This window comes from Nocardia cyriacigeorgica (assembly GCF_010858045.1).
Taxonomy (GTDB): Bacteria; Actinomycetota; Actinomycetes; order Mycobacteriales; family Mycobacteriaceae; genus Nocardia; species Nocardia cyriacigeorgica_E.
Genome location: NZ_JAAGVC010000007.1, coordinates 114,534 through 171,247, shown reverse-complemented (window position 1 = coordinate 171,247; position 56,714 = coordinate 114,534). Strand labels below are relative to the sequence as shown.

The 56,714-nt window shown below is 68.5% G+C and carries 56 protein-coding genes, 1 tRNA gene and 1 pseudogene (2 of these 58 cut by a window edge); 27 read left to right on the top strand and 31 right to left on the bottom strand.

Translation table 11 applies throughout. From position 1 onward, the window contains the following. The 5 genes from GV790_RS09825 to recC all read right to left on the bottom strand — a co-directional run. A protein-coding gene (locus GV790_RS09825) for an RNA polymerase sigma-70 factor (protein ID WP_163812795.1) crosses the window boundary here: on the bottom strand, nt 1-761 show its 5' portion. Its footprint begins 154 nt before the window's first position; the window shows 761 of its 915 coding nt (coding positions 1-761); it begins with the start codon at nt 759-761; the stop codon falls past the left edge of the window. Continuing rightward, complete coding sequence (locus tag GV790_RS09820) at nt 758-1,963, bottom strand: NAD(P)/FAD-dependent oxidoreductase (protein ID WP_163812793.1); 1,206 nt, start codon at nt 1,961-1,963, stop codon at nt 758-760. The genes GV790_RS09825 and GV790_RS09820 overlap by 4 nt, the downstream gene beginning before the upstream one ends. 196 nt (nt 1,964-2,159) lie before the next feature. Then, the gene (gene recD, locus GV790_RS09815; protein WP_163812791.1) at nt 2,160-4,052 is read right to left on the bottom strand and encodes an exodeoxyribonuclease V subunit alpha; all 1,893 of its coding nucleotides are present in this window, start codon (nt 4,050-4,052) and stop codon (nt 2,160-2,162) included. Nucleotides 4,053-4,116: 64 nt separating this feature from the next. After that, nucleotides 4,117-7,443: a UvrD-helicase domain-containing protein gene (locus tag GV790_RS09810; protein WP_163812789.1), complete on the bottom strand. Its 3,327-nt coding sequence runs from the start codon at nt 7,441-7,443 to the stop codon at nt 4,117-4,119. After that, on the bottom strand, nt 7,440-10,787 hold the full coding sequence (recC, locus tag GV790_RS09805) for an exodeoxyribonuclease V subunit gamma (RefSeq protein WP_163812787.1): 3,348 nt from the start codon (nt 10,785-10,787) through the stop codon (nt 7,440-7,442). The genes GV790_RS09810 and recC overlap by 4 nt, the downstream gene beginning before the upstream one ends. Nucleotides 10,788-11,050: 263 nt before the next feature. On the opposite strand from recC, the gene GV790_RS09800 reads away from it, so the two are divergent. Then, nucleotides 11,051-11,257: a hypothetical protein gene (locus tag GV790_RS09800; protein WP_036536571.1), complete on the top strand. Its 207-nt coding sequence runs from the start codon at nt 11,051-11,053 to the stop codon at nt 11,255-11,257. A gap of 117 nt (nt 11,258-11,374) precedes the next feature. Next, nucleotides 11,375-12,247 (top strand): tat pathway signal sequence, encoded by an 873-nt coding sequence (locus GV790_RS09795; RefSeq protein WP_228816217.1) that lies wholly within the window; start codon nt 11,375-11,377, stop codon nt 12,245-12,247. A gap of 43 nt (nt 12,248-12,290) precedes the next feature. Here the strand turns inward: GV790_RS09795 and GV790_RS09790 are convergent, their stop codons facing one another. Further along, the gene (locus GV790_RS09790) at nt 12,291-13,775 is read right to left on the bottom strand and encodes a cytochrome P450 (protein WP_163812783.1); all 1,485 of its coding nucleotides are present in this window, start codon (nt 13,773-13,775) and stop codon (nt 12,291-12,293) included. 229 nt (nt 13,776-14,004) lie between these two features. Here GV790_RS09790 and GV790_RS09785 point away from each other — a divergent pair, with 229 nt between their 5' ends. Continuing rightward, nucleotides 14,005-15,501, top strand: a complete 1,497-nt coding sequence (locus GV790_RS09785) for an NAD(P)/FAD-dependent oxidoreductase (RefSeq protein WP_163812781.1) — start codon at nt 14,005-14,007, stop codon at nt 15,499-15,501. Nucleotides 15,502-15,610: 109 nt separating this feature from the next. Continuing rightward, nucleotides 15,611-16,501, top strand: coding sequence for a hypothetical protein (locus tag GV790_RS09780; protein ID WP_256673164.1), 891 nt, complete (start codon nt 15,611-15,613; stop codon nt 16,499-16,501). A gap of 138 nt (nt 16,502-16,639) precedes the next feature. On the opposite strand, the gene GV790_RS09775 is transcribed toward GV790_RS09780, so the two are convergent. After that, entirely contained in the window at nt 16,640-18,115 is a 1,476-nt protein-coding gene (locus tag GV790_RS09775; RefSeq protein WP_163812779.1) for an MFS transporter, read from the bottom strand. 92 nt (nt 18,116-18,207) lie between these two features. Between GV790_RS09775 and GV790_RS09770 the strand changes: the two genes are divergently transcribed. The 5 genes from GV790_RS09770 (at nt 18,208) to GV790_RS09750 (ending at nt 22,587) form a co-directional block, all read left to right on the top strand. Then, nucleotides 18,208-18,894: a TetR/AcrR family transcriptional regulator gene (locus tag GV790_RS09770; RefSeq protein WP_163812777.1), complete on the top strand. Its 687-nt coding sequence runs from the start codon at nt 18,208-18,210 to the stop codon at nt 18,892-18,894. A 57-nt stretch (nt 18,895-18,951) separates the two neighbouring features. After that, on the top strand, nt 18,952-19,932 hold the full coding sequence (locus GV790_RS09765; RefSeq protein WP_163812775.1) for a zinc-binding dehydrogenase: 981 nt from the start codon (nt 18,952-18,954) through the stop codon (nt 19,930-19,932). 74 nt (nt 19,933-20,006) lie between these two features. Continuing rightward, nucleotides 20,007-21,122 carry a lycopene cyclase family protein gene (locus GV790_RS09760; RefSeq protein WP_163812772.1) on the top strand — a complete coding sequence of 372 codons (1,116 nt, stop codon included), beginning with the start codon at nt 20,007-20,009 and terminating at the stop codon, nt 21,120-21,122. Continuing rightward, nucleotides 21,122-22,027, top strand: a complete 906-nt coding sequence (ku, locus tag GV790_RS09755) for a non-homologous end joining protein Ku (RefSeq protein WP_163812771.1) — start codon at nt 21,122-21,124, stop codon at nt 22,025-22,027. The genes GV790_RS09760 and ku overlap by 1 nt, the downstream gene beginning before the upstream one ends. 29 nt (nt 22,028-22,056) lie before the next feature. Then, nucleotides 22,057-22,587, top strand: a complete 531-nt coding sequence (locus GV790_RS09750) for a GNAT family N-acetyltransferase (protein WP_163812768.1) — start codon at nt 22,057-22,059, stop codon at nt 22,585-22,587. A 24-nt stretch (nt 22,588-22,611) separates the two neighbouring features. On the opposite strand, the gene GV790_RS09745 is transcribed toward GV790_RS09750, so the two are convergent. Further along, entirely contained in the window at nt 22,612-23,082 is a 471-nt protein-coding gene (locus GV790_RS09745; protein WP_163812766.1) for a DUF6194 family protein, read from the bottom strand. A gap of 73 nt (nt 23,083-23,155) precedes the next feature. Here GV790_RS09745 and GV790_RS09740 point away from each other — a divergent pair, with 73 nt between their 5' ends. From GV790_RS09740 to GV790_RS09720, 5 genes are all read left to right on the top strand, one after another. Beyond that, nucleotides 23,156-23,866 (top strand): MerR family transcriptional regulator, encoded by a 711-nt coding sequence (locus GV790_RS09740; RefSeq protein WP_175585850.1) that lies wholly within the window; start codon nt 23,156-23,158, stop codon nt 23,864-23,866. 190 nt (nt 23,867-24,056) lie between these two features. Next, entirely contained in the window at nt 24,057-25,688 is a 1,632-nt protein-coding gene (locus GV790_RS09735) for an ABC-F family ATP-binding cassette domain-containing protein (RefSeq protein WP_163812764.1), read from the top strand. Between the two features lie 387 nt (nt 25,689-26,075). After that, nucleotides 26,076-27,323, top strand: a complete 1,248-nt coding sequence (locus tag GV790_RS09730) for an ATP-grasp domain-containing protein (protein ID WP_175585842.1) — start codon at nt 26,076-26,078, stop codon at nt 27,321-27,323. A gap of 35 nt (nt 27,324-27,358) precedes the next feature. Then, nucleotides 27,359-29,335 carry a hypothetical protein gene (locus GV790_RS09725; RefSeq protein ID WP_163812762.1) on the top strand — a complete coding sequence of 659 codons (1,977 nt, stop codon included), beginning with the start codon at nt 27,359-27,361 and terminating at the stop codon, nt 29,333-29,335. 283 nt (nt 29,336-29,618) lie between these two features. Then, the gene (locus tag GV790_RS09720; protein WP_163812760.1) at nt 29,619-29,825 is read left to right on the top strand and encodes a hypothetical protein; all 207 of its coding nucleotides are present in this window, start codon (nt 29,619-29,621) and stop codon (nt 29,823-29,825) included. Nucleotides 29,826-29,860: 35 nt separating this feature from the next. Here GV790_RS09720 and GV790_RS09715 read toward each other — a convergent pair whose 3' ends face one another. Then, complete coding sequence (locus GV790_RS09715) at nt 29,861-30,727, bottom strand: alpha/beta fold hydrolase (RefSeq protein ID WP_163812758.1); 867 nt, start codon at nt 30,725-30,727, stop codon at nt 29,861-29,863. Between the two features lie 68 nt (nt 30,728-30,795). After that, nucleotides 30,796-31,815 carry a crotonase/enoyl-CoA hydratase family protein gene (locus GV790_RS09710; protein WP_163812756.1) on the bottom strand — a complete coding sequence of 340 codons (1,020 nt, stop codon included), beginning with the start codon at nt 31,813-31,815 and terminating at the stop codon, nt 30,796-30,798. A gap of 162 nt (nt 31,816-31,977) precedes the next feature. On the opposite strand from GV790_RS09710, the gene GV790_RS09705 reads away from it, so the two are divergent. Further along, nucleotides 31,978-32,583 (top strand): TetR/AcrR family transcriptional regulator, encoded by a 606-nt coding sequence (locus GV790_RS09705; protein ID WP_163812754.1) that lies wholly within the window; start codon nt 31,978-31,980, stop codon nt 32,581-32,583. A gap of 6 nt (nt 32,584-32,589) precedes the next feature. Here the strand turns inward: GV790_RS09705 and GV790_RS09700 are convergent, their stop codons facing one another. The 3 genes from GV790_RS09700 to yczE form a co-directional block, all read right to left on the bottom strand. After that, on the bottom strand, nt 32,590-33,096 hold the full coding sequence (locus tag GV790_RS09700; protein WP_280211778.1) for a GNAT family N-acetyltransferase: 507 nt from the start codon (nt 33,094-33,096) through the stop codon (nt 32,590-32,592). Between the two features lie 78 nt (nt 33,097-33,174). Then, nucleotides 33,175-34,005 carry an SAM-dependent methyltransferase gene (locus GV790_RS09695; protein WP_163812753.1) on the bottom strand — a complete coding sequence of 277 codons (831 nt, stop codon included), beginning with the start codon at nt 34,003-34,005 and terminating at the stop codon, nt 33,175-33,177. A 77-nt stretch (nt 34,006-34,082) separates the two neighbouring features. Next, a complete protein-coding gene (gene yczE / locus GV790_RS09690; protein ID WP_163812751.1) occupies nt 34,083-34,712 on the bottom strand; it encodes a membrane protein YczE in 630 nt (209 codons plus the stop codon). Nucleotides 34,713-34,893: 181 nt separating this feature from the next. Between yczE and GV790_RS09685 the strand changes: the two genes are divergently transcribed. Then, nucleotides 34,894-35,562 carry a CatB-related O-acetyltransferase gene (locus GV790_RS09685; protein ID WP_163812749.1) on the top strand — a complete coding sequence of 223 codons (669 nt, stop codon included), beginning with the start codon at nt 34,894-34,896 and terminating at the stop codon, nt 35,560-35,562. A gap of 27 nt (nt 35,563-35,589) precedes the next feature. Here GV790_RS09685 and GV790_RS09680 read toward each other — a convergent pair whose 3' ends face one another. The 9 genes and pseudogenes from GV790_RS09680 to GV790_RS09640 form a co-directional block, all read right to left on the bottom strand. Then, complete coding sequence (locus GV790_RS09680; RefSeq protein ID WP_163812747.1) at nt 35,590-35,925, bottom strand: DUF3140 domain-containing protein; 336 nt, start codon at nt 35,923-35,925, stop codon at nt 35,590-35,592. A gap of 114 nt (nt 35,926-36,039) precedes the next feature. Then, nucleotides 36,040-36,714, bottom strand: a complete 675-nt coding sequence (locus tag GV790_RS09675; protein ID WP_280211776.1) for a dienelactone hydrolase family protein — start codon at nt 36,712-36,714, stop codon at nt 36,040-36,042. Between the two features lie 288 nt (nt 36,715-37,002). After that, entirely contained in the window at nt 37,003-37,638 is a 636-nt protein-coding gene (locus tag GV790_RS09670; protein ID WP_163812745.1) for an HAD family hydrolase, read from the bottom strand. Beyond that, nucleotides 37,635-38,618: an NADPH:quinone oxidoreductase family protein gene (locus tag GV790_RS09665; RefSeq protein ID WP_163812743.1), complete on the bottom strand. Its 984-nt coding sequence runs from the start codon at nt 38,616-38,618 to the stop codon at nt 37,635-37,637. Before GV790_RS09665 ends, GV790_RS09670 begins: the two co-directional genes overlap by 4 nt. Nucleotides 38,619-38,710: 92 nt before the next feature. Further along, a pseudogene (locus GV790_RS31630) lies at nt 38,711-38,797 on the bottom strand (beta-ketoacyl-ACP reductase); the annotation flags it as partial. A 21-nt stretch (nt 38,798-38,818) separates the two neighbouring features. Then, a complete protein-coding gene (locus tag GV790_RS09655; protein ID WP_163812741.1) occupies nt 38,819-39,850 on the bottom strand; it encodes a phosphotransferase family protein in 1,032 nt (343 codons plus the stop codon). Next, nucleotides 39,843-40,625, bottom strand: coding sequence for an SDR family oxidoreductase (locus GV790_RS09650; RefSeq protein ID WP_163812739.1), 783 nt, complete (start codon nt 40,623-40,625; stop codon nt 39,843-39,845). The genes GV790_RS09655 and GV790_RS09650 overlap by 8 nt, the downstream gene beginning before the upstream one ends. Then, entirely contained in the window at nt 40,622-41,869 is a 1,248-nt protein-coding gene (locus tag GV790_RS09645; protein WP_163812737.1) for an acyl-CoA dehydrogenase family protein, read from the bottom strand. The genes GV790_RS09650 and GV790_RS09645 overlap by 4 nt, the downstream gene beginning before the upstream one ends. A gap of 440 nt (nt 41,870-42,309) precedes the next feature. Continuing rightward, nucleotides 42,310-42,777, bottom strand: a complete 468-nt coding sequence (locus GV790_RS09640) for a MarR family winged helix-turn-helix transcriptional regulator (protein WP_163812735.1) — start codon at nt 42,775-42,777, stop codon at nt 42,310-42,312. 89 nt (nt 42,778-42,866) lie between these two features. Here GV790_RS09640 and GV790_RS09635 point away from each other — a divergent pair, with 89 nt between their 5' ends. Continuing rightward, nucleotides 42,867-43,190, top strand: coding sequence for a rhodanese-like domain-containing protein (locus tag GV790_RS09635; RefSeq protein ID WP_104359551.1), 324 nt, complete (start codon nt 42,867-42,869; stop codon nt 43,188-43,190). A 49-nt stretch (nt 43,191-43,239) separates the two neighbouring features. Here the strand turns inward: GV790_RS09635 and GV790_RS09630 are convergent, their stop codons facing one another. After that, a complete protein-coding gene (locus tag GV790_RS09630) occupies nt 43,240-43,791 on the bottom strand; it encodes a TetR/AcrR family transcriptional regulator (protein ID WP_163812733.1) in 552 nt (183 codons plus the stop codon). A 121-nt stretch (nt 43,792-43,912) separates the two neighbouring features. On the opposite strand from GV790_RS09630, the gene GV790_RS09625 reads away from it, so the two are divergent. Next, nucleotides 43,913-44,671, top strand: coding sequence for a carboxymuconolactone decarboxylase family protein (locus GV790_RS09625; protein WP_163812731.1), 759 nt, complete (start codon nt 43,913-43,915; stop codon nt 44,669-44,671). 359 nt (nt 44,672-45,030) lie between these two features. After that, a complete protein-coding gene (locus tag GV790_RS30730) occupies nt 45,031-45,225 on the top strand; it encodes a hypothetical protein (protein WP_348536578.1) in 195 nt (64 codons plus the stop codon). A 136-nt stretch (nt 45,226-45,361) separates the two neighbouring features. On the opposite strand, the gene GV790_RS09615 is transcribed toward GV790_RS30730, so the two are convergent. Beyond that, nucleotides 45,362-45,742, bottom strand: coding sequence for a MerR family transcriptional regulator (locus tag GV790_RS09615; protein WP_163812729.1), 381 nt, complete (start codon nt 45,740-45,742; stop codon nt 45,362-45,364). 65 nt (nt 45,743-45,807) lie between these two features. Between GV790_RS09615 and GV790_RS09610 the strand changes: the two genes are divergently transcribed. The 3 genes from GV790_RS09610 (at nt 45,808) to GV790_RS09600 (ending at nt 48,055) form a co-directional block, all read left to right on the top strand. After that, nucleotides 45,808-46,566, top strand: coding sequence for an SDR family NAD(P)-dependent oxidoreductase (locus GV790_RS09610; RefSeq protein WP_163812728.1), 759 nt, complete (start codon nt 45,808-45,810; stop codon nt 46,564-46,566). Nucleotides 46,567-46,881: 315 nt separating this feature from the next. Continuing rightward, nucleotides 46,882-47,685, top strand: coding sequence for a DUF5984 family protein (locus tag GV790_RS09605; RefSeq protein ID WP_256673157.1), 804 nt, complete (start codon nt 46,882-46,884; stop codon nt 47,683-47,685). A gap of 232 nt (nt 47,686-47,917) precedes the next feature. Beyond that, nucleotides 47,918-48,055, top strand: coding sequence for a hypothetical protein (locus GV790_RS09600; protein ID WP_163812726.1), 138 nt, complete (start codon nt 47,918-47,920; stop codon nt 48,053-48,055). 43 nt (nt 48,056-48,098) lie between these two features. Here the strand turns inward: GV790_RS09600 and GV790_RS09595 are convergent. Then, nucleotides 48,099-48,175: transfer RNA gene (locus tag GV790_RS09595), tRNA-Pro, on the bottom strand. A gap of 153 nt (nt 48,176-48,328) precedes the next feature. Continuing rightward, nucleotides 48,329-48,700: a VOC family protein gene (locus tag GV790_RS09590; protein WP_163812724.1), complete on the bottom strand. Its 372-nt coding sequence runs from the start codon at nt 48,698-48,700 to the stop codon at nt 48,329-48,331. 76 nt (nt 48,701-48,776) lie between these two features. Here GV790_RS09590 and GV790_RS09585 point away from each other — a divergent pair, with 76 nt between their 5' ends. After that, nucleotides 48,777-49,277, top strand: coding sequence for a MarR family winged helix-turn-helix transcriptional regulator (locus tag GV790_RS09585; protein ID WP_280213393.1), 501 nt, complete (start codon nt 48,777-48,779; stop codon nt 49,275-49,277). Between the two features lie 217 nt (nt 49,278-49,494). Then, nucleotides 49,495-49,902 (top strand): transcriptional regulator, encoded by a 408-nt coding sequence (locus GV790_RS09580; protein ID WP_163812720.1) that lies wholly within the window; start codon nt 49,495-49,497, stop codon nt 49,900-49,902. Nucleotides 49,903-50,201: 299 nt separating this feature from the next. On the opposite strand, the gene GV790_RS09575 is transcribed toward GV790_RS09580, so the two are convergent. The 3 genes from GV790_RS09575 to GV790_RS09565 form a co-directional block, all read right to left on the bottom strand. Next, nucleotides 50,202-51,098, bottom strand: a complete 897-nt coding sequence (locus GV790_RS09575) for an LLM class flavin-dependent oxidoreductase (protein WP_163812718.1) — start codon at nt 51,096-51,098, stop codon at nt 50,202-50,204. Between the two features lie 129 nt (nt 51,099-51,227). Further along, a complete protein-coding gene (locus GV790_RS09570) occupies nt 51,228-51,818 on the bottom strand; it encodes a TetR/AcrR family transcriptional regulator (protein WP_163812716.1) in 591 nt (196 codons plus the stop codon). Between the two features lie 46 nt (nt 51,819-51,864). After that, a complete protein-coding gene (locus GV790_RS09565) occupies nt 51,865-52,257 on the bottom strand; it encodes a PPOX class F420-dependent oxidoreductase (RefSeq protein WP_163812713.1) in 393 nt (130 codons plus the stop codon). A 285-nt stretch (nt 52,258-52,542) separates the two neighbouring features. Here GV790_RS09565 and GV790_RS09560 point away from each other — a divergent pair, with 285 nt between their 5' ends. Continuing rightward, nucleotides 52,543-52,695 (top strand): hypothetical protein, encoded by a 153-nt coding sequence (locus GV790_RS09560; protein WP_163812711.1) that lies wholly within the window; start codon nt 52,543-52,545, stop codon nt 52,693-52,695. A gap of 75 nt (nt 52,696-52,770) precedes the next feature. On the opposite strand, the gene GV790_RS09555 is transcribed toward GV790_RS09560, so the two are convergent. After that, nucleotides 52,771-53,544, bottom strand: a complete 774-nt coding sequence (locus tag GV790_RS09555) for a hypothetical protein (protein ID WP_163812709.1) — start codon at nt 53,542-53,544, stop codon at nt 52,771-52,773. Nucleotides 53,545-53,555: 11 nt separating this feature from the next. Then, the gene (locus tag GV790_RS09550) at nt 53,556-55,130 is read right to left on the bottom strand and encodes an MFS transporter (protein WP_163812707.1); all 1,575 of its coding nucleotides are present in this window, start codon (nt 55,128-55,130) and stop codon (nt 53,556-53,558) included. Between the two features lie 101 nt (nt 55,131-55,231). On the opposite strand from GV790_RS09550, the gene GV790_RS09545 reads away from it, so the two are divergent. Both GV790_RS09545 and GV790_RS09540 read left to right on the top strand, forming a co-directional pair. After that, nucleotides 55,232-55,942: a TetR/AcrR family transcriptional regulator gene (locus GV790_RS09545; RefSeq protein WP_163812705.1), complete on the top strand. Its 711-nt coding sequence runs from the start codon at nt 55,232-55,234 to the stop codon at nt 55,940-55,942. Between the two features lie 122 nt (nt 55,943-56,064). Next, nucleotides 56,065-56,714, top strand: partial view of a phosphatase PAP2 family protein gene (locus GV790_RS09540; RefSeq protein WP_163812703.1) — the start only. 712 nt of this gene lie beyond the right edge of the window; 650 of the gene's 1,362 nt are visible here — the first part of the coding sequence; its start codon is at nt 56,065-56,067; its stop codon lies off the right edge, out of view.

The following is a 56,714-nucleotide window of genomic DNA, read 5'->3' as shown; positions in this document are numbered from 1 at the left end:
GCGGCACCGTTGATCTCGACCAGCTCGACCCGCATGTCGGCCGGCGCCACGCCCTGGTAGGGGCGGGTGCCGATGGCCGCGAACCAGCTGGCCACCCGGTCGGCGCCCACCACGGGACGCATCGCCTGACGGACCTTGCCACCACCGTCGGTCCACAGCGTGACGTCCGGGGCCAGCAGGTCCATCAGCGTGTTGATATCGCCGCCGGTCGCGGCCGCGACGAACCGGGTGGTGACGTCGCGCTGCTTGCCGCGGTCGGCGCTGAACCTCGGCCGCCGCGCCTGCACATGCCCGCGGGCGCGGTGCGCGGCCTGGCGCACCGCCTCCTCGGAGCGGTCGACGGCCTCGGCGATCTCGGCATAGCTGAAATCGAAGACCTCCTTGAGCACGAACACCGCCCGCTCGATCGGACTGAGCGTTTCCAGCACCACCAGCATCGCCATCGACACCGATTCCGCACCGGTGACGTCGTCGACGATGTCACCGGTGGTCAGGATCGGCTCGGGAAGCCACGGACCGACATAGGTTTCGCGTTGATAGCGGGTGGAGCGCAGGCGATCCATGGCCAGGTTGGACACGATCCGGGCGAGATAGGCCTTGGCGTCGGTGACGCGCGAACGATCCACCGTCGACCACCTCAACCAGGCATCCTGCACCGCGTCCTCGGCGTCGGCGGCGCTGCCGAGGATGCGGTAGGCGACGGCGAACAGCAGGTTGCGGTGTTCGTCGAAGAGCTGCTGAGCGTCGTCGGATGCGGTCATCGCGCACCTGCGCGGCGGGTGTAGCGGCCACCGCTGGGCCAGATCGCACCCGATCGCGGGAACTTGGTCATACGCTGGAAGGTCGGCCACGGCGAAGAACTCACCGTCTCCTTGTACCAGGTCGCACGCTTACCGGTCAGGTGCCAGCGGCGCGGCGAGCTGTCCGGCTTGGTGAACTGCACGACGGCGTCGTTGCGGCCGAGGCTCACCGGCGTGTGGTAGTAGCCGAAGCGGAACGCCTTGGGCTGCTTGCCTTTCAGCTCGCGGGCCAGGCAGACCGCGGCGTGCACACCGGTCGGCATGCCGCTCTGGCAGGTGCCGTGCATGAGGCCATATCCCTGTTCGATGGCGGCGGCGTCGCCGACGGCGTAGATGTCGGGGTGCGAGATCGAGCGCAGGGTGGCATCGGTGACGATGCGGCCGCGCTCGTCCACGGCACACCCTGCCGCGGCCGCCACCGGGTTGGCCCGGACACCGCTGGTCAGGAGCACCGCGTCGGCGGCGATGCTCTCGCCGTCGGCCAACTCCACCGAATCGGCGAGCACCTTCACCACCTCGGCGTCGCTGCGCACCTCGACACCGAGCCGGTCCAGCGTCGCCCGCAGGTAGGCGCGCGGCTTATCGGCGATGGCGGCGCCGGGTTCGTCACGTCCCAGCAGCATTACCCGCAGCCGCGGATACTGTTCGGCGATTTCGGCGGCCGCCTCGATACCGGTGAGCCCGGCGCCACCGACCACGACGGTCCCGGCCTCGAGCCGGTCCAGGCGCGCGGCGAGGGCCGCGGCGTCCGCGGCACCGTCGAGGGTGAAGGCGTGCTCGTCGGCGCCGGGCACCCGGCCGGTGTCGGCGAGGCCGCCCAGGGCGTAGACCAGGCTGTCATAGCGCAGCAGTCGCTGGTCATCGAGGCGAACCGTCTTCGCGTCGGGGTCGATCGCCGCCACCCGGCCCCGGACGAACCCGACGCCGATGCCGTCGAGCAGTTCCGGGATGTCGAACTCGGCCAGCCGCTGGCCGGTCGCCACCTGATGCAGCCGCAACCGCTCCACGAAACGCTCGTCCGCGTTGATCACGGTCACCCGCACATCGTCGCGCCGCTTCACCCGGGCACCCAGGTTCACCGCCGCCGACATGCCCGCGTATCCGGCGCCGAGGACCAAGATGTCCCGCCGCGCCGTTTCGTTGGTCTCGTTGTGCTCGCGCATCGTCGTATCCCTTCTGAACAATCGGTCGATGCACCCGAGACGTAAGGTGGGCCGCCGAACGTGACATCCAGAAAAGTGACGTGCGTCACATGAGATGCGGTGATCCGAAACCGCGAGCGCGGATGACAACGCCTGCTCTGGCATCGCCGTGCGCTGATACGGGGATGGCACGCGTCGAGCCGGGCCCGGCCGGCGTTCACTCCACTCGGTGGCTCAACCCGCTGGCGCGCAGCACCCGTCGCGCGGTCGCGGCGCGGATGGCGGCATCGGTGCCGATGATGCGGACGTGGCCGCGGGCGCGGGTGATGGCGGTGTAGAGCAGCTCGCGGGTGAGCAGGGTGGATTCGGGTTCGGGCAGGACGATGGTGACGGCGTCGTACTGGCTGCCCTGGCTGCGGTGGATGGTCATGGCGAAAACGGTGACCACGGAGGGGAATTGGGTGGGATGCACGAGGTAGGGTTCGCTGCCGCGTTGCAGGGCGACTCGCAACGACCCGTCGGGTTGGCGGATGACGACGCCGGTATCGCCGTTGTAGATGCGGGCCTCGTGATCGTTGGCGGTGACCAGCAGCGGTTGTCCCGGATACCAGGTGTTCTGCCCGGATTCGGGGCCTGCCCCCGCGGCGGCGGCCCATTCGCCGGCCATTCGGTCCCAGCGTTCGACGCCGAACGGGCCCTGGCGGTGGGCGCACAGCAGCCGATGTGATTCCAGCGCCGTGAGCGCGGCGGCGGCGTCACCGGCCAGGGCGGCCTCGGTGACCCGACGGGCGGCGGTGATCACGTCGGCGCGGACGGCGGCCACGTCCTCCGGTTCGCACAACGACAGCGCATCGCCGCCTTCGCGCAGCAATCCCAAGGCGGTCTCGGAGTCACCGGCCCGCACCGCTACCGCCAGATCGGCGATCCGGCCGCCGAACCGCCGCCCGCGGGTGAGCCGGACGATGCCGCCGCGCAACCGGGTCTGCTCCAGCTCGGTCAACGCCTCCGGATCCGCCGATGGCTCGGCCGCCCGGCCGATGATCTGGTCGAGCACCGGATTCGGGGCGCCGACCACCGGGCCTGCCACCAGGTCGGCGAGCACCGCGCCCGCGTCGACCGAGGCGAGCTGATCCGGGTCGCCGACCAGCACCAGCCTGGTGTCCGGGCGCAGCGCCGCCATCAGCCTGCTCATCATGGTCAGCGACACCATCGAGGTCTCGTCGACCACGATGACGTCATAGGGCAGCCGATTGAATTCGTGATACCGGAAGCGGGTGCCGCGACCGCGCTGCCAGCCGAGCAGCCGGTGCAGGGTGGAGGCGCTCAGTTCCGGTAGTCCGAGGTCGGCGGCCTGATCGCGCACCGCTTCCTGCAGCCGCGCGGCCGCCTTACCGGTGGGGGCGGCGAGCGCGACCCGCAGAGCCGGCGCCTTCGGGTTCGCACGCTGATGGGCGTCGAGCAAGGCGATGATGCGGGCGATGGTGTGGGTCTTGCCGGTGCCCGGACCGCCCGCGACGACGGTGGTCCAGTGGGTCGCGGCGAGCGCGGCGGCCAACCGCTGCCGGTCCGGCGCTGTGGACCCCGCTTCCGTTGCGGGAGTGGCGAACAGCCGGTCGAGTTCGCGACGCACCACGGCCGGCACGACCACCGGATGCCGGTCCGAGCGTTCGGTCAGCACCCGACGGATGGTCTGTTCCTGCTGGTAGTAGCGATCCAGGTAGAGCAGCGGCCCGCCCGCACGGCGATCCTCGACCAGCCGCAGCGGGCGCAGCGGCCCGGCCGCGCCACCGATCACGAGGGGGCTGACCCGCAAAGCCGCGAGCACGTCGTCGAATTCCGGCCACGGCAGGGAGGCCGGATCGACGGTGGTGTCCCAGGTTTCGTCGGCGTCGATGCCGATCTCGCGCATCCGGGCCAGCTCGAGGCACACCGAACCCGAGCGCACTGCCCGCACCGCCAAAGCCGCCGCGAACAGCGCCGCTTCGGACTCCTCGCGCCCGAGCCGGCCCAACCGCACGGCGACGTGCACATCGGCGGCCGAGAGCACCCCGGCTTCGTTGAACGCCCGCAGCAGTCCGGTGCCGCGCTGCGCGATCTGGATCGAGGTCACTGCGGCACCTCCCGCATCGGCCCTGCGGCATGTCCGGTTCGGGCAGCACAGAATGCTCGCGCACTCACCGCGCACCGCCTGCCAGCAGGTCCGAGAGCTCGGTGATCAATGCCGGCGGCGGAGTCCAATCGAACACTCCGCGCCCGGGCGGGGTCTCCGGTCCGATCATGCCGCGCACGAACAGGTACGCCGCACCGCCGAGATGGCGCGCCGGCTCATATCCGGGCAGCCGCCACCGCAGATAGCGGTGCAACGCCACCGAATACAGCATGGCCTGCAGCGGATAGTGCGAACGCATCATCTCCGCGGCCATCCGGTCCCTGGTGTAGTGCTCGACGGTGAGCTCGCCGGTGCCGAGCCGGTTGGTCTTGTAGTCGACGATGACGAAACGGCCGTCCGCGATGCGCAGCACCGCGTCGATGCTGCCGGTCAGGTAGCCGCGCAACGGGTTGTCGTCGAGGGCCTCGAGGTGATCGGCGTAGGTGGCGAAGACGTCGGCGGCGGGCAGATGCGCCCGTAGCAGTGCGGCTATCGCACGCAGGGTCGCGGCGTGCTCGCCGGCCTCGTCACCGCCGGCCAGCGGCAACTCGAATTCCAGCTCGCACAACCGGTCCCGGGTCGCGATATCGGCGAGGGCGCCGAAGGGGGTCGGTGTGCGCAGCACCGCCAGCAGCGCGGTGGCCAGCAGCCCCGGATCGGCGGCGGCCATCATCTCCTCGATGCTCTCCCGGCAACGCGTCGCGACCTCGGCCGCCAGATCGGCGGCATCGGTGTCGATCCGCTCCAGCACCGCGTGCACCAGGGTGCCGAACTCGGCGCCGTAGGGCAGCTCGTTCATCAGCGACGGCGCACCCGCTTCGGGTTCGGCGGCGAGCACCGGCACGCCGGTGGGCTCGTCGTCGGGACCGCGGCCGTCCTCGGGTTCGCTGTCCGGGGCGACGGCGTGCGCGGCGGCGGTCAGCGCCGAGTAGGAGGTGCGCCGCCATTGCTGGTCGAGCGTGCGGTCGAAGACGGCGGCGGCGAGTTCACCGGTCATCGTCTCGACCTGCACTCGCCGCGGCTGCACCTGCTGCTCACCGTCGACGATCTCCACCGCCACCGCCGGTCCGGCAGCGGCGGCCCACGCCGTAAGCCTTTCCGCGACAGCGGTATCCGACGGAACCGGCACCCGCGGCGCGACCTGTTCGGCTCCGCCGGAACGGCCGAGCAGCATCCGGTGCAACGGCGCGTTGTCGGTGGTGAACGCGGGCGCCCACCACGCCACCACCTGACACATGGCGCGGGTCAGCGCCACGTAGAGCAGCCGCAGTTCCTCACCCGATTCCTCGGCCTCGGCGCGGCGTTTGCGCTCGACGTAGCCGGGTGCGTCGGGGCCGCCCACATCGAGGACGCGGACCTCGTCATCGTGGAACAGCAGCGTCGCGGCCTTGGGATTCCGCGCGCTGTCCCAGGCGAACGGCAGATAGACGACCGGAAATTCGAGCCCCTTACTGGCGTGCACGGTGGCGATCTGCACCGCGGCCGCGTCCCGATCGAGCCGCCGGCTGCGATCGGTGACGGCACCGGAAGCGGGATCGCGTACCCGGTCGGCCAGCCAGCGGGTCAGCGCGGTCAGGCCGTAGCCCTCGGAGACGGCGAGCTGATCGAGCAGCTGGGCGATATGGCGCAGATCGGTGAGCCTGCGTTCGCCGTTCTCGATGCCGAGCAGGCGCGGCGCCAGCTCGGACTCCGCGGACAGCTTCTCGAAGACCGCCGCGAACCCGGCTCGGGTGAACAACCGGGCGGCTTCGCGCAACTGCGCGCTGACCCGCCCGACCAGATCCGCTCCCCCACTGTCGATCTCGGCGGCGGTGACGCCGAGCAACGGCGTGCAGGCCGCAAGTCGCACCCGGTCACTGCGATGCGGTTGTTCGAGGGCACGCATCACCCACAACCAGTCGGTGGCGCTCTCGGTCGCGAAGACGCTGGTACCGCCCGCCAGCACCGAGGCGACACCGACCCGGTCCAAGGCCTCGCGCACGACGTCGATCTGGGAACGGGTGCGCACCAGCACCGCGATATCTCCCGGGTCGATCGGCCGCGGCTCCGCGTGCCCGCCGGCCGCGTCGATCGTCGTCCCCGATTCCAGCAACCGAACGATATCGGCCGCCAGATCGGTGGCGACCTTGGCTCGCATCCGGCCAACGGTCGGGAATCCGGTCTTGTTCAGCGGTCCGGCGCCGGTGCGCGGCAGCACCCGCAACCGGAAGGGCGTGGGGTCCTGGTGGGGCCCGGACAGCCGCGACCACGGCCGGGTCGGAGCCACCGGATAGACGGTGATGGCGTGGTGGCCGAGTGCCGCGCCGCCCATCACCTGGTCGACGGCGGCGAGCAGACCGGCATCACTGCGCCAGTTCACCGTCAGTTCTCTGCGGGTCTCGGCATGGCCGACGGCGTCGAGGTAGCTCAGTACCTCGGCACCGCGGAAGGCGTAGATGGCTTGTTTGGGGTCGCCGACCAGCACCATCGTGGTGTGGCCGTGGAAGACGCGGCGCAGGATGTCCCACTGCAACGGGTCGGTGTCCTGGAATTCGTCGACCAGGGCCACCCGGAACCGGTCCCGGATCCGCAGGCACGCGCGACGGCCGTGCTCGGGATCGGTCAGCACCTCGTGTAACAGCACCAGCAGGTCGTCGAAATCACGCAGTCCCGCGAGGCGTTTGCGGCGCTCGGTCTCGGCGCGCACCGCCAGGGCGAATGCGACGCGCTCCCCGGCCAGGTCGTCGGTGTCGGGGGCCAGCCGGGCGTGCCGGTCCCGGACCGCGGCCAGGGCAAGCGTATGCGCCTCTTTGATGGTGAACGGCGGTGCGGTGCGTGCGTAGCGGTGCAGGTACAGATCGTCGGCGACGGTCTCGGCCAGCTCGTCGACGTTCTCGACCAGCCGCGAGCGCATATCGTGTTCACCCGCCAGGCCCAGCTCGTCGAGCATGCGCTGACAGAAACTGTGCGTGGTCGCGATGGCGCCGGCGTCGAAATCCGACAGTGCCGCCAGCAGCCGGGCCCGGCGGCGCCAGACCTCGTCCTCGTCGGCGGCGGCGAGGTACTCGACCAGCTCGTCCCCGCTCGCGCGCGCGGCCACCGGGTCGGCCAGGGCCGCCGCGACCCCGACGAAGCGATTCCTGGTGCGTTCGCGCAGTTCCTGAGTGGCGGCGCGGCTGAAGGTCACCAGCAGCAGCTGCGAGATATCGATCCCGGCCTCGGCGACATAGCGGACCGCGAGCCCGACGATCGCGTAGGTCTTACCGGTCCCCGCGCTGGCCTCGAGCACCGTGGTGCCGGTGGGCAGCGGGCCGACCGGATCGAAGGCGGTGTCCAGCGACGGCGCGGCAGCGGACGGAGTGTGAATGGTCACGGCTGCCCCTGTTCCTCGGCCCGCAGCAGCGGCGCCCACAACCGGCGCGACAACGCACCGAAGCGGGTGCTCTCACTCGGTTCCCCAGGCGGAGCGGGCGCCGCCGTGAGGTCCTCCAGGCGCGGCGCCGAGCCCCAGATGTAGCGCAGATGACGGTCGGTGTGCTCACCGTACGGGCCGGGACCGTTGGGCCCGCCGAGGAATTCGCGTTCGGCGGCAGCCAGCGCCTCCTCCACCGTGCCGCCCCGGAACCGGCGCTCGGCGTAGGCGGCGGTGGCCGCGGTGGCGATCGGCAACGGCTCGGTGAGGCCGGCATCACGCAGGGCGACCAACTCGCGCAGGATGGTCAGCGCTTCCGGAGCCGACGGCGCGGTCAACTCCGAACGCCATGCGGGACGGCGGAATTGGCCCCGGCCGATGGTCACCGCCCGCCAGGGCCGGTCCTCGCCGGCGGCCAGCGCCAGCAGCGACACCCACGCCGTGATCCGGTGCTTGGGCGCGAGCCGGGAGTAGGTGGTGCGCACCAGGGTGTCACCGCGTACTTCGGGCACCGTCCCGGTCAACCGGCGTCCACCGCCGAGATCGAGCGCGATGTCGACCGCCCGCGCGGGCCGCTCGTACTCCGGTTGCGCGATCCGCACCAGGGTGTCGACGGTGTGTTCCACCTCGTCCAGCACGGCGCCGCCGAGACCGAACGGCGGCAGCGTGCCGCGCCGCCATTCCGCAGCCCGCAGCCCGGCCGGATCGGCGCCGGTGAGCCGAGCGGCCAGCATCCGTTCGCCGAGATCCCATTTCGCCAGGCCGTCCAGCTCGATGGGCAGCCGGTCGGCGATGTCGTCTTCCTGGTCGGGCACCCGCAGACCCAGGCGCTGCCACAGGAACGCGCGCACCGGATGTTCGGCGAACGACAGCAATTCGGCCAACCCGATATCCACCGGCGCGGCCGGCGGCAGCGGCTCGGGCAGAAACGGCGGACGCGGCCGCGGCTTTCCACCCGCCGCCCTGGCACCGGCCAACGCCACGGTATCGAAGCTGAACGGGCGCTCGGCATGGAAATTGCGGCGGTCGAACGACTGCAGGGGATGGCGGGTCACCACCTCCGCCATGCCCGCGGGCCCGACGTGCGCGCGCAACACGTCCAGGAGTTCGGCCACCGGAATGGCCGGTGGCCGATGCGTACCGGAGACCGGATCGGACGCGGTGTGCAGCAGCACCAGCCGCTCACCGGCGGCCATGATCGCGTCCAGCAGCAGTTGACGGTCCTCGGCGCGGTGATCACGCTCGCCGAGCAGTGGGTTGCGGGCGAGTACATCGTCACCGTCCACGCCGCCCGCACGCGGGAACACATCGTCGTCGAGGCCGAGCAGCACCACCACCCGGTGCGGCACCGACCGCATCGGCACCATCGTGCACACCGTCAGTTCGCCGGTGCGGAAGTTGGCCCGGGTCGGGCGCGCCGCCAGGCGTCCGGCCAACAGCACCTCGACGTCGGCCAGCCGTAGCGGCACCGCACCGGCGAAGGCGAGCGCGGCGGCGAGTTCGCGGCGGGCCTCGGTGCGGATCCAGGCCTGGGACTCGGGGACGTCGGTCAGCAGATCCAGGGAGCGGGCCAGCGCGGCGGCCCAGTCGTCGGCCGGTCGGGGGCCGCGCAGATCGCGGAGCGCGACGGCGAGCCGGTCGACGAATTCGGCGAAGCGGCCCGCGAGGTCGACGTCGTTGCTGTCCACATCGTCCAGCGGCAGCGCGAGGTCGAGCCAGTCCTCGGAGCTCTCGCCTGCGGTGACGCCGAGCAGGATCCGGTCGACCGCGCTGTTGAGGGTGTTCTGCTGGAAACCGGCCAGCCCGAAGCTCTGGCGCTGCCGCTGCCCGATGCCCCAGCGCGCGCCGGTCTCGGCGGCCCATTCGCGCAGCCGCTCGATATCGTCGTCATCGAAACCGCAACGGCGGCGCACGGTTTCGGAGGCGGCCAGATCCAGCACCTGGGTGACGGTGACGCGCCCGTCGGCCAGTTCGAGCAGCACCGAGATCACCCCGAGCAGCGGATTGGTGACCGCCCGTCCACGATCGGCCAACCGCACCCGCAACCGATGCGCCGGATGTCCGGGGCGACCCGAATCCCCCACCGGCTCAACCGATCCCGCAATCTTCTGCCCGAATGCCGCCCGCACCAGCGGAGCGTACGCCTCCACCTCCGGGCACATGATCAGCACATCGCGCGGCTCGAGGGTGGGATCGGCGGCGAACATGGCGAGCAGGCAATCGCGCAGCACCTCGACCTGCCGGGCCGGGCCGTGACAGGCGTGCACCTCGACGGTGCCATCGGCGACGGCGGGAGTCACGGGCCAGCGGTCGGCGCGGATCCCGTCCTGCAACGCGTGCAGCAGGCTCGGCCGGTCGGTCGCCGGCGCCCCACCGCCCTCGTGCCGGTCGGTGGCCGCGGCAGGCAACCGCTGCTGCAATTCGCGCACATCGCGAGCCAGGCCCGTGAGCAATGGGTGGTGCACGGCGGCCGCGGTCCGGTCCTCGGCCCTGGTGCGCGCCGGGGCGATGCCGCCGATCGTGTCCCACATCGCCAGGCTCGGATGCGTCAGCCACAGGTGCACCTCGCGGCCCTCGGCCAGCGCCGCGAGCACCGCGAGCTGATCGGCGGGCAACCGGGTGGGACCGAACAGCGACACCCGCTCCGGCAGCGCCACGATGCCTGGTTCGGCGCGCAGCACCGCGCAGGCGGGCGCGAGCCGCTCGGCCGGGCTCGGCGTGCCGATCTCGGCGCGCAGGCAGCGCCACAGCTGCGGCTGCCAGCGCAGATCCTCCGGCACCTGCGATCCCGCCCCGTCGGTGTCGGCACCGGCCGCCCAGTCGTTGATGAGCTGCGGACGTTGCGCGCCGTAACTGTCGAACAGGGCCGCCAGGTGCGCGGCCGTGGCGTAGCGGCGCCCGGCCCGATGGCTGGATTCGCCGTCGCGCAGACCGAGGTGGCGGGCCAGCACCGCACACCAGGGCTCGGTCACCGACGTATCGATCACCCGCAGCAACGTCCACACCACGCGGTCGTGCGCCCACGGATCATCGGCGGGCGCCACCCCGCCCGCGGCGGCCAGCGCCTCGGCCACCAGCGCGGCGGGAGAGGGAAATTCGATATTGGCCGCGATGCCGTCGCCGGAGGCCGCCGCGGAAACTCCGAGCACACCCGAAAGCCGCTGCGTCAGCCACCGTTCCACCCCCTTGGCCGGCACCGCGACCACTTCGGTGGCGAATGGATCGGGCAGCGGCTGCGCCAGCAGCGCGGCCAAGCCGTCGGCCAGCGCGTCGGCGCGTTCGCCGCGATGGATGTGCAGCGGCATGCGCGCCCTTTCCTCCGATGCGGTCCGCCTCGGCACACCCGGCCATCCTCACCGGCCCCGGGTCGAGCACCTCGGCGCTTCGTGCTCTCGTTATACGCCCAGCGACCGACGCGCAACCGCAGCGGCCCATCGCACCCCACGTGACATAGGCCACACACCCGATCGATATTCGGCCGTGTCGTCCTGGCATCCGGCGGGGGCTGTGCCACAGTCCTTCCCCGGGGAGGAACGGGAGACTGCACCGAAAGGCTGGTTCGCGTTTCATGGATGCGATGGTGATTCCCCTGGTACCGAGAGGCGGCTTCACTGTCCGCCGCATCGGCGACCGCTGGGAGCTCGTCAATTCGCGCTGCTACGGGCGCACCGTCGTTCTACACTCGTGGCCGCGCGATCAGCACGCCGAGGCCTTCGAGCACTGCCATCGCCTCAACGAGGGCGCCACCGCGGCGCGGCAGGTGCAGCACCGCTGATCCGCGCGAAAGTTCTTGCCACACAAGACCACCGCTGCCGTAGCACAGGTGGCCGCTGAGCTCAAGACGTGCGTCGAGCGCACGGATATGCCAATGTGGTCCCTCGTGCGTTTCCCCATGGCCGCTACCGGGGCCAAACCCCGCGTCGCCGCATCCGCCTGTGTCCTTGCCGCCGCCGCCATCGCGCTTCCCGGTGTGCCCGCCATCCTGCCGACCGCCGCTGCCGCGCCGCTGGCCCACAGCCAAGCGTGCCTGCCCGGTTTCGACTGCGATATGAGCAACCGGATCGCCAGTGTGAACGCCTACCTGAAGAACCGGCCCGGCGTCACCGGCTATGTGCTGCGCGACCGGGTGAGCGGCGGCGTGTACGCCAACGAGCACGCCGAGGATTCGGTGTGGACGGCTTCCACCATCAAGCTCGCCATCGCCGCCGACCTGCTCAACCGCGCGCGCGTCGGCGCCATAGGGCTCTCCCCCGAGGACCGCTCGCTGATGGAGTCGATGCTGGCCACCTCCAACGATCAGGCCACCGACGTGCTGTGGAACAAGTACGCGGGCCTGGACCGGATGGCCTACAACAACGCCTTCCGCGCCAACGGCATGACCGGCCTCGTTCCGCAGCCCACCAGCACCGCGCTGTTCCCCGACTGGTCGTTCCAGAAGTGCACCGCCGCCGATCTGGACCGGCTGATGTCGCATGTGCTGGACCGGATGCACCCCGACGACCGCAACTACCTGATCGACCGCATGCGCAAGGTCGACATGAACCAGCACTGGGGTGTGTGGGGCGCCGGTGCCGCGATGCGGCCGGGCCTGAAGAACGGCTGGTCGGCCGAGCAGGGCGGCTGGGTGGTCAACTCCGTCGGCTTCGCCGGCCCCGGTGAGCGCTACACCTTGTCGATCATGACCTCGATGGGCGATCAGGGCGGATACACCGACGGCGCCGACACCGACACCAAGATCGCCGAGATGCTGCTGGCCGGACGCTGAGCCATGATCCGGCTCCGGGTGCGGTCACTCGGAGCCGGACCGGTCAGTTGATGCGCCGCAACCGCATCGGCGCGTCATCGCGGGGGAACGGAATCGTGGTGAAACCCCACGGCATGCGGTACGGCTCGGGGATGGACCACTCGTAGTCGCGCACCAGTGCCGCGATCACCGTCTTCACCTCGAACGTGCCGAAGTGCATGCCGATGCACTTGTGCGAGCCAGCACCGAACGGCATCCAGGCCAGCCGATGCGATTTGTCCTCGCGCCGCGCTTCGCTGAAACGCTCCGGATCGAAGACCTCCGGGCTGGTCCACAGTTCCGGCAGCAGGTGATTCACCTGGTAGGCCAGATCGACCGGGGTGCCGGCGGGAATGTAGTGCCCGCAGATCTCGGTATCGCGCACCGCGCGCCGCACCAGCCCCGGCACCGGCGGCATCAACCGCAGGCTTTCCTTCACCACCAGATCCAGATCGCGCATGCGCTCGAGTTCGGCGATGGTCGGCGGGGCGCCGGCACGATCGGCCGCCCTGACCTCCTCCCGCACCCGCTGCTGCCAATCGGGATGTTTGCCGAGGTAGTAGGCCACCGCGGTGGCGGTGGTCGTGGTGGTGTCGTGGGCGGCCATGATCAGGAAGATCATGTGATTGACCACGTCGGCGTCGCTGAACACCGAGCCGTCGGCATCGCGGGCATGGCACAGGCCGGAGAAGAAATCGGCCTCCTCGCTGCGCCGCTTCTGCGGCAACATCGCCGTGAAGTACTCCTCGAGCACCTTGCGCCCGCGTAGCCCGGCCCGCCAGCGGCCGCCCGGCATGGGATGGCGCACGATGGCCAGGCCCGCGTGCGTGCAGTCTACGAACGCCTCGGTGAGCCGGCGCCGCTGCGGGCCGACATCGGCGGCCATGAACGTCTCGCCGGCGATATCGAGAGTCAGTTCCTTGATGGTGGGAAACAGTTTGACCGTGCGACTGGCGCCGCGGCCGGGCGGCACCCAGCGGTCGACCACCTCGCGGACCACCGGCGTCAGCGCGGCCAGATGCGCCTCCAGCCGTTCTCTGGTGAAGGCCTGCTGCATGATCCGGCGATGGAACATGTGCTCGTCGAATTCCAGCAGCAGCAATCCGCGCCGGAAGAACGGGCCGATGAAATAGTCCCAGCCCTGGCCGAAATCGCGGCGACGCCGGCCGAGCACCTCATCGATGGCTTCCGGGCCGGCGGCCAGCACCCGCTCCATCCCGAGCGAACTGTTGAGCGTGACCGGTCCGTAGCGGCGGTAACGATCCATCATTTCGGCCGGACCCCAGCGCATGTAGTGCAGCGCGCGGCCGAGATACGGCAGCCCGGCATCGCCGTCGACGGCGGTCGCGGTGCTGCCGGATGGTGGGTTGGCGAGTACTCGGCGCCGGGCCGGGATCAGGCTCAATGCCCGATCGATCGGATGCGCGCGCGGGATCTCGATCAATGCCGAATTCTCGGATTCGATACGCACGCGGGCTTTTTCGACGGCGGCACGGTCGACGGTGACCATGGCAGACCTCCCTGGGCGAGGAACCTCCATGGTATTCGCTTTCGGGTGTTCTCCGGCGGCTTCGCCGGAATCCGGCCTCACTTCGTACAGTGAACAACGGTGCGCGATCGCACCGACACGCCCCGCCGACGGGGATCTCACCGTGACGATGCCGGGGCCGCCGACTACCGTGTGCCATGTCAGAAACGTTCGGCGGGGTCGACCCCCAGTCTGTCGAGGAGCAGCGACGATGAGCACTGAAACCGTGGAGAACCGTCGTCACCAGGTGGTGGTGATCGGTTCCGGCTTCGGCGGCTTGTTCGGGACCAAGCACCTCAAGAACGCCGATGTCGACGTCACCCTGATCTCCAAGACCTCGACCCACCTGTTCCAGCCCCTGCTCTACCAGGTCGCCACCGGCATCCTGTCGGTCGGCGAGATCGCGCCCGCCACCAGGCTGGTGCTGCGCAAGCAGAAGAACGCCCAGGTCCTGATGGGTGAGGTCATCGATATCGACCTGAAGGCCAAGACGGTCACCTCCCGGCTGCTCAACCAGGACACCGTCACCTCCTTCGACAGCCTGATCGTGGCCACCGGTGCCCAGCAGTCGTATTTCGGCAACGACCATTTCTCCACCTTCGCCCCCGGCATGAAGACCATCGACGACGCCCTCGAGCTACGCGGGCGCATCCTCGGCGCCTTCGAGCAGGCCGAACTGGCGAACACACAGGAAGAGCGCGATCGCCTGCTGACCTTCGTCGTGGTCGGCGCGGGCCCGACCGGTGTCGAACTGGCCGGGCAGATCGCCGAATTGGCCGACCGCACCCTGGAAGGCACCTTCCACAACATCGATCCGCGCGATGCGCGCGTGGTGCTGGTCGAAGGCGCGGGCGCGGTGCTCGGCCCGATGGGCCCCAAGCTGGGTGGTAAGGCGCAGCGGCGGCTGGAGAAGATGGGCGTGGAGATCCAGCTCAACGCCATGGTCACCGATGTGGACGCGCACGGCGTCACGGTGAAGGATCCCGACGGCACCATCCGCCGCATCGAATCCGCATGCAAGGTGTGGTCCGCCGGTGTGCAGGCCAGCCCGCTGGGCAAGATGCTCGCCGACCGCTCCGACGGCACCGAGGTGGACCGCGCCGGGCGCGTCATCGTCGAGCCGGACCTCACCATCAAGGGCCATCCGAACGTCTTCGTCGTCGGCGACCTGATGTCGGTGCCGAACGTGCCCGGTCAGGCCCAGGGCGCGATCCAGGGCTCCACCTACGCCGCCAAGCAGATCAAGGCGGGCCTCAAGGGTCACACCCCCGAAGAGCGCAAGCCGTTCAAGTACTTCAACAAGGGCAGCATGGCGACGGTGTCGCGGTTCAGCGCCGTCTGCCAGGTCGGCAAGCTGGAGTTCGGCGGGTTCATCGCCTGGCTGGCATGGCTGGCGCTGCACCTGTACTACCTGGTCGGTTACCGCAGCCGGATCATCACCGTCATCCAGTGGTTCGTCACCTTCCTCGGCCGCACCCGCGGTCAGATGGCGGCCACCGAGCAGTGGGTGTTCGCCCGGTTGGCGCTGGAGGCGATGAACGGCGAGGACGAGGGCGAGGCCGAGGTGGTGATGTCGGCGCTCGGCGACCCCTCGGCGAACAGCTGGAAGGCCGCCACCAGTGGTGCGGGACCGACAACCGAGGTCGCCGCCGACGGAAAGCCGGAGAACGCGCCCGCCGAATCCGATAGGACTCGCGCTACCGGCTAACTTCGGGCAATCGCGGTGGCTCCGATCAGCCCGTGAAACCACCCATCCGGGTGTGCGCCGAGTCCGAATGTCGAACAGACATCGGACTCACTCCGGATGAAAGGCAATCATGGCCACAGCCAAGCACAGGATGATCCACCCGCAGCGGCAGAAGGTCGGGTCGATCGTTGTGGCGGGCGCGGTTCCACTCGTCATGGCGCTCGTCGGCACGGGCACCGCCACGGCCACCACGTCGCCGGCTCAGCCGACGACGATGAGCGGTCACGCACCGAGCACGGCACCACTCGGCGGTACCGCGGCGGCACCGATCGCCGAGCCGAACGCACCGCAGCAGGCCTCCGACGCGCCGGCCACGGCCCCGGAGGCGCTTGTGGCGGCTCCGGGCACCGCACGGCAATCGGCGGCCGAGCCCGGCGCGCACACCACGCTCACCTGGTCGCGCCCGGTCCCCGACAAGTCCTACCTCGCGCCCCTCGGCGATCTGCACGCCCCCACCCAGGTGCAGCCGGTCGCGCCCATCGCACCGCCGCCGGGCCAACTGCGTTTCGGTGACGTCGCCATCGAGTCGCCGGCCTGGCTCGACCCCCAGCAGGCCGCGCAGGTCAACGACGGCGCAGCCAACGCCGAGGCCGGCCTGGCGACCTTCCTCGACTCCGTCGGCATGGAACGCAGCCGCTCGGATCGGGTCGCGAGCCAGACCATCGGCGCGGCCGCGGTCGGCGCGGTGGCCGGGGCGAGCGCGAGCACTCCGCTGGCGGCCACCTCTGCCGTGGTCGGCGCGGTCGCCGGTCTGGTCGCCGGAGTGCCGTTCCTGCCCGCCGGGCTCGTCGCGGGCCCGATGCTCGGCGCCGCCATCGGCGCCGCGGTGATCGCGGTGCCCGCTGCCGCGATCGGTGCCGCTGCCGGCGCCGCCATCGGTGCCGTCGACGCGCTCGCGGCCCCGCCGCACGGTCAGCCGGTCGAGGCCCAGCCCGCGCCGGGCGGGGTCGTCACCTCCTGATCCGGGCGACAACGCCGGAAAGCGACATCCAGCCCCTGCCCGACAGTCGGATTCACCGAGCCGGAGCAACCACTCATCGACAGTGGTGCCCCGGCCGCCTGATCCCGGCTCCGGTCGGGGGCTGGATCGTCGATACCGTCAGCGACCTTTCGGTGTCGCCACCAGGACGATGATCGCCATCGCCACCAGGATGAGGGCGCCGACCGTCGTCGCGGCATGCATCCCGTTCACGAACGATTCCCGCGCGGCCTCGACGATCGCAGGCCGGTCGCCGTCGCGCGCGAGCGTCTCTCCCAGCGTCGACTCGAAGCTCCCGCCCGAGCGGAACACCACCGCCGCCAGTGAGCCGAGCAAGGCCAGACCCAACGCGTTGCCGAGTTCGAAGCTGGTCTCCGAGATCCCCACGGCCGATCCCGCGCGCTCGGGCGGCACCGACGACACGGCCACCTCCGACACCAGCGTGAAGGTGATGCCGTAGCCGATACCCGCGATCGCGGATCCAGCGATATACCAGGCCAATCCGCCGTCCACGCCGACGCCGAGCAACATCAGATTGCCGATCGCCGCGGCGAACAACGCCATGGCGAAGGTGATCCGCACCCCGAAGCGGTGCCCCACCGTCGCGCCTGTCATCGAGAAGATGAACACCGCGATCGCCATCGGAATCCCCAGCAGCGCCGCGACCAGCGGGTCCCTGCCGGTGACCGACTGCAAGTAGATGCTGGCCAGATAGCTCATCGCGGCCAGCGACATCATCCCGGCCAGGCTGGAGCCGATCGCCACCGAGAACTGGCCGCGACCGAACAGCGCCAGATCCAGCAAGGGCTCGTCGAGGTGGCGCTGCCTGCGTACGAACAACGTCAGCACGATCGCGCCGATCAACCCGATCACCGCGGCCTCGGCGTCGGGACCGTGTTCGGCGGCATGCTTGACCGCGTACACCAGCGGCAGGATGCCGCCGATGGACAAGGCCACACTCGGCAGATCCAGCGGGCCGAGCGAGTTGGCGCGATGTTCGGGCAGCAGCACCGGCGCGAGCGCGAGCAGGATCAGCAGCACCGGCACGTTGATCAAGAACACCGAACCCCACCAGAAGTGGTGCAGCAGCACCCCGCCGATGATCGGGCCCACCGCCGAGCCGCCGGCGAAGAACGCCGTCCACACCCCGATCGCGGTGGCGCGCTGTTTGGCGTCGGCGAACAGCGTCGAAATCAGTGACAAGCTCGACGGCAGCAACGTGGCACCACCGATGCCCATGAGCGCCCGCGCGGCGATGAGCACACCCGCGCTCGGGGCGAAGGCCGCCACGGCCGAGGCGATACCGAAGACGGTCGCGCCGGCCAGCAGGATGCGCCTGCGCCCGATCCGGTCGCCGAGATTGCCCATGGTGATGAGCAGGCCCGCGATCAGGAAACCGTAGATGTCGAGAATCCAGAGTTGTTCGGAGGCCGAGGGGTCCAGATCGACGGTCAGCGTGGGCAGCGCGAGGAACAGCACCGAGACGTCCATCGACACCAGCAGGACCGGCAATACCAGCACCCCGAGGCCGAGCCAGGCCCGCCGCGGGGCCACGCTCGAATCCGGGGCGGGCCGCACCGCCTCCACGTTCGTCATCCACCGATTCCTCTCGCTGACGCGTACGACGTACGCATGAAGTCCGGGTACAGTGTACGCATCCTGGCCGGACATCGAAAGGCAGTCATGGGATGACCGAGCCGAAGCTCACAAAAGCGGCCATCGTCGACGCGGCGATCGAACTCGCCGACAGCGACGGGCTCGAGGCGCTGTCGATGCGCCGGATCGCCGATCGTCTCGGCGTAGGCGCCATGTCGCTGTATCGGCACGTCACCAACAAGGACGAGCTGATCGCGGCGATGACCGACGAGGTCGCCGGCCGCTACCCGTATCCGTCGACCGCCGAACGCGACTTGACCTGGCGTGACCGCGTCCGGATCGCCGCCGAGATCGATTGGAATCTCTACCAGCAGCATCCGTGGGTGCTGCTGACCTTCGCGGTGCCGCGCTACAGCTTCGGCCCGAGCAGCATGGGGTGCCTGGCGTGGCTGGTCGAGGGCTTCCGCGAATTGAACGTCAGCACCCACGAGGCGACCCAGATGGCTTTCGCGGTCTGGAACTACATCTCGGGCGCGACCCTGCCGCATATCAGCTCGGCGCTGCTGACCAGCAAGGGCCTCGACTCCGATGACGAGAACGGTTTGCGCGCGCTGCTGGCGGGCCGTCCGCTGCATCCGGTGCCGCCCGCGCTGGCCGAGCTCGAGGGCGCCGACGACGGCCGCTTCGCCCAGGTCGACCTGCTCCAACTCGGCCTGGACGCGCTCTGCGACGGCTTCGCCGCACGCGCAGCGGCCCGGGCCGGCCACAAATCGAATTGACCTGAACAACACTTCAGGTTGCAGGCTGGGTTCCGACCCCGATCATCAGGAGCCGCCATGTACGCCATCCGCCTGCACGCTTTCGGTCCGGCCGAGAATCTGCGCTACGAGACCGTCCCCGATCCGGTACCGGGCCCCGGCCAGGTCCGCGTCGCGGTGGCAGCCGCCGGAGTCCATCTCGTCGACACCGCGCTGCGCCGCGGCGAGCCCGGCCCGTACCCGATTCCCGAGCTGCCGACGATTCCCGGCCGGGAGGTGGCGGGCACCGTCGATCGCGTCGGCGCCGACGTCGATCCGGCGTGGCTCGGCAAGCCGGTGGTCGCGCATCTGGGCGCGGTACCGGGCGGCTACGCCGAGCTCGCGGTGACCGATGTCGCCCGGCTCCACGGTATTCCGGCGAATCTCGACGCCGCGGCCGCGGTGGCGATCATCGGTACCGGGCGCACCACCATGGGCATTCTGCAATTCACCGATCTCGGCCCGGACGATGTCGCGATCGTGACGGCAGCGGCGGGCGGCATCGGCACCTTGCTGGTGCAGTACGCGAAGAACGCGGGCGCGACGGTGGTCGGGCTGGCCGGTGGACCGGCGAAAGCCGAGCTCGTGCGCGCCAACGGCGCCGATATCGCGCTCGACTACCGGCAGGCGGACTGGCCCGATCGGGTGCGAGATCGTCTCGGCGGGCGGCAGGCGACGGTGCTGTTCGATTCGGTCGGTGGCCCGATCACCCCCGCCGCGCTCGACCTCCTCGGCCCCGGCGGACACCACGTGATCTACGGGTGGTCCAGCGGCGAGCCGGCGCGGATCGGTGACGCGGAGGCCGAGCGGCGCGGTATCCGCTCCGAGACGGTGGTCGGCCCGCCGATGCTCGAACGGGTCGGCGGCGATATCCGGGTGCTGGAAAAGCGCGCGATGGCCGAGGCCGCCGCGGGACGCTGGAAGCCAGCGGTGACCCGCTTCCCGCTGGCGGAGGCGGCCGCCGCGCACCGCGCGCTGGAGAATCGCGAGACCACAGGGAAGGTCGTCCTCGAACCCTGACCGGCGTCGCGCTCCCGGCGGCTCAATAGGCTGCAGGCGTGGGCAGCGCGGCGACTACTGGGCCATCGGGTGGCATGACGGCACGAACGGACGTCGTCGTCTGCGGACTCGGCCCGGCAGGACGGGCGCTCGCCCATCGTTGTCTGGCGCACGGACTCTCGGTCGCGGTGGTGGATCCCGCACCCCGGCGGCACTGGACGGCTACCTACGCCGCGTGGGCGGACGAACTCCCCGAATGGCTCGATCCCGGGGTGATCGCGGCGACCGTCGATCGGCCCGTGGCCTGGGGCGCACGCGAGCACCGCATCGAGCGCCGATACGTGGTGCTCGACTCCGAGCGGCTGCGGTCGGCACTCGATATCACCGGCTCCCGCGTGCTCGCCGATCGTGCGGTGCGACTCACCGCTCACACCGCGACGCTGGCCTCGGGAACAGTGCTGCGAGCCGAGCGGGTCATCGATGCGCGCGGGCTGGCACGGGCCTCGTCGCGAGCCGAGCAGACCGCCTTCGGTGTGGTCGTCGCGGCCGAGCGGGCCGCCGGTGTCGAGCCCCTGTTCATAGATTGGCGTCCGGACAACGGCGCACCGGCCGAGGCGCCCCGATCCTTCCTCTACGCGGTACCGCTGGGCGCGGGCGCGATGCTGATGGAGGAAACCTGCCTCGCCGGGCGCCCGGCCCTCGGCCAGACCGAGTTGGCGGCCCGGTTGCATCGGCGTCTGCGTGCCCGCGGCATTCGCCTCGACGGCGGCGAGCGCGTCGAGCGGGTGCGGTTTCCCGTCACCGGTGCCAGGCCGGGCCGTTTCCGCTTCGGTGCCGCGGGCGGGTTCATTCATCAGGCCACCGGTTACAGCGTGGCCGCGGCACTGACCGCGGCCGACGCCGTGGTCGCGGGCGGTTCGCCCGCGCCCCCGGCAGCGCGCGTGGTCCACGGTTTACGTGAGGCGGGATTGCGGGCACTGCTGCGGCTCCCACCGGCCGATCTTCCGGTTTTCTTCGACACCTTTTTCGACCTGCCCGAGGAATGGCAACGCGCGTACCTGTCGGGCCGCACCGACGTGACCGGGACCGCCGCGGCCATGGGCACGCTGTTCGCGCGGCTACCGGCGCGGCTGCGGACCCGAATCGCGGCAGCGACACTCCGGTTACCGTTTGACGAGCGAGGTCGCCGAGATTCGTCCATGATGGGGTGATGCGGTCAATCTGGAAAGGCTCGATCGCGTTCGGGCTGGTGAACGTCCCGGTGAAGGTGTATACCGCCACCGAGGACCACGACATCCGCTTTCATCAGGTCCACGCCAAAGACGGCGGACGGATCAAATACGACCGGGTCTGCACGGTGTGCGGGAAATCGGTGCAGTACGCCGATATCGACAAGGCCTATGAATCGCCAGAGGGCGACAAGGTGATCCTGACCGACGAGGATTTCGCCAAGCTTCCGGTGGCCGAGAAACACGAGATCCCGGTCCTGCAATTCGTGCCGAGCGATCAGATCGACCCGATCCTGTTCGACAAGACCTACTACCTCGAACCCGATTCGAACACCCCCAAGGCCTACGTGCTGCTCGCGGCGACCTTGGAGCGCATCGAACGCACCGCCCTCGTGCACTTCACCTTGCGCCAGAAAACCCGGCTGGCCGCGCTGCGGGTCCGTGACGGCATGCTCGTCCTGCAGACGCTGCTGTGGCCCGACGAGGTGCGTTCGGTGTCGTTCGAATCGCTGGAGAACGCGACCAAACCGCGTCCGCAGGAAATCAAGATGGCCGAGACCCTGGTCGATTCCATGTCGGAGGATTTCGATCCGAGCGAATTCACCGACGAATACCAGATCGAACTCAAACGGGTGCTCGACGAGGCCATCGCCAGCGGCACCGGCAAGGTCCCCGAACAACCCGAGGCCGAACCCGTCGCCCAGGACGCCGAGGTCGTCGACCTGGTCGCCGCGTTGCAGCGCAGCCTGGAAGCCAGCGGACGCCGCACCGAGGACGGCAAGAAGCGCGCGCCGGCGAAGAAGACCACCGCCAAGAAGACCGCGAGCAAACGCGCCCCCGCCAAGAAGACGGCGGCCAAGAAGACCGCCACCCGCAAAGGCGCCTGACTCGCGCATACTCCTGGCAAACTGATCGCATGGACCCCGCCATCGCGATCGTCCCCATGGGCCTCGGCCACCTCCGTCAGGTCCTCGACCTCGGACACGAGGTCTACGACACCTCGGTCAAGCCCTACACCTCCTGGTCGCTGACCTCGGTGGCCGAGCATCTGGACAGCCCGGACAACGCGTGCTGGGCGGCAGTCGACTCCGACCGGGTAGTCGGTTTCGTGCTCGGCTCGATGGAATTCGAGCTGCGCGACGACTGGGGCTATCTGGAATGGATCGCCGTGGCCCCGGACATGCAGGGCCACGGCATCGCGGGCAGGCTCGTCGACGCGTGCTGCACCGCGCTGTTCGCCCGGGGTGCCCGCCGCATCGTCACCGATGTGGAATCGAGCAACGAGGCCTCGGCGAAACTCATGCAGCACAACGGTTTCGACGCGGCGACCACCATCACCCTGTTCGTCCGCGCCGATCCCACCGCACCCGAGGTGGACGCCGACTCCCCCGGCCTGTCGCCGTCGACCAAACGCACCCTGGCCCGCACCGGCCGCCTGCGCCGCTGACACTCAGCCCGGCGCTGCCGACACTCAGCCCTGCGCCGCCGCGCGGCGCTCATATCGCGCCCGCGCCCGCTCGTAGGCGTCGCGAAGCAGCTCGCGTACGGTCTCGCCGGTGCGCGGCCCCGGATTCACCACCGCCACCCAACCGGCGCCGGCGTAGACGGGGTGCGCGAGCACGGTATCGCCGGCGGCGAAGTCGGTATCGGGGTCGATCTCACGCGGCGAACCGCCGGTCCAGGCGGTGAAGGCCTCGCGGCTCACCGCGATATTGACCCGGAACGCCCCCGGCCGGTCCAGGTCCGATTTCTCGTCGCCCGGATAGTTCTTGGTGACGATCGTGGCGAACGGCTGGGTCGTGGCCGGGACTTCACCGCTGGGTGAGTAGTAGAAGAACAGGTCACCCCAGGCGATCTCGGGCGAGCCGTCGCCGGGCCCTGGCCGCAATGTCAGGACACCGTCCAGGCCCGCCACATAGTCGATGATCTCGTCGATGCTCATGCATTCCAGCGTTTCATTAAAGTGCTTGTGGAGACCTGGCCGAGCATCTGCGCTGTTGGACAAGGAACGCATCGTGGAAACCCTGCACTCGCCCTTGCGAACAGTCGACGTCGCGCGCCGCGCGGGCTACTCCGTTCAGCAGGTACGCAAGCTCGAGCACCACGGCGTGCTGCCGCCGGCGGCACGCACGGAATCGGGGTATCGCACCTACGACGAGATACACCTCCGCTCGGCGCTCGCGTATCGGGCACTGGCCGCGGGTGTCGGCCCGGTGGAGGCCAAACGGATCCTGCGCGCGGTGCACCGCGCACCACTGCCGGAAGCCCTCGCCCTGCTCGACGACGCGCACGCCCGGCTCGCCCGCGAACGCACCGAGCTCCGGTTGGCCCGCGCCGCCGCCGAGGCGATCTCGGCCGAACCGATCGCCGAGGTCACGGAGTCGGATGCGATGTCGGTCGCGGAACTGGCCGATGCGCTCGGCGTCCGCAAGTCCGCCCTGCGCCACTGGGAGGCGGAAGGACTCATCAGTGCGGACCGGAGCACCGCTCGGGGCGCCCGCCGCTACTCGCCCGCTCAGGTCCGCGACGCGCGGATCATCCACCAGCTCCGCAACGCCGGATACCGCATCGACACCCTGCGAACGCTGGTGCCGAATCTGCCACGCGCCCATCACAACGACGCCATCGCCGCCGCGCTCGACGCCCGCGAGGCGAGCATCACAGCACGTTCCCGCGCCCTGCTCGACGCCGCCGCGGCCCTCGCCGACGTCATCGCCCTGGCATAATCCGGTTGACGCGGCAGCTTCGGTTGCTATCGTCGAGCGGAAGTCATCGCATTCAGGGAGTACCGGCATGGTAGGTGAACTCGACATCTCCGGGGTTACCCGGCTCTGACGGCCACCAGCAGGCGCGCGGCGCCGCTGACGTGGCCATGTCGCCGTTCGTCTACTCATCCCTTCACCCGAGGACTCGTACATGTCCGATGCGTTCATCGTCTGCTCCGGCCTGAGCTTCACCTGGCCCGACGACACCCCCGTCTTCACCGACCTGTCGTTCAGCATCCCCCGCGGCCGCACCGGCCTGGTCGCGCCCAATGGCTCGGGCAAGAGCACGCTGCTGCGCCTCATCGCCGGTGACCTGCGCCCGAGCAACGGCACCATCGCCGTCGACGGCGTGCTCGGCTACCTGCCGCAGACCCTGCCACTGACCGGCGATCTCACCGTCGCCGAAATCCTCGGTATCGCACCGGTATTGGCGGCCCTGGAAGCCGTCGAATCCGGCGACGCCAGCGAGGAACACTTCACCACCATCGGCACCGACTGGGATATCGAGGAACGCACCCGCGCCCAGCTCGACCGCCTCGACCTCGGCGACGTCGCGTTCACCCGCCGCTCCGGCACGCTCAGCGGCGGCCAGATCGTCTCGCTCGGCCTCGCGGCACAACTGCTGCGCAGACCCGACGTGCTGCTGCTGGACGAGCCGACCAACAATCTCGATCTCGCCGCGCGCCACAAGCTCTACGACGTGCTCGGCGACTGGGGCGGAACCCTGCTGCTGGTCAGCCATGACCGCGCCCTGCTCGACCGGATGGACCGCATCGCCGAACTCCATCGTGGCGACATCCATTTCTACGGCGGCACTTTCAGCGACTACGAGGCCGCCGTCCGCGCCGAGCGCGAGATCGCCGAGAAGAACATCCGCTCCGCCGAACAGGAGGTCAAACGGGAGAAGCGGGAATTGCAGCAGGCCAGGGAACGCGCCGCCCGCCGGGCGAGCACGGCCGCCAGGAATCTGGGTAACGCCGGGCTGCCCAAGATCTTCGCGGGCACCATGAAGCGCAATGCGCAGGAGTCGGCGGGCAAGGCCGACGGCACGCACAGCGCGCGGGTGGTGGCGGCCGAGAGCAGACTCGACGAAGCCGGCCGCGCACTGCGCACCGAACAGAAGATCAGCCTCGAGCTGCCCGATACCGATGTTCCTGCCGGGCGCACCGTATTCAGCGGGCAAGGGCTGCGGCTGCGGTTGGGCGAGCGGGAGATCTTCGCCGGCGGCGGCATCGACCTGCTCATCCGCGGGCCGGAGCGGATCGCCTTGACCGGCCCCAATGGAGCGGGCAAATCCACAGTGCTGCGGATGATCCGCGGTGACGTGGATCCCGATGCCGGGTCGATCACCCGCGCCGATGGCCGCATCGCGTACCTGTCACAACGATTGGACCTGCTGGATCCGCACCGAAGCGTCGCCGAGAACCTGTCCGCGTTCGCCCCGGACCTGCCCGACGCGCGGCGCATGAACCTGCTGGCCCGCTTCCTGTTCCGCGGCTCGCGCGTGCACCTGCCGGTCGGTGCGCTCTCCGGCGGTGAACGGCTACGCGCCACCCTCGCGTGCGTGCTGTTCGCCGAGCCGGCGCCGCAATTGCTGCTGCTGGACGAGCCGACCAACAACCTCGATCTGGTGAGCGTCGGCCAACTGGTCAGCGCGCTGGACGCCTATCGCGGCGCGTTCGTCGTGGTCAGTCACGACGAACGCTTCCTCACCGATATCCGGGCCAAGCGCAGGCTGCACCTGTCCGACGGCCTGCTGCGCGAAGTCGCCGTGTCCGATTGATCGGTGCCGGGGGCCGCCAGGCCGCCGCGCCCCCGGCCACCGGCAGGCGGTCGGAGGTCTGCGACATCCCGCACCACCGGATATCGAGACGTTCGCAAGAGCGCCCATAGGACGGCGACAGTTTGGGAACGCAACGATCCGGGTACTCGTGTGAATGGCGGCAATACGGAGGGTAGGTCCATGAATCCCAGCCCCCAGAACGGGTTTCGATCACGCACGCGGCCTTCCCCTCACCAGTGCAGATGAGGATGCCGGCCGACGAGAGAACCAGGCGAACAGGGCGCGCACACTTCTGAACAGGCAGAACACGTCTGCCGGAGGTCGCTGCCGGAGCCGAGAAACGGCCGAGAGATCAACCGATCTCGCACGGCCAAGAGGGGACGAGATTTGTCGATTGCAGCACAGGAACCGAAAGGCCGAAATACCGACAAGGGATACGTTGCCCTGCTGGGCTGGAGTTTGAACGCCGTCGAGGCGGTCGACCGCTTCGACCGGCGATACGTGGTAGTCGCTCCGGAATGGATCGAAGACTACTGCGCGGAAAACGGAATACCGTACATTCCGTGGAACTTCGAACGTCTCAACGACCGTTCGATGGAGATCGCCGAGACGCTGCGCGATATGGGTGTGGACGTGGCGATCCCGATCTTCGAGGAAACCGTCGAATGGGCGGGCGCGATCAATGCGGTGCTGATGGACAATCCGCGGCTGTTCGGGCAGGCCATGCTGCTGCGCGACAAGGCGCTGATGAAGCGTCGCGCCCAGCTCGGCGGCATCCGGGTCGGCATCTTCGAGGAGGCCCATGAGCGCGACGACGTCGTCCGCTTCCTCAAGCGCGTCAACCAGACCCTGCTCAAGCTCGACGGCGATCCGAACGACCCGATCCACATCAAGGCCTTCGACAAGGCAGGCTGCCTCGGCCATCGGGTGATCAGGACACCCGACGAGATCGACACGATTCCCGACGAGGATTTCCCGCTACTGATGGAGTCGCACCTGGACGGGTGGGAGTTCGCGGTGGAGGCATGGATCCACAACGGCAAGATCCGCTTCCTCAATATCTCCGAGTACGTCACGCTCGGCTATTCGGTGTTCGTGCCCGCGACGCCGGAGCTCGAGCGATACCGGCCGGAGATCACCCGGCAGGTCGAAAAACTGATCAAGACCTTCGATATCGAATTCGGCTTCGTGCACCCCGAATACTTCGTCACCAGCGACGGCGAAATGTACTTCGGTGAGGTCGCCTACCGTCCGCCCGGATTCAAGGTCTTCGAACTTCTCGAACGCACCTACGGCTTCAACGCCTACCATGCCCTGGTCCTCGCCTTCGACCCCAAGACCACCGAGGAAGAGATCGAGGCCTTCTTCCCCCGCGAAGTGGTTGATGCCAAAGGGCATGCCGGATGCTTCGGCGTGTATCCGCGACGGCGCGTGGTGAGCCATCTGTCCATGCCCGAGGAAACCGAGGATCATGATTACTTCGAATCACACGAGCTCACCTCCCCGCTGTCGGAGAAGGTCACCAAGCGCACGGCGTTCGGGAACCATTGGGGCCTGTTGTATTTCTTCGGCGACGACCCGTACACCCTGCGGGACCTGCTGAAGCGACAGGAAGAGCTCGACTTCTATATCTGATCCCGGCCTCGGCCCGGATCACGGGAGGATCCTGATTGAATCAGCTCAGCAGCGACGGGGCATCCTTGGAACGGCGTCTGGCCACCTTGGACCATGCCATCCGATCGCTCACCGACGCAGGCGATTTCGGCAAGCAGGTCAAGTTGCCGCGGACCTTCGACGCGCTGCGGCGAGTGCTCGCACTGCCGGGCGGCTGCGCCGCGGTGCGCGCGCGGGCAGCCGAGTTGGAGAACGCGGGCCTGTTCCTCGGCACCGACTGGGCCTCGCCGCAGATCTTGATCCCCTCACTGAGCACCGGCTCGCTGCGCAGCCCGAACGCCGACACCGCGGTGCTGGAGACGGTGAGCAACCTGCGCCTGCTCGCCGTGGCCAAGGGTGACTACTCACACCCGCTGATCACCGCCGAACAGGCCGACAGCCACCTCTCGCAGGTACTGGCGATCAACCTGTCGCTGCTGTTCACCCCGCCCACCGAAGCCGAACGGACCCAACAGGGCCGGATGGCACAGGTGACGCGAGAACTGCTGCACCATCTCGTGGCCGAGGTCGGCTACGAGAAGGTGCTCGAGCATCTGGTCGACGAGATCTGGCGGATCCTGCGCCAACGGCCCATTCAGGTCGACGCGGTCAAACGCATGATCACCCAGATCGCGGTCGCGCGCGCCAACCCCGATATCGACCTCGGCGCCGGCGCGCTCGGCGCGGACCGGCTGATCAGCAGCCTCTACGGAACCACCGACGCGTGCCGGGAAGATCCTGGCGTCGACATCTATCGCGAACGCCTGGAAACGATGGATGACAGCGCCCTGCAGTACGAAGCCTCGGGGTTCGCACGCTCGATGCACGACACCGGGCTCGTCTCGCCCTATCACGCCGTGCTACTGCGTCATCTGCTGGAGAAGGGCGACTATCTCCTCGCCGAGGCGATGGGATTGTCCAGCACCGGCCGCGACTGCCTGCTCTGCTATCACGAACTCGTGCACAGCCTGATCGACGAAGCGGTGCAGGTCGAGACCGCGCAGTGCATCTACGGGCTGGCACTGCTGCTCGAGCGCGGCATCCTCTATCAGCCGCCGGTCGCCCCAGCGCTGTGGCGCCAGATCGGCCTACAGCTCTCACCGACCTCACGGCAACGGTTGAGCCGGGTGTTCGGGCCCACCCCCGACGCTCGGGTGTGGCTGTTGGCGGGAGTGCTGTCGATGCTCGGCCTACCGCTGGGGGTCGGGCAGGGCGACAACCCCACCTGCCAGTCGGCGCGCGCACTGTCCATGTGGGCCTACAACGATCCCGACTATCTGCTGCACGCGGTGACGTGGGCGGCCCGCGACGACGAGATCGTCATGCACTTCGAGGGCACCCCGATCTCCTCCCGCGACGACAGTGCCGGTGCCGCCGCGGGGCCGCCGATCGACCTCGATCCGGTCTCGGTGCTGGTGGTCCCGCATCTGGACCGCATCTACGCCGAGATGGGCAGGCACTGCCTTGGCCGTGACGGCGATCCGCACCGGTGGATCAATCCCGAGTTCCACGGCTGGTGGTCCGGACGCGGTTTCCGCATCAATGTCGACGTCGCCACCGGCAATCTGACCGACCTCGATGATTTCCTGCGCCACTTCTATGCCAGCTACCACCCCTTCTACAACGGCAACCAGCCCTTGATCCACCCGCAACCGGCCGGCATCGCGGTGACCGACAGCGCGGCCCGGTTCGTCGGCTGGCATGCCATCACGGTGCTACGGGTGAATCTGGATCCGCAGGAACAAATGCGGGTCTATTTCTTCAACCCCAACAATGACAGCGGCCAGGACTGGGGCGACGGCGTCATCGTCGGCACCGCTGGCCACGGTGAGCGTTTCGGGGAAGCATCGCTGCCGTTCGAACAATTCGCCTCGCGGCTCTACATCTTCCACTTCGACCCGCTGGAACCGGGCGAATCCGCCTCCGTCGATCGCGACGAACTGGACCGGGTGATCGGCTATGTCCATCGCAGTTGGGGCGCGGACCGGATCTAGGGCCATAGACAACGCGGGCGAGCCCGTCGACTCACCGCGATTGCCGATCGTGTGCTGATCACCCGGCGCAACCCTGAGACCGGCCCGGGCGGAGAACTCGTGCTCACAGTGTCCCTCGCGGCCCCGAGAGCGTCACCACCGATGGGGAGACCACGCGCCCGAAACCGTGCTATGCGCAAGGCTTCTCGCCCAACACACCGATACGGCGAATCGCCGATCTCCGTCGTTATGCCGGATTTGCCGGTATGTTACTTACAGCAACTAGACGGTCGGGAGCGTTGACGTGGGTGCTGTGTCGGATTCCTATTTCAATGGTCCGTGCCCAGGGGCGGCACAGGCGCAACTCGTCGGCGAATTCTCCGACCCGCATTTCCGGCGGCTGATGCGGCTGACCGTCGACCTGTCCCCGGAATCGCAGGAACTGCTCGCGGGCTTCGCCCGTCGCTTTCGCGCCTCCGAGGGCCTGCTACCCGACCCGCTGGGGGAATAGGCGCGCTCACCCCGCGATCGAGCGCGCCACGCACCTCATCGTTCGTCGAGTACTTCGCGCAGCTTCTTCGCGAACGCCTCCGGCTGCCCGGCGTAGCCGTACTGACCGCCCATGAAGCCACCGTGATGGCTCGGGAACACCGTCGCCTGCTGCCCGAGCAGTTCGGCCGTCGCCACCGCGGTGCGGCCGGTCATGACTCCGAGCGACTCCTCGCCGACGGCGATCACGATGCGGGTCGGCGCGGCAGCGAGGGCCTCGACGTCGGGACGGTAGCTCGACACCGCCCAGGACCGGTCCGACAGCAGCGGATCCTCGCGCGCACCGTCGTCGTCGGTGGGCAGCCCGAACTGCGCGGGATCGGCAGCGGGTTGCGCGAAATAGTCCTCGGTGAATTCACCCCGCCACGACGTCATCGCGAGGAAATCGGCCATCCCCGCGCCGAAACCCCGCGCCCGGTACGCCTCGAACGTCCGGGCTCGCGCCCGTTCGGCGGCAGCGGCATCGGGCAGCACCGCCAGCAGCGGCGGCTCGTGCGCGACCAGCGTCGACACATCGCCGGGATGGGCGGTCACCAGCGCGAGCGCGGTGACCGCCCCGCCGCTGCTGGCGAAGAGCTCGACCGGGCCGGCGCCGAGGCTCTCGATCAGCGCGTGCACGTCCTCGGCTTGCACCGTCGGCGAATGGTCGATCCGGCCATCCCTGCGGGTGCTGCGGCCGAGACCGCGCGGGTCGTAGGTGATCACGGTGCAATCGGGAAACTGTTCGACCAAGGCTGCGAAGCCGGTGGCATCCATCGGCTGAGCGATCAAGACCAGTGGCGCGCGGCCGTCGGCCGTGGGCAGCGGGCCGTGCACGTCATAGGCGATGTCGGCGTCACCGGTGTCGAGAAAACGTGTCGTCATACCGATAGTGACGGCCTGGACCGGGCGAATTCATCGCGGGCCGGCAGCCGAAATCGCGCGTGCACGCCTCAGCGTTCGAACTGCGCTCGCTTGTGGTCGCCGAACGGCTCGTCGCGCTCGCGCACCGCCTCCCGGAACCCGACGGTGGCGGCACGCAATTGAAAGGCGTAGCCCTCACGGGTGTGCCGGGAGATACCGTCGAACACCGTGCTGATCATGCCGGAGTTGGCCACACCCTGCGCGTACAGCGCCGAGTTCAACGCCAGCTTCGCCATCATCAGCTGGTTGACCGGCATCCGGGCGATCCGCTCCACCAGCGCCTCGGTGCGTTCGTCGAGCTCGTCGGCCGGGCAGGATTCCACCGCGAGACCCCATTCCTCGGCCTGCTTGCCGCTGAGGGAATCGCCGGTGAACAGCAACCGCTTGGCCCGCTGGTCACCGAGCCGATGCGCCCACATGCCGCCGGCCGGAATGCCCCAGGTGCGGGTGGGCGGATAACCGATCTTGGTGTCGTCGGCGCAGATGATCTGATCGGCGTACAGCGCGATATCGGTGCCGCCGGCGATGGCGAAACCGTGCAGCTTCGCCACCGTCGGCTTGTTCGCCTGCATGAGGCTGGCGAAGCCCCGGTTGAACCGGCTCATCATCGCGTAGTCGATCATCGGATCCCAGGTGCCCCACGGGTTGTGGTTGACTCCGTTGACCACCGGATCCACCACCGTGCCCGCCACCTCATCGCGCCCGCCGGCCGGTGAGAAGCCCTGTTCGGCGAACATATCGAGGTCATAGCCGCCGCAAAAGCCCTTACCGCGCCCCGACAGCAGGATGACGTGCACGCGGGGATCCAGATCCGCGCGTTCCACCGCGTCCGCGAGATCACGTGGGGTATCGGGGGTGATGGTGTTGCCCTTCTCGGGCCGGTTGAAAGTGAGCCGGGCGATGCGGCCGTCACGCTGGTAGGTCAGCGTCGGATACTCGTGCTCATCGGCGGGTTCGGGCCTATCCCGCCAGGGTGAGTCCGGCCCTTCGGTCCAGTTCTCATACCATGCCGCCGGCCGGGTGCCGGAATGTGATTGCTTGTCGGACAAGGCTTTTCCTTTCACAGGTGCGAACGCTGGCGCCGAGGACGGAGCGTCGAGCATCGGTGTGGGCGATTCGCCGTCACCGAGCAGCCTGGCGCACGACCGGGTTGACAGTCAATAGTGACCGTGAAATTCTTGCGTCGACCACCGCACCGAGGGGATACCGCGATGCCCACCCGCGAGCAGCAGCGCAGCGCCACCCGCGCACGCATTTTGGAGGCCGCGACCCGGCTGCTGGTCGAGCGCGGTTACGCGGGTTGGTCCACGCTGGCGGTGCAGCACGCGGCCGGGTTGAGCCGCGGCGCCCTGCTGCACCACTTCCCCACCATCGACACCCTCACCGCTGCGCTGGTGGAGCATCTGGTCGAGCTCAATGAACACGCCGCGCAACAGGCCGCCGCAGCACCCGGCGCGAGCGCCGACCCCATCGAACGCACGCTGACCGCGCTGCTCGAGACGATGACTCGACCGGCGGCTCGAGCCGAACAAGAACTCTGGGCGGCTGCGCGCACCGACCCCACCCTCGCAGCCGTCCTGCGTGAATCCGAACGGCGCGCCGGGCGCGATCTGCACCGCGTCATCGACACTCTGTTCGGTCCCGAGCTCACCGCGCACCCCCGCTACCCCGCCATCCGCGACCTCACCATCACCCTGCTGCGCGGCGTGACTGCCGCGCGTCCGCTACGGACCGGCGCCCATGGCGAGACCCGCACCCTCGGGTATTGGGCGGACACGATCCGCACCCTGATCGAGGCCGACGCCGGCCCCGGCTGACCAGCCCTACACCGCCTGCAAGAACCAGTCCAGCGTGCCCTCATCCGGATCGTCGGTGGTGTGGTGGTAGGCGAAACCGACCCGGTGCGCGACCGCCACCGATGCCTTGTTGGCCGGGTCGATCCGCAGCACGGCCTCATCGGCCAGATCGCGCGCGGCGATATAGCGGCAGGCCAATACCACCGCGCGGGCGGCAAGGCCGCGGCGGCGGAACTGGGGATAGATGCCGTAGGACACGTTCGCCTGCCGGTCTGCCAGGAAATCCTGATCGACCTGGATGTCGAGCGTCCCCACCAGCACACCGTCGTCCAGTGCCGCGATCGCGAAGGTCTTGTTCGGGCCGTCGGCCTCCCATTCGGCCGCACAACGCCGGAAGTGTTCGGTCACGGTGGCGAGTGTGCCCTGACCACCGTCACGCCATCGGGCCGACTCCGCGTCCTCCCCCGCCAGATGCGCCTGCGCATCGGCCACCGTGATCGGCCGGAGCCCGATCACCCCATCAGATATCAACACGTGATCATGATCAGCGCAGACACGCCGCTCGGACAAGTGCCGAGACGGCGCGCCGCCTCGAGAAGTGCCGAAAGTCCCTTACGGTTTGCGCGCCAGACCGGCGACGATCAACTGATCCCATACCGTCAGTTCTCTTTCCGGCGTACCGATGGTGGAGACCGAGGTGTCGGATTCGCCCGGCGCATCGGGCCGCCACAGCACCGCGGGCACGATGCCCGGCTCCAGGATCTCGAGATCGCCGAACAGGGCACCGATCTCGTCGTCGGTGCGCCAGCGGCCGCGGCCGAACGTCGATTGCAGCTTCTGCTCAGCGGCTTCGGTCTCGGCATTGCCGCCGGATCGGAAGTGCGAGATGAAAATCTGGCTATCGGAGGGGATCTGGTCGCGCCAGTACGACACCACCCCGCTGGGATCCTCATCGTCGTTGAGGTGGTGCAGGATCGCGCTGAACACGACCGCGACCGGTTCGTCGAAATCGATCAGCCGCGCCACCTCGTCGCTGTCGCGGATCCGCTCCGGCTCACGCACATCCGCTTGCACCACGGTCGTGTTGTCATCGGTGGCAAGCAGGGCGCGCCCGTGGGCGAGCACGATGGGATCGTTGTCGACGTAGACCACCTTGGCGCCGTCGGTGTAGCGGGCCGCGATCTGATGCACATTGTCGGCGGTCGGGAGCCCACTGCCCAGATCGATGAATTGCCGCACACCGCTGCGCGCGATATCGCGCACCGCGCGCACCAGGGCCTGCCGGTTACCGAAGGCGATGGACACCGAGCCGGGCAGATTGATCTTGAAATGGTCGCCGATCTCCTGATCGACGGGGTAATTGTCCTTCCCGCCCAGCAGGTAGTCGTACACCCGCGCGATGCTGGGCGTGTTCGGATCCACCACGCTCGCACTGTCGTTCATCACGCTCTCCCATCAACGGAGATCTCTCCCGTGCGCACATCGTAGGCGCTCGGGAAATCTCGTGCAGCCACAACCCTTTACGCGGTTGCGGGCACCGGATCCGATTGCGGGGCGGGCTCGTCCCGAAATCCGGGCAGCCACCGATCGGCCACCGGAATCAGCACCTGGATCAACGGCCCGATGCCGAAGGCGTAGACCAGGGTGCCGAGACCGACCGAGCCGCCGAGCAGCCATCCGGTGACCAGCACCGTGACCTCGATCGTGGTGCGCACCGCCCGGACCGACAGCCCGATGCGCCGGACCAGGCCCGTCATCAGGCCGTCACGCGGGCCCGGCCCCATACCCGCTCCGATGTAGAGCACCGTGGCGACGGCGTTGAGCACGACCGCCGCGACCATGGCACCCGCCTGCACGGGCAGTGATTCCCATTCCGGCAGCATCCACAACCCGGCGTCGACCGACACCGCGAGCACCACGACATTGCTCACCGTGCCCAGCCCGGGCCGCTGCCGCAACGGAATCCATGCCAGCAGGACCGCGATCCCCGTCAGCGCGGTGACCATCCCGAAGCTCAGCGGCACGTGCTCGGCCACGCCCTGATGAAACACATCCCAGGGATCCAAGCCGAGCCCTGCCCGCACCATCACGGCCATGGAGAACCCGTACAACCACAAACCCGCGTACAACGCGATCAGCCGACGCACCATCGGTCCAGCTTGACCCACAACTGGACCTATGCCCAATAGCCAGATCTCGGCCACTGGCCCGCCAACTGGATACTTACGAAAGGGCCAGTCCGCCGGCCCCGAGTTGCTACGACGCTACCGGGAATCGACCGACCGCATCGGCACAGGCCGCGGCGCACGCACGCAAACTAGGCTCGCTGCGGTGTCGACTATTCCTGATCCCACGACCCGCTTCCCGCTTCCGCACACCGACCGCACGGTCTTTCTCGCACCGCACATCACCTCCGACAGCATCGAAGTCGGCGACTACACCTATTTCGACGATCCGCACGCGGCCACCGAGTTCGAAACGAACAACGTGCTCTATCCGTTCGGCCCGGAGAAACTGATCATCGGCCGCTACTGCGCCATCGCCACCGGCACCCGCTTCATCATGGCCGGCGCCAACCATCCGACCCATGGGGTGTCCACCTTCCCGTTCACCATCTTCGGCGGCACCTGGGCCGAGCAGACCATGGACATCATCACCTCGATCCCCAGCCGCGGCGACACCGTGGTCGGCAACGACGTCTGGTTCGGCTACAACAGCCTGGTGATGCCCGGCGTGCGCATCGGTGACGGCGCCATCATCGCCACGGGTGCCGTCGTCACCGGCGACGTCGCCCCGTACACCATCGTCGGCGGCAACCCGGCCCGCACCGTCAAGCAGCGCTTCCCCGACGACGACATCGACCGATTGCTGCGTGCGGCCTGGTGGAACTGGCCGGTCGAGCTGGTCACCGAGCACGTGCGCACGATCATGGCGGGCACACCCGAGCAGATCGAGAAGATCGCCCGCGAGAACGGGCTCCTGGCCGCAACGGCGAGCTGAACATCCGGATCCGGCGTCCGCCGCTGATCAGGGAGCCTGCAACGGGTCGTGGCCCAGAGACATCAGCCGGTGCCGGAACTGGGCGTCACCCGCGACCGGTTCCAGATCGGCGCGGCGCGCAGCGGTGACTTCATCCACCACGTATCGCATGGTCGCGACGTCGTCGGCGGTGAGGTCGGTCCGGCGTTTACCGAGGATGGCGAGTACCTGCCTGCCGATCTCGGGGCCGGACCGGTCCGGTTCCCGTTCGGCATGCGCACCCGACGCCTCGGTGCGTAGCCAGTCGCGCAGGGCGTGCGACGACATGTTGACCACGCGGTGGAATTCGTTCCAGAGTTCGTCGTCGACCTGAGTCTCGGCCATCGGTCTCACCTCGCTGCTCGGCCTGGCTGAACTTCCGCGGTTGATGCTGCGGCGGTACCCGGTGGCGCGTGCGTGAAACCGCCGGTCCGCGCCGAGGTAGCGGTGTCCGGGCGATCACAGCGGCGGCGGCGCGGCCGGTGCGGCGCCCAGGTGGCGGAGGAACCAGGCCGCGGCGAGTTCGGCCGCCTGGTCGAGCGTTCCTGGTTCTTCGAACAGGTGGGTGGCGCCCGCCACGATCTCCAGTCGCGGTGTGATCGTCATGTGACGCATCGCTTGCCGGTTGAGGTCGAGGACCTGATCGTCGGCGCCGCCGACGATCAGCAGCGTCGGTGCCCGCACTCGGGTGAGCGCATCGCCGGCCAGATCCGGTCGCCCACCCCTGGAGACGACGGCGTGGATGATGGCGGGCCGTTCGGCGGCGGTGAGCAGCGCGGCCGCCGCGCCGGTACTCGCACCGAACAGCCCGATCCGGTGCCGGCAGGTGGCCGGCTGCCCCGTCAGCCAGTCGACGGCTCCGGCCAGGCGCCCGGCGAGCAGCGGCATATCGAACCGCAGCGCACGGGTGCGCCGATCGAGGTCGTCCTCCGCCGCGGTCAGCAGATCGAGCAACACCGTGCCGAGGCCTGCCCGCCGCAGTACCGCGGCGACCTGCCGATTGCGCGGGCTGTGCCGTCCGCTGCCGCTGCCGTGCGCGAAAACCACCACGCCGCCATCGCGTCTCGGCAGCCAGACATGTCCGTCCAGCCCGACCTCGTCGATCGGAATCCGCACCTCTTCGTCGACGAACACGTTCCCTCCTGCGCTGGCGGCCGCCATGCGACGCCGGCACGGCCGCATCCGGGCGCAAAGACCTCCTACCCGCAGCACTACCCGCGATCGTCGGGTCCATGCCGCGGCGGTCATCGCATCCACGGTCTCGTCCGCGGGCGCCGCCGGCCCCGGTTCGCCGCGGGCGGAGAACGCGGTAGCAGCGGGAACACGCCGTAGCGGGTCGCGAGTTCCTCGGCGGTACGGCCGGCGTTGCCGTGCAGGATCCCGTCGATGCCTGCCCGCCCGGCGCCGTCGGGCCAAGGGATGTCAGATGCCGATTCCGTGCCGGTCGGCCAGCAGCCGACGGGTATCGGCAGCGGCGGTATGCAGTACACCAGCGATGCCGAGCCTGGCAGCACCGTCGAGGTTGTGCCGCAGATCGTCGACCATCACCGCCTGCGCCGGCTGAATACCCAGCCGATCACAGGCGATCTGATAGATCCGACGTGACGGCTTCCGTATACCGACCTCCGAGGAGATCACAACGACGTCGGCGAGTTCGGCCAGATCGAATCCCGCGTAACAGTCCCGGCCGAACGCATTCGATACCAGCGCGACGGGAATACCCGCACCGCGAAGTTCGCGGATCAGTTCGATACTGTCCTCGTCCCGGCGCAGACCGCTCTGCATGCGGGCGCTCAACCCGTCCGCATCCACCTCGGCGCCGTGCGCGCGCAGCCGTTCGGCGAATCCGGCGTCGAAGGCATCGGCGTCGATGCGACCGGATTCGTGGTCGGCCAGCAGCGTACGCGCGATGTCATCCGTGCTGAGCAGGGTGATCGGCAGATCCGGGTGCCCGAGCGAGGCGCCGAATTCGCGGAACCCGTCGAGCACGCTTGTGGTCATGACGCCGCCGAAATCGACCAGGATCGCCTCGCGGGGGTCGAGCGCGGTGCCGGTCATGGCTGGAACACGATTCGCCCGGCGGTGCTGCCCTCCCCGAGGCGGCCGAGCCCGTCGGCGACGTCGGTGAGTGCCAGCCGCTCACTGACCAGCGGCTTGATCGCGCCGGCGGCGGCGAGCCGGGTGAGCTCGTCGTGGCAGTCCTGGATGGCCTGGTTGTTGTACTGCTTGTACAGGCCCCAGTGCAATCCGATGATCGAATAGTTCTTGATCAGCGCGTGGTTGAGCGCCGGCTGCGGGATGGTGCCGCCGGCGAACCCGATCACCAGGATGCGGCCTTCGAAGGCGATGCATTTGGTGGATTTGGCGTAGGCGTCGCCGCCCACCGGGTCGTAGACGACGTCGACGCCACGTCCGCCGGTGAACTCCTTGACGATCGGCAAGAAGTCCTCGCGCTGCCGGTCGATCACCAGGTCGGCGCCCAGTGCCCGGCAGTACTCGGCCTTGTCCGCACCGCCGACGACACCGATCACGGTGGCGCCAGCGGCTTTGCCGAGTTGCACCGCCGCGCTGCCGACACCGCCCGCGGCGGCGTGCACCAGCAGGGTCTCCCCTGGTCGAAGAGTGGTGCGCCGGTGCAGGGCGAACCAGCTGGTCTGATAGCCGATACTCAGAGCGGAGGCCTCCGCGTCATCGAGCGCGGCGGGCGCGGCGAAGGCGTTGGCTTCATCGACAACAGTCATGTCGGCGAACGCGCCGCCGGGCAGGTTCGGATTGCCGATCACGCGATCGCCGACCGCGAACCGGGTGACACCGTCACCGACTGCCATGATCTCGCCGCACAGCTCGACCCCCGGGGTGAATGGAAGCGGTGGGGTGATCTGGTATTTGCCGCGGCACAGCAGCACATCCGGAAAATTGGCCGGCGCGGCCAGCACGCGCACCAACAGCTGTCCCGGTCCGGGCTCGGGGTCGGCGATCTCCTCGAGCCGCAGCACCTCGCGCGGTTCGCCGAGTTCGTTCACTCGCCATGCTTTCACCGTCAGCTCCTCGTGGTCGTAGCCGGATCCGCCGCCACCGGCAGATCGATGAGTTCGGCGAGCCGCGCCGCAACGTCCACCACCCAGTACGCGCCATCACGCCCCGCGCGTGCGGCCACCGCTGCCCCGATGCCGCGCGCGGCGCCGGTGACGATGGCGGTCCTGGTTTCCTGAGTCATATCGTTCTCCTGAAGATGTGGTCAGAGTCCGGCGGCGTCGGCGACTTCGGTGGCCTTGCGCACCACAGCGTCGATCCGCTCGACGGTCGGGGTGCCCGCCGCGGCCCGGTTCTGTGGTTCGTCCATCGCTCGACGCATCACGCCCTCGGCGATCACCGCCAGCTTCCACAGGCCGAGCACGTGCCAGTACTGCAGAGCGGCCGGGTCGCGCCCGGTTTCGGACAGGTACATCCGTGCCAGTTCGGCGCGGGTCGGGAAGCCCGGCAGGGTCGAGGCCGGGAAATCGCCGCCGAGTTCCTCTTCGCCGGGTTCGGGCCAGTAGGCCAGCAGGCTGCCCATATCGGCCAGTGGTTCGCCGAGCGTGGAAAGCTCCCAGTCCAGCGCCGCTTTCAGCGCGCCGGTTCCGGGATCGGCGATGACGTTGCGCAGGTGGAAATCGCCGTGCACCAGGGTGATCTCGTGCTGTTCCGGTACGGCGGCGACGAGTCTGCGGGTGAGGTCGTCGAGTTCGGGAAGCTCCCGGGTCTTCGAGTGTTCCCACTGCCCGGCCCAGCGCTTGAGCTGACGCTGCGCGTACGGCTTGTGCGAGGCCAGATCGGCGAGCCCGACGGCCTCGATATCGACGGCGTGGATCTTCGCGAGGGTGCGCGGCAATGCCGAGGCGATCTCGCCGCGCCGCTGCGGCGTGAGCGAGCGCGCGACGTCCATGGTGTCGATCACCAGCCCGTCGACGAACTCCATCAGCACCAGCGGCACCTCCGACACCGACTCATCGGTGCAGACCCCGAGGATGCGCGGTGCGGGCACCGCGGTGTCTTCCAGGGCCGCGATGATGCGGGCTTCGCGAACCACATCATGCGCGGACGCCAGCAGATGGCCCAGCGGCGGACGGCGCAGCACCCACCGTCGCCCGGCGGCGTCGGTGAGCAGATAGGTCAGGTTCGATTGGCCGAGCCCGATGCGGGTGAAACGCAGCGGGGCATCGGATTCGATGCCGAGTGCGTCGAGCCAGCCGGCGATCGCGTCCGGGTCCACCGCGAGGTGCTCACCCATCCGCGACCGGGCCCTGACGGAACTGGGTCGCGTCACCGAGCCGCTGTCCACCGTCGATCACCATGGTTTCGCCGGTCACCCAGCTCGCGGCGTCGGAGGCCAGGAAGGCGATGGCCGAGCCGATGTCGGCGGGTTCGCCGATCCGGTTCAGCGCCGTCGCCTCGTTGAGCAGCTGCTCGTGTTCCTGCCACAGCGCGGCGGCCAGCTTGGTGCGCACCACGCCGGGCGCGACCGCGTTGACCCGGATCCGCGGCGACAGTTCCAGCGCCATCTGTTTGGTGAGATGGATCAGCGCTGCCTTGCTCGCGTTGTAGAGACCGAGGTTGGCCTCGAAACCCATGCCGCCGATGGAGGCGGTGTTGACGACCGCGCCGCCGTGCTCGCCCATCCAGGCGCGGGTGGCCAGCGACGTCCACAGGATCGGCGCCCACAGGTTCACGTCGAAGGTCTTCTGGAACCGGCCGTGGTCCTGATCGATCACCGGGCCGTAGGCCGGGTTGGTGCCCGCGTTGTTGACGAGAATGTCGAGGCTGCCGAACTTTTCGAGCGTCAGGTCGATGCACCGGCGCGCGGCATCCTCGTCGACGGCGTGCGCGGCGACACCGAGGGCGTTGCCGCCGACCTCGGCCGCCGCCGCGTCCGCCGACTCCTGCGACCGCGAGGTGAGCACGACATTGCCACCGGCAGCCGCGATGGCCTGTGCCGCGGCGAGCCCGATGCCGCGCGAGGCGCCGGTGATGACGGCGGTGCGCCCGCTCAGATCGATGCCCGTCATGCCTTGACCTGCTGTCCGTTGTTCGCGGCGAGATCGGCGGTGCGGTACTTGCCGAGTTCCTGGCGGGCGATGGCACGCTTGTGCACCTCGTCCGGACCGTCGGCAAGGCGCAGCGTCCGCAGATGCGCCCATGCCATGGCCAGCGGGAAATCGTCGGTGACCCCGCCACCGCCGTGCACCTGAATCGCCCGGTCCACCACCTTCAACGCGATATTCGGTGCTGCGACCTTGATCGCCGCGATCTCGGTGCGCGCCTCCTTGTTGCCAACGGTGTCCATCAGGTAGGCGGCCTTGAGGGTGAGCAGCCGGATCATCTCGATGTCGATCCGCGATTCGGCGATCCAGTCCTGGATGTTGGCGTTGTCGCTGATCGGTTTGCCGAACGTGCTGCGCGAACGTGCCCGGGTGCACATCAATTCCAGTGCGCGTTCGGCCATCCCGATCGACCGCATGCAGTGGTGGATGCGGCCGGGGCCGAGCCGGGCCTGGCTGATCGCGAAGCCCTCGCCCTCCCCCTTCAGCACATCCTTGGCCGGCACCCGGACATTGTCGAAATCGATTTCGGCGTGGCCTTCGCGGTCCTGGTAGCCGAAGACGGGAAGGTTGCGCATCACCGTGATGCCGGGTGCGTCGATCGGCACCACCATCATCGACTGCTGGCGATGCGGGGCCGCGTTCGGATCGGTCTTGCCCATCACGATCAGCACCTTGCAGTTCTTGTGCATCGCGTTGGAGGCGAACCACTTCCGCCCGTTGAGCAGGTAGTCATCGCCGTCGCGGACCATCGACAACTCGACATTGGTCGCGTCCGAGCTGGCCACCCGCGGCTCGGTCATCGCGAACGCCGACCTGATCGTGCCCTCCAACAGCGGCTTCAGGTACTTCTCCTTGTGCTCGTCGGTGCCGAAGAGCGTCAAGACCTCCATATTGCCGGTGTCGGGAGCGTTGCAGTTGCAGGCCTCCGGAGCGATGAAGCTGCGGCCCATGATCTCGGCCAGCGGCGCGTACTCCAGATTCGTCAGCCCCGGACCCCACTCCGCATGCGGATGGAAGAGGTTCCACAGCCCACGCCGCCGAGCCTCGGCCTTGAGTTCCTCCATGATCGGCGGATGGAAGTGCGGATCACCGGACTCACGCATCTGCTGGTCGTACACGGCCTCGGCCGGGTAGACGTGCGCATCCATGAAGTCGAGCAGTTCCGCCCGGTACTTCTCGGCACGTTCGGAGGTGTCGAACAGGGACATCCTGGCTCCTGACGGGGTAAGACGGCGTTGTCGGCGATCAGCGGTGCGGTCGAGCCGACGGTGGGATCTCGACCTGTGAACCAACCGCACAAACGGTATATTGAACTCGGCGTCAATTTCAAGTGCGGTGAAGGTCCGCTGATCGACGACCCTGCCGCAGTCATAGGCGTGCCGCGTCGAGACAGTCGCGCTTCCGTGGCGGGCACGCAGCGTACTGAACCAGAGTGTGCTCGCGGTGTCGCGCTCTCGCCGATGAATCTGGCGTTCGGTCGATCCCGGCCGCCCTCCGGCCGATCGGCTCGGTATCGCGATCGCAGTGTGCACGCTGCCGCTTCACCGTGGTGCTCCTCTGCTCGCGGCGCACCCGCAGCGATGACCACTATCGATAGACGCCTCCGCCCCGGCCCGAAGCTCGGAGACTCTTCCCGCGCGCGGCGCGGTCAGGGAGCCACGGAAGGGTCGGGAAGGTCGGCGGGGCCCAGGACCGTACGCAGCGTGTCAGCGAGCACGTCGAGTTGTCCGGTGGACAGGCCGGCGAAACGGCGCTCGATACCGGCGAGGTAGTGCGGCATCGCCGCATGCAGCCGGGCGCGCCCCTGCTCGGTGATGCCGACGAAAGCCGAACGGCCGTCGTCCGGGTTGGCCTCGCGCCGCACCAACCCCTGCGCCTCGAGTTCGGTCACCAGACGGCTGATCCTGGTGCGGCTCAACACCACCCGCTCACCCAGATCGCTCATCCGCAGTGGCTGCCGATCGTCGAGTTCGAGCAGCACGTCGTACCAGCCCAGCGGCAAGCCTGCAGCGCGGCGCAGCTCGGCGTCGAGTTCGGGGACCAGCCGCGCGTGCACCTGCAGCAGGGCGGCCCAGGCGCGGACAGCAGGGATCGAGCGAGGCGACGAATTGGGCACAACCCAGCTTAACCCTATTGTGTGCGTGCGCACGCAAATAGTAGCGTGCACACGCACATACTTTTCCCTTCACGAGAAAGCAGTGGGAAATGACCGAACTGATCACCCGGGAACAACTGGCAGCGGAGATCGAGGCGGGCGCGGTGACCGTCATCGACGCACTCGGCGGCGATTACTACGCCAAGCAGCACCTCCCCGGAGCCATCGCACTCCTGGCCGCGGATGTGGACGCCGACGCCGCGCGCCTGCTGCCCGACAAGCACGCCGCGATCGTCACGTACTGCTCGAACGCCGCCTGCCCGAACAGCCAGCAGGTCGCAGGCAAGCTGGAGAAGCTCGGATACACCAACGTCCGCAAGTACCGTGACGGGATCGAGGACTGGACCGCGGCGGGCCTGCCGGTCGAGCCGTGACGATCACCGTGGGCGCGGAATCGTCCCGCGCCCACGGTTTCCCGCATGCTCAGTCTGCGAGCAGCCGTGCGGCGATGCGACCCGCCCGCTCGGCTGCCGCAGGCGAACTCTCGCGTAGCGCGGTGACAATAGCGCCGTCGATGAGCAGCGCGAACTCCCCGGCCAGCTCTTCGGCATCGGCACGGCCCGCGGCAGTCAGCAGTTCACCCAGATACTCGATGACCCGGCGCTTGTGCCGATCGGCTACCCGGTGCGCCGGCGCGTCCGGATCGGCCACCTCGATCATGGTGTTGATGAATGCACATCCACGAAAATCCTTGCGCGCGAACCGCTGCGCGAGCGCATCGAACACCGCGAGCGGACGGTCGGCCGGCTCGTCCACCGCTTCGACCGCTTCGCGTAGCCAGGCCAGCCAGCGCTCGTCCCGCTCGGTGAGCACGGCGACCACCAGGTCGTCCTTGCTCGCGAAGTGCCGGTAGAACGAGGCCCGACCCACGCCGGATTCACTCAGCAGTCGCTCCAAGCCGACGGCGCGGACCCCCTCGGCATAGAAGAGATCCTCCGCGGTGGCCAGCAGCCGCTGCCGTGCTCGGGTCGCCATGACCTCACTGTAGCAGCACGGAACCGATCGGTACCGAAACGCTTGACCAAAACGGAACCGATCAGTACCGTTCATTTCGGCACCAATCGGTGCCGTTTTTGAGCGAGCATGGAGTCGATCAATGTCACGACTGCCCCTTGTCACCCCGGAAACCGCCGACGCCGACCAGGCCGAACTCCTGGCCGACGTGCAACGCCAGCTGGGCCGGGTGCCGAATCTGTACGCGACACTGGCCAACAGCCCCGCCACCCTGCGTGGCTATCTCGCGCTGCGTTCGGCACTGACCGGCGGCACCCTCGATGTGCGCACCCGGGAGCGGCTCGCGCTGCTGGTCGCCGCCGATAACGGCTGCGACTACTGCGTGGCCGCCCACACCATGCGGGCAGGCCGGATGGGGCTCTCGGAGCAGGAGATCGCCGATACCCGGCTGGCGCGCGCCGAGGACCCGCACACTGACGCCGTGCTTCGTTTCGCACACGTGGTGCTGCGCGAACGCGGCCGGGTCGACGATGTGCTGCTCGCCGAGGTCCGCGCGCAGGGCGTCACGGACGCCGAACTGAGCGAGATCGTCGGGCACGTCGCGCTGAACATCCTGTCCAACTACTTCAACCATGTCGCGCGGCCCGAGCTGGACTTCCCACCCGTCGCGCCCACAGAAGGCACAACCATGACCCAGAAATGGCGAACCGCCACCCGCATCGAACTCGTCGCCGGCTACACCCTGTTCGACCGACATGGCACGCCGGTCGCCGTCGTCGACGACGTCCGCATCGCGATCGAAGGCGGCTTCCTGCACGTCCAGGTCGCCGACGGGGCCGCGGTGCAGGTCGTGTCCGCGCCCGCAGTCGCGCGCGTCGACTACCTGCCCAGCGCGGCCTGATCCCGGCCTGTCCCGCTCATCCGAGCGGGACAACCCACAACGCTCGAGGAGCACGATGTCCACGGCATTCGACCCGATCGACGTCGCAGACGTCGCGATGGTGCCGATGACCCGCAACCGTGCCTTCGGGCCGGGCGCCACCCAGATGCCGGCGATGGTCACCTGATTCGCGCCCGGTCTGCACTCGGCGGCGCAGGTCCTGGCCTGGCGGCCGATGACCGAGGCCGTGCAGGCCGCGGCGCAGACGTTCACACCCGAGGGCCTGCGGGACTTCCTGACCCCGAGGAGCCGACCCGAACCGGGATCACGACACCATCGCCGATTGCGCGCGTGAGGCGACCAGCGCGGGCTTCGACGGCGTGGAGCGACACGACGCCAACGGCTACCTGCTGCACCAATTTCTGTCCAGCAACGCCGATCTGCGCACCGACGGCCGGGCGGCTCGACGACATCGTCGAGACCGGCCACCGCGAGGTGTACCGGGCGCTGACCGAGGCGATCGAACCGCTGGGCCCGGCCTACCTGCACGTCGCGGAGATGGACCCACACGCTGACCGTGCCATCGAAATCGACTGTTCGAAAAGGCGATGGTCGGTGGAGAACTGATTGCCAAGTCCGACACCGGCAACTGCCGCACCTGGCGTTTGGCTATTTCGGTAGGCCGGGCAGTGTTTCCCGTGCTGGGGATGCTCAGGTCCCCGTCGGTTGCGGTTGGCGGCTCTGCACCTCGGCTAGGTAGTCCGTGACGGCGTCGCGGTTGCGCTGCAGGCATTCGATGCGCTGGGTCATAGCGTCGCGTTGCTGTTCCAAGATGGCGAGCATCTCGGGGGTGGGGTTGTAGAAGTGAATGGTCTCGGGGCGTGTGAGGCAGGGCAGGATCAGTTTGATGATTCGGATGGGGAGACCGGCTTCCAGCAAACCGCGGATCTGGAGTACCCGGTCGACGTATTCCTCGTCGTAGGTGCGGTAACCGTTGGTCTCGCGGTCGGCGGTGATCAGGCCCTGATCCTCGTAGTAGCGCAGCAAGCGGCGTGAAGTGCCGGTGCGCTCGGATAATTCCCCGATTCGCATGTGACTAAGGTCCTTTCCCATCCTGATTGACCCTCACATTAGTGGCAAGGTTTGACGATAACGACATGGCGAAAAACACGACACAGCATGATCTGACCGGCAAGGTCGCACTGGTGACCGGAGGTAGCCGTGGAATCGGCGCCGCCATCGCGAAGCGCTTGGCCGCTGATGGCGCCGCGGTTGCACTGACCTACGTCACGGCCATCGAGCAGGCGCAACAGGTGGCAAAGGAGATCGAGGCGCACGGCGGCAGGGCCGTGGTCATCCGGGCGGATCTGACCGAACCCGATGCTGCTGCGGCCGCGGTGGAGCAGACGGTGCGGGAATTGGGCGGTCTCGACATTCTGGTGAACAACGCGGGCTTCCTCACCTATGGCCCGCTGCTCGAGGTCTCGGCCCACGAACTGGATCGTGTGCTCGCGGTGGACATCCGATCTATTTTCCTGGCCTCGCAGGCTGCGGCCAGGCATCTGGGCGCCGGTGGCCGGATCATCAGCATCGGATCGTGCTTCAACGGCCGGGTGCCCGGTGACAACTTCGTCCTGCAGGCCACTGCCAAGTCGGCGCTGGTGGGCTTGACCAAGGGTTTGGCGCGTGAACTGGGTCCGCGCGGGATCACCGCCACCATCGTGGATCCTGGCCCGATCGACACCGACATGAACCCGGCCACCGGCGACACCGCCGACTTCCAGCGGGGTCTCACCGCGCTCGGGCGCTACGGCGAGGCCGAGGACATCGCCAACGCGGTTGCGTATTTGGCCGGTCCGGGCGGGCGCTTCATAACCGGTACGGCACTGGCCGTGGACGGCGGCTATACGGCCTGACGGTCTCGCCGCTGCGGCGTCCATCAATGGGAGATCGCGGGCGGACTGCCCGGGGTGCGGATTCTGTTGGTGACTGCGCAAACACTGCCGCCCCTGCGCGAGGAGCTGTTCCGGTTCTTCACGCTCTCGCCGGCGGATCTGGCGTTCGTCTTTAGCCAGGTTGGCCGAGCAGCTGCGGGTCGACGGTAGCGAGATCCGTTCCTAGGGTCGCCGTGCTCAAACCTGTACTGGCATCCTGTAATGCCGATGAGGTGGCAGTTGGCAGTGGCCGCTCCTTCCCGGGGTCCTGACCAGGATCCGATCAAGCTCGACAGGATGCGGGTCGCGCAGTTGGATCAGGGCATGATGCGGATCCCATTCGAGCTGGTGTCGCTGGACGAGGTCGCCCCATGGGGGGAACGTCCGACGCTGCACTGGTTTGGACTCACGCAGGGCTGGTACGGCTTGGAAGTCGGTGGTGTCGAGTTGCTCCGGTATACCGAGCAGACCCTGGGCTCGACACGCGCGAACCCGGCTGCGGAGCCGCCCTGGCCGGACTATTACGTGGTCCGGCTATGGGAGGACCTGCTTGAAGTTTTACCTTCGGCTCTCGAGCCGGTCCCGGATGACTTGGCGAGGTTTTTCGCCGCTGAAGCCGAAGGATGGGTTGTCGATGCTGGCGATCCGGACGTCCTCGACGATTCCGCGGTCGCCGCCGCCTCGGAGGCTTACAGCCGGCGATGGACCGACACCTCGTACCTTCGATTCGGGCCCGCGTTTCGGTGGTGGCGCACCCTCTACCCTGAGGACACGATCACCGTAGCGTGGCGGTTCACACCCGATCCCGACGGTGAGATCACATTTTCCGCCCCGCTGTCGGGCCGCAGGACACTCAGCACCCAGATATTCGTGGCCGCTGTAACCGATTTCGATCATCGGCTGCTGCAAGCCATGCAGGAGCGGGTGGACCGCCTGGCTGCGGCAGGTGGCGCCCCGGGGATCGATCTCGATATTCCCGGGCTGATTCAGGAACAGGCGCAGCGCCGGACATGGTTGCCGCGGGCGTTGGCGCGACACGACGACACCGACTGGGCCGCCGTACGTGCCGGGGCGGCGATCCTTGCTCCCCATCTGGCGTGAACACGCGGGAATGCCGCTGATCGCGCTATGTGGATAGGCCAGCCACTCGGCGGAACGCGCGATCATGCGCCGTTTATTGCCCGCGCGTTCCGGGGGCTGGCCTGCGGAATCTCCTCACCCGGACGATGGGCTGTTATCCGGGGGATCGTGAGACTCGATCTGCGGCGAACCCGCCCCGGCACATACGCGAAGCGGCCCCGTTATCCGGGGCAAGCCGGAAAGGTGGACGCCGATGCCCGCGAAGGTGACCCGGCTACGCACCGCGCCGACGCGCCCCTGCGCGCCGCCGCCGAAGCCGGCCGTGCTCGACGTCGCCGTCCCGACCGACCCCGGCAACGCCCAACCCACCCTCTCCAGCACAGTCGAGTAGGAACGAGAAAACCCCTTCCGGCCGAGGTCGGAAGGAGTTTTTCTGGTCGGGCTGACAGGATTTGAACCTGCGACCACTTGACCCCCAGTCAAGTGCGCTACCAAACTGCGCCACAGCCCGTTGCGCCGCGTTTCCGGGCGCTCGAAGAGATTACCTCAGGGGGTGTCTGGAGAGCTAATCCGCTGGTCAGATGGCTCTTCGGAGGGAGTGGCACAGAGTGGGCGGCGCTGTCCGGACGGAGGCCGGTGCACGCGTGGTGCGGTGAGCGCCGACTCACGGGATAGCGGTGAACAGCTCGTAGCTGTGACCGTCGGGGTCTCGGACGTAGACGCCGCGGCCGCCGGACAGGTGGTTGATCTGGCGGTCCCAGCCGTGTTCCGGACCGGAGCCGTAATCGACTGCGGGCCATGTTGCCAGCTTCGTGAGCACTGCGTCGAAGGTTTCGTCGTCGACGAGGAAGGCGTAGTGGCCGGGGGCGAATCGGGCGCGATCGTCGAAGTCGAAGGTCAGATCGTCGTTGATGTGGACGGGGATGAACGGGCCGGTCGGAGCGGATACCGCCAGTCCCAGCAGGTCGGCGAAAAACGTTGCCGCGATCCGCTTATCGGTCGCCGGGACGATTGTGTGGTTGAGAACGATGCGCATCGTTTCCTCCTGAGTCATGAGCATTTGCATGCGATACGCATACAAATATAGGTGCGCAACGCATACAATGTCGAGGGTGAGTACACGTGATCCTCGGAACGTCCCGCCCAAGGCCGGGAGCGGCGGCGCGGTCGACGGCGGTCCGGCGCTGTTTCGGCTGGTCCGTTTCTGGTCGCGCCGCTGGAGCAACCAGGCTCTCGCGCAGGTCGCCCAGGAACCGGACGGAGAGCTGCGGCGGGTGCAGCACATCCAGGTCGTCGAAGCCGTCGCCGCGGTTCTTCAGAGCGGTACGGAGGCGGCCGTCACCGACGTCGCCGAGCAGCTCGGCCTCGATCACTCCGGCGCCAGCCGGATGGTGCGCGACGCCGTGGTGGCAGGATATCTCGCGCGCCGAGATTCCGCACGCGACCGTCGCCGAGCCGTCGTTCAACTCACCGACAGCGGACTCGACCTGCTGGCCGCGTCCCGCGATTGGCAGCGCCGCTGCTTCGAACAACTCACCGCAGCGTGGAGCGAAGAGGACCGCCACCGATTCGCCGGCTATCTGCAACGCCTGGCCGACGAGACGATTCGATGAGTCGTCACGCCGCGAACCGTTTCGAGCTCGCGGCGAACGGAATCCCGTTGCCACGAGGGCATCTGCGCGCAATCGATGTATGCGCTCGCAGACGGCGGCCCGGCCTCGACGGCCGGAACAGCCCGTACTCTCGACCCGACCGAATCCAGCCTCCCGGGACGAGGTCGCCCGACAACCATCCAGGCGGTTGTGCGACGCGCTGTAGTACACATGAGGTGTGGCAAGTCCTTCTTCTACGCGACCGCTGCTGACCCCGGTGTTACTGACCGTGGCGGCGGTCGGATGCACGGCGGTAGGCGCGTGGCAGTGGTTCCGGCTCGAGGGCGCGATCGCTCTCGACCACAACGTCGGCTATGCGCTGCTGTGGCCGCTGTTCGGTCTGTTCCTGATCGTCGCAGCCTGGGCCCACCGACGACCGCAACGCGCCTTCGCCACCGCCGTATCGACGTCGGCACGCCTGAAAGCCGCTGCGGCTCGGGAACTACCGCCCAGCCTGCTGCCCGACCGCGCCGGAATCCCCATCGAGAACGATCCCGCGACCACCGCCTACAACACCTATCTCGCCAGACTGAACGACAGCGAACTGCACCACCGGCTACGCGAGGCCGGCCTCGACAGAACCTGACCGACACCGCCGCACGCCCACTTTTGTGAAACTCACACATTTCGCAACCTGGCTGGCTATATTCCAGCTACGCCGGACAATCGGCGATGAGAAGCGGAGGAACACCGTGGAATATGTCGGCTCTGTCGCCGGAATCTTGCAGATGATCATCGGCACCATCCTCGCCAACACCGGATCGGGCGGTTCGGGCTCCGGCTGGTGAACCGGGCGGATTCGGCTCGTCAAATGGCGAGCCGAATCCACTCCCCTGCCCCCGGCCGGATCGAAATGGCGGCGCTCCAGGTCAGGCCGACGGCGGATCAGCCGGCAGCTCGACGAGCGGCGACCGCTGATCGGACCGCGGGGGCGACCTTCTCGGCGAACGTCCGGATCTGGGTCACATCGTCGGCGGGGTGGCCGAACAAGAATGTGTCCATCCCGAATTCGGTGGCAAGGCTCGTGAGTTCCCGAACCCACTGATCGACCGGACCGCTGAATTGCGCCGATTCCGCGCTGCCGATCTCTCCGAAGACGTTGTAACCACGCAGAATCGACCCGGGATCCCGACCGGCCTCCCGTGCGGCCTGATCGATGACGGCATTGCGCTCCGGAAGCGCGCTCGGCGGAATGTAGGTGCTCGAGGGTATCCAGCCATCGGCTCGCCGGCCGACCAGCCGCAGCAAACGCGGCCCGGAGACCCCGAGCCAGATCGATATCGGATGCGCGGGCCGCGGACCCGGATGGGCGCCGGACAGTCGGTAGAAGTGGCCATCGAAACGCACCGCCCGCTGGTCCGACCACATCAGCCGAATGACCTCGACCGCCTCCTCGAGCGCGGTCGCGGCCTCCGCCTTCGATCTGGCCGCACCGCCCATCGCCGCGATCGCCTCCCAGAACGCACCCGCCCCGAGCGCGAGCTCGAAACGTCCACCGGACAACACATCCAGTGAAGCCGCCGACTTGGCCAGCACAGCGGGCGGACGCAACGGGAGATTCACCACGTCCGGAACGACCCGCACCCGCTGCGTACGAGCCAGCAGCGTCGACATCAGGGCCCACGCGTCCAGGAACCGGGCCTGATACGGATGGTCCTGTACCGCGATGAAATCCAAGCCGGATTCGTCGGCGAGCTCGGCCACCGCGAGCGTGTTGCCGAGATTCGCGACGGCGGGATTGACGAATACCCCGAATTGGAGATCACGCCCGTAGTCGGTCACTGTGCGCTCCTCTCACGGAACTTTCGACAGCTGGCAGGTCGCTTCCCGAGAATAGGCGCGAACGGCCGGCGAACGTGGGTGAACGCGCTGCTCGGACGCCATCGCATTCTCGCGTCCGAATCGCGCCGGCTAGGAAATGACGCCCAACGGGGGCGCCGCGAGGGCAGGCAGCACGAGACCGTCGATGACGCGTTCGATGAACGCGCTGTCGACCGGTTCGGCCTGCACGGTGATGCGATGAAAGGTGAGTGCCGGAAACAGCGAACCGATCAATCCCAGATCGTGGCCGGTGGCGATCTCCCCGCGATCGGCCGCGCGAGCAACAATGGCGGCGAATGCGTCGAGGTGCGGCGTGGTGATCGCGGCGCGGACGGCTTCCCGAAGAGCCGGCTCGCGGCTCATCGCGGTGAGCAATCCGCCGACGACGGCGTCGCGGCGGCTGTCCGGATCATGCCAGGCCGCGGCCAGGGCGACCAGGTCGGCGCGCAGGTCCCCGGTATCCGGGACGGGATCGATGCTGTGCAGCAGTGCGATCGCATCGGCGACGAGTTCGGGTTTTCCCGGCCAGCGCCGGTAGACCGTGGTTTTCGCGGTACCGCAGTGGCCCGCCACGGCATCGATGGTCAGCCGGTCGTAACCCACCTCCGCCAGCAGGGACTGGGTCGCCAGGAGCAGATCGCGATCGAGGTCCGCGTTGCGCGGGCGTCCCGGTTTCGACATGGCGGTGATCCTTTTTCGCTCGAAGGTGCGACGCGCGCACCGGGCCTCAGACGTTACGGGCGTGCGTGCCGGGCCCATCGATCCCCCAGGAAAGGATTCGGCGCGGGGCGATCCGGAGGACGTCGCCACTGAGCCCGCCCTCGGTCGATCCGGCACCGGGATGCGCGGTCGCGACACCGCGGACCTCGATTCCATAGGCCACCGGCGGAGTGACCGACTCGACGACGTCGACGATGAACGCCACCCGCGGGTTGTGCAGTACATTGCGCCACTTCTGGGTGCTCGCCAGCGCATGGCCGACGATCTCGATGCCGGTGCCGTCGGCGGTGAGATGCACGCCGACCGGCCGGATCTGCGGCTGTCCCGCAGCGCTGATCGTGCACAACCTGCCGATCGACTGCGTGCGAAGAAACCCGAGCTCGCCTGCTGTGAACGACATGGTGTCACCTTCCGTAATTCAGATACGCGACTGTAGCGTATCGGATCGGTCGGACGGTTGGCACCATGAGGGATTCCCGAGGGCGCTCATCACACAGCGAACAGTGAGTATGGCGTCCGAGCCACCTCCACGGCGTTGCCGAGCCGACCGGCGGCCCGGCAACGTCGTCGTAGGCGTGATCGACGTGGAAACGTCGACGGACCGCGCGCGCCTCCGGGAAATCCTCGCCGGCGGCATAGCCGCTGGCAGCTTCCGCAGCGACCAAGACCCGACGCCGCCGCGCTGATGATCCTGGCCTGCCTGGACACCCAGCGGATCCCACTCAACCGCGGCGGCGAACTGTCCGCCGCCGTACGACAGATCCTGCCGTTCATCACCTTCGGCGTCGCGGCCGACGAATGCCGCGAGAAAAATGTCGGCGGAATCCCGCTGCCCTGACGCCGGACGGCGCGGGCGCTGTGGCGGGCACGATGTCGATCTGCCACCTGGCGCCAGTGCCGTGATTCGGTGCGGTCACGCCGGTGGTTCGGCGGTGCTTTGGCGCAGGTGCGCCCACGCGATCGCCGAGCCGGAGTCGGTCACCAGGGTGCCGCCGGTCCCCGCCGGCAAGTAAACGAATTGTCCTCGGCGCACGGCGAGGTAGGCTCCGCGGTCTGCGGCGGCACGGTGCTCGGAGGCTCTGTGATCGACGTGGATCGTGAACTGCCCTTCGACAGCCACGATTACCGAATCACGCGGGACACGGAACTCGATGGAGGCTGCCGCGGGCGTCCGCCTGAAGCCGATGCCTAACCGAGGCTCCGCCGGCCTGTCCGCAACCGCGGGCACGAGCGACTCCTGCCCCACCCGGTGGTGCCGCCCGGCGGCGGCGTGTTCGGCTGAGAACACCGTCGCCGCAGGACCTTCGGTCGATCGCGCGACGGCCGATTCCCATGCGCCACGGTCGATATCCCAGGCGGGCGGGTAGGCCAATGCGACCATTTCCAGATCGTCGTCGATCCGGAATTCGCCGCGAGTGGCCGGATTCAGATGAATGAGATCTCCCGGGCGGGCGGCGACAACATCGTCCGCGCCGTCGATGGTCATCGTCCCCGCCATGATGATCCAGACCTCCTCGTAAGGCGCGGCAAGCGGGGCACGCGCACCGACGGCCATCCGGGCGAAACCGGCGCTCAATCGGCCATAGTCGGCATCCACCGCCGCACCGAGCTGGATGCCGCCGTCGATCCGTTCCCAGGCGCGCACATCGTCGGAAGTAAACCTCCGCATCTGCCGTACCGGGCCCATCTCGGTTCCTCTCATCCGACGCAGACGGGGCGTGCCCGCCGCTGTTCGTTTCGGTGGGCGTACAGGATCAGCCCCGCCGTCAGTGCCAGCACGACCGCGCCGATCCCGGCGAACACCTGGATCCCGAAGCCGACCGCCGCATCGACGACCGCGGGCAGCGCGGGGTCGCCGACCGAAAGCCGGCCCACCACAGTGACGCCTTCGTGCATGCCAGAACTCAGGGCTCGACCGACCGACCCGGACACGGTGCCGGGAAGATGGTCCGTCAGATAATGCCGGTACGCGGCGATTCCGATCACACCGGCCGCGGCGATACCGAGGGCCGTGCCAAGCTCCCCGCCGACCTCCTGCGCCGAGGCCGCCGAGCCGGTCTTCTCTTCGGGCGCGCCGGCGATGATCAGGTCGCTGACCAACGCGCCCGCCGCGCCCTGACCCCACCCGACCACGGAGATCGCCGCCACGATCGGCGCCGCCGACGCGGCCGGGCCCGCGAGCGCCGCCAATCCGACCGCACCGCCCGCGGCGACGAGTAGCGCGGCGGCCACGACCATCGCCGGCGGCCACCGGCGCGCGAGGCCCGGCGCCAGCATCGCGCCGGCGATATTCGCCACGATGTACGGCAACGTCCACAGGCCGGCTCGCAGCGGCGTCAGTCCGGCGACCAGCATCAGGTACTGCGTGAAGAGATAGAACATGCCCGTCACGCCGATGCCCATCAGCAGCAGCGTCACAAGCGCTACCCGCACTTGCCGGCTGCCGAGGATCGCGAGGTCGAACAACGGCTCGCGTATCCGGCCCTGGCGTCGCAGGAACAACACCAGGATTCCGGATCCCGCCAGGACACACAGTAATTGGAGCCACACAGGCCCACCTTCCGCGGATCGCCCTGCGGCCAGCTCCTGGAGGCCGTAGACGATCACCAGCATTCCCGTGACAGACAGGGCGACACTGATCGGATCGATGCGGGTGCGATTGCGTTCCGCCCGTTCGGGAAGCAGCCGCGGTCCGGCCAGCAGCAGCGCAACGAGGGGCGGGATGTTCACGAGGAAGACCGCGCCCCACCAGAAATACTCCAGGAGCAGCCCGCCCAGCACCGGACCGATCGCCCCACCGACGGTGAACGCGCTGAAGGCGATGGCGATCGCCAGGCGGCGTTGCGTATCGTCACCGAACATCGCGCGCAGCAAGGAGAACAGGGCGGGCATCAGGGCGGCACCGGCGATTCCGAGGGCCGCGCGGGCGATGATCAGCCCCTCCGCGGTTTGTGCGTAGGCGGCGGCCAGGGAGAGTACGGCGAAGAACGCCGATCCGATCAACAGCAGCAGGCGGGGGCCGATGCGATCACTGAGGCGACCGGCCGTGACCAGGAACCCGGCGATCAGGAATCCGTATACGTGGGTGATCCACAGCAGCTGCGAAGAGCTGGGTTCCAGGTCGGCGCTGATCGCGGGCAGGGCGAAGAACAGCACGGTCAGATCGGTCGCCAGCGCGAGCATCGGCAGTAGCAGCAGCGCCAGACCCAGCCACTCACGGAGGGTCGCGCGGGCCGGGCGGCTCGACGGGAGGGTCTGTTCGCGTGCGCTCATCGCGCCTCCTGGGTTTCGTTACAAGCTGTGTTGTTACACAACTCGAAGCATAGCAGTATCCGTTACGATTCTGTCTGTAACGAATCCGTAGACTGGCCGTTATGACGAATCCGCAGCACACGACTGGCGGACGGCCGGGCGGTCGCCCCCGCGACGCGGGCATCGCGACCGCCGTCACCGCGGCCACCCTCGAACTCCTGGAGAACAGCGCCTATTTCGCCGTGAGTGTCGGGGAGATCGCGCGCCGTGCCGGCACCACCCGGTCCGCGATCTACCGACGCTGGTCCGGGCGGCCCGAACTCGTCCTCGCCGCCATCGAGAGCCGGCTCGACACCCCGCTGCCACCCGACACCGGGTGCACGCTCTGCGATATCGCCGACGGCCTCACCCTGTTCCTCGCCGCCTACCGCACCATCGCCCCCGAGGTGTACAGCGCCCTGTATTCCGAATGCGCAGCCGATCCCGAACTGCGCCGACGATACCTCGACACCGTGATCGAGCCATCACGTAAGGCGGTGCGGGAGATGCTGCTTCGCGCCGTCGACCGCGGCGACCTGCGCGACGATGTGGACATCGAACGAATGCTCGACCTCATCGCCGCCTTCGTGCACTACCGCGCCCTGTTCGGCAACCATCTCGACGACGAGGACGCCGAACGAGCCATCGAAACGATCATGCGCGGCGCCGCCGTGGACTACGACGCCCTACTGGCACACAGCCAGTCCATCCAGGGCGACCATCTCGACGCCGCGGGAGCGCACCACGTACACATCGACGACGTACCGAGCTCGTCCGCGATACCGGAGCCTTGACCAGCGGTGACGCCACCAGCTCGCGGCGACGTCCCCTCCTGCCGCCCAGGCGTTTTCACCCACCGACGGCCTCCGTCAAGCGTCCCGTCAAGCCGTGTTCACCGAGTATTTACGATGTCCGAATGCTTATTCACGACACGCACGGCAGTTCGACCTCACCTCCGGAGCCGGCGGAAGTCGAACAACTCCGGGAGCGTCGATTCTCGCCGTTCGTGGTGTGGGGCGGCATCGCCGCCGCTGTGCTCGTACTCGTCGCGGGTCAGCTCATGGCCGTTCACATCCACGCTCTCGGCCCGTTGACCAGCCTCGTTCGTGATTACATCGGAACGCCCAAGTCGGCGACGACGCCGTGGGCGGGCTTCCTGCTGGCACTGGTCGGTGTCACCACCCGGGTGCGGGTGAGCGCACTCGCGGCCGCGGTCGCCATCGACCTCGTCTTCGTCGCGGTTCGGGCGTTCGACGGCCGTCCCTTCACCGTCGGCAACGGACCGACCATCGTGCTGACGGCGCTGGCGCTGATCGCCGCCCTGCGGTGGAGTGGTGCGCGACGACGCACGGCACTGCACATGATCGCGCTCGGCGCGCTGCTCATCCTCGCGACCAAGGTCGGCGATGTCTGGTTGGACGTCACGGCCTGGGCGTGTCCGCAGGTGCTCGACCCGTACGTGGAGGTGGCCGATCGCGCGCTCGGCAATCCGTCCTGGATCGTCGGCCATGCGCTCGAGCTGGCCGGGCCGGTGCCGACGGGGCTGGTGCGCTGGGTGTACTTCGA

Bases quoted from the DNA above. Each gene is read 5' to 3' on its own strand.
- GV790_RS09775 (WP_163812779.1), bottom strand. From the start codon at position 18,115: ATGACGAACGTGGAGGCGGTGCGGCCCGCCCCGGATTCGAGCGTGGCC.
- GV790_RS09610 (WP_163812728.1), top strand. From the start codon at position 45,808: ATGGCGAAAAACACGACACAGCATGATCTGACCGGCAAGGTCGCACTG.
- GV790_RS09770 (WP_163812777.1), top strand. From the start codon at position 18,208: ATGACCGAGCCGAAGCTCACAAAAGCGGCCATCGTCGACGCGGCGATC.
- yczE (WP_163812751.1), bottom strand. From the start codon at position 34,712: ATGGTGCGTCGGCTGATCGCGTTGTACGCGGGTTTGTGGTTGTACGGG.
- GV790_RS09820 (WP_163812793.1), bottom strand. From the start codon at position 1,963: ATGCGCGAGCACAACGAGACCAACGAAACGGCGCGGCGGGACATCTTG.
- GV790_RS09605 (WP_256673157.1), top strand. From the start codon at position 46,882: ATGCGGGTCGCGCAGTTGGATCAGGGCATGATGCGGATCCCATTCGAG.
- GV790_RS09615 (WP_163812729.1), bottom strand. From the start codon at position 45,742: ATGCGAATCGGGGAATTATCCGAGCGCACCGGCACTTCACGCCGCTTG.
- GV790_RS09590 (WP_163812724.1), bottom strand. From the start codon at position 48,700: ATGCGCATCGTTCTCAACCACACAATCGTCCCGGCGACCGATAAGCGG.
- GV790_RS09795 (WP_228816217.1), top strand. From the start codon at position 11,375: ATGGCCGCTACCGGGGCCAAACCCCGCGTCGCCGCATCCGCCTGTGTC.
- GV790_RS09745 (WP_163812766.1), bottom strand. From the start codon at position 23,082: ATGAGCATCGACGAGATCATCGACTATGTGGCGGGCCTGGACGGTGTC.
- GV790_RS09545 (WP_163812705.1), top strand. From the start codon at position 55,232: ATGACGAATCCGCAGCACACGACTGGCGGACGGCCGGGCGGTCGCCCC.
- GV790_RS09680 (WP_163812747.1), bottom strand. From the start codon at position 35,925: ATGGCCGAGACTCAGGTCGACGACGAACTCTGGAACGAATTCCACCGC.
- GV790_RS09565 (WP_163812713.1), bottom strand. From the start codon at position 52,257: ATGTCGTTCACAGCAGGCGAGCTCGGGTTTCTTCGCACGCAGTCGATC.
- recC (WP_163812787.1), bottom strand. From the start codon at position 10,787: ATGCCGCTGCACATCCATCGCGGCGAACGCGCCGACGCGCTGGCCGAC.
- GV790_RS09780 (WP_256673164.1), top strand. From the start codon at position 15,611: ATGGCCACAGCCAAGCACAGGATGATCCACCCGCAGCGGCAGAAGGTC.
- GV790_RS09650 (WP_163812739.1), bottom strand. From the start codon at position 40,625: ATGACGGGCATCGATCTGAGCGGGCGCACCGCCGTCATCACCGGCGCC.
- GV790_RS09600 (WP_163812726.1), top strand. From the start codon at position 47,918: ATGCCCGCGAAGGTGACCCGGCTACGCACCGCGCCGACGCGCCCCTGC.
- GV790_RS09760 (WP_163812772.1), top strand. From the start codon at position 20,007: ATGACGGCACGAACGGACGTCGTCGTCTGCGGACTCGGCCCGGCAGGA.
- GV790_RS09735 (WP_163812764.1), top strand. From the start codon at position 24,057: ATGTCCGATGCGTTCATCGTCTGCTCCGGCCTGAGCTTCACCTGGCCC.
- GV790_RS09750 (WP_163812768.1), top strand. From the start codon at position 22,057: ATGGACCCCGCCATCGCGATCGTCCCCATGGGCCTCGGCCACCTCCGT.
- GV790_RS09550 (WP_163812707.1), bottom strand. From the start codon at position 55,130: ATGAGCGCACGCGAACAGACCCTCCCGTCGAGCCGCCCGGCCCGCGCG.
- GV790_RS09625 (WP_163812731.1), top strand. From the start codon at position 43,913: ATGTCACGACTGCCCCTTGTCACCCCGGAAACCGCCGACGCCGACCAG.
- GV790_RS09555 (WP_163812709.1), bottom strand. From the start codon at position 53,544: ATGGGCCCGGTACGGCAGATGCGGAGGTTTACTTCCGACGATGTGCGC.
- GV790_RS09715 (WP_163812758.1), bottom strand. From the start codon at position 30,727: ATGACGACACGTTTTCTCGACACCGGTGACGCCGACATCGCCTATGAC.
- GV790_RS09785 (WP_163812781.1), top strand. From the start codon at position 14,005: ATGAGCACTGAAACCGTGGAGAACCGTCGTCACCAGGTGGTGGTGATC.
- GV790_RS09630 (WP_163812733.1), bottom strand. From the start codon at position 43,791: ATGGCGACCCGAGCACGGCAGCGGCTGCTGGCCACCGCGGAGGATCTC.
- GV790_RS09800 (WP_036536571.1), top strand. From the start codon at position 11,051: ATGGATGCGATGGTGATTCCCCTGGTACCGAGAGGCGGCTTCACTGTC.
- GV790_RS09635 (WP_104359551.1), top strand. From the start codon at position 42,867: ATGACCGAACTGATCACCCGGGAACAACTGGCAGCGGAGATCGAGGCG.
- GV790_RS09560 (WP_163812711.1), top strand. From the start codon at position 52,543: ATGATCCTGGCCTGCCTGGACACCCAGCGGATCCCACTCAACCGCGGC.
- GV790_RS09655 (WP_163812741.1), bottom strand. From the start codon at position 39,850: ATGGGTGAGCACCTCGCGGTGGACCCGGACGCGATCGCCGGCTGGCTC.
- GV790_RS09705 (WP_163812754.1), top strand. From the start codon at position 31,978: ATGCCCACCCGCGAGCAGCAGCGCAGCGCCACCCGCGCACGCATTTTG.
- GV790_RS09570 (WP_163812716.1), bottom strand. From the start codon at position 51,818: ATGTCGAAACCGGGACGCCCGCGCAACGCGGACCTCGATCGCGATCTG.
- ku (WP_163812771.1), top strand. From the start codon at position 21,122: ATGCGGTCAATCTGGAAAGGCTCGATCGCGTTCGGGCTGGTGAACGTC.
- GV790_RS09790 (WP_163812783.1), bottom strand. From the start codon at position 13,775: ATGGTCACCGTCGACCGTGCCGCCGTCGAAAAAGCCCGCGTGCGTATC.
- GV790_RS09765 (WP_163812775.1), top strand. From the start codon at position 18,952: ATGTACGCCATCCGCCTGCACGCTTTCGGTCCGGCCGAGAATCTGCGC.
- GV790_RS09670 (WP_163812745.1), bottom strand. From the start codon at position 37,638: ATGACCGGCACCGCGCTCGACCCCCGCGAGGCGATCCTGGTCGATTTC.
- GV790_RS09645 (WP_163812737.1), bottom strand. From the start codon at position 41,869: ATGTCCCTGTTCGACACCTCCGAACGTGCCGAGAAGTACCGGGCGGAA.
- GV790_RS09695 (WP_163812753.1), bottom strand. From the start codon at position 34,005: ATGAACGACAGTGCGAGCGTGGTGGATCCGAACACGCCCAGCATCGCG.